This is a genomic window from Pantoea dispersa, from assembly GCF_019890955.1.
Taxonomy (GTDB): Bacteria; Pseudomonadota; Gammaproteobacteria; order Enterobacterales; family Enterobacteriaceae; genus Pantoea; species Pantoea dispersa.
In genome coordinates, this window is the sequence record NZ_CP082346.1 from 2,626,743 (window position 1) to 2,682,911 (window position 56,169).

54 protein-coding genes (2 of these 54 running past the window's edge) are annotated in these 56,169 nt (G+C 58.7%); 20 read left to right on the forward strand and 34 right to left on the reverse strand.

Features of this window, described 5'->3' with window-relative positions; all coding sequences use genetic code 11:
* The 6 genes from potG to K7H94_RS12280 all read right to left on the reverse strand — a co-directional run.
* Positions 1 to 203, reverse strand: the 5' portion of a protein-coding gene (gene potG, locus K7H94_RS12255; protein WP_021508380.1) for a putrescine ABC transporter ATP-binding subunit PotG. The gene continues 931 nt to the left of window position 1, outside the view; only the first 203 of its 1,134 coding nucleotides appear in the window; the start codon lies at positions 201 to 203; its stop codon lies beyond the left edge, outside the window.
* A 119-nt stretch (positions 204 to 322) separates the two neighbouring features.
* Complete coding sequence (gene potF, locus K7H94_RS12260) at positions 323 to 1,432, reverse strand: spermidine/putrescine ABC transporter substrate-binding protein PotF (protein ID WP_021508381.1); 1,110 nt, start codon at positions 1,430 to 1,432, stop codon at positions 323 to 325.
* Between the two features lie 372 nt (positions 1,433 to 1,804).
* Positions 1,805 to 2,284, reverse strand: a complete 480-nt coding sequence (locus tag K7H94_RS12265; protein ID WP_058769529.1) for a type III secretion system chaperone family protein — start codon at positions 2,282 to 2,284, stop codon at positions 1,805 to 1,807.
* An 87-nt stretch (positions 2,285 to 2,371) separates the two neighbouring features.
* Positions 2,372 to 3,274: a 30S ribosomal protein S6--L-glutamate ligase gene (gene rimK, locus K7H94_RS12270; protein WP_058757788.1), complete on the reverse strand. Its 903-nt coding sequence runs from the start codon at positions 3,272 to 3,274 to the stop codon at positions 2,372 to 2,374.
* Between the two features lie 17 nt (positions 3,275 to 3,291).
* A complete protein-coding gene (gene nfsA / locus K7H94_RS12275) occupies positions 3,292 to 4,014 on the reverse strand; it encodes an oxygen-insensitive NADPH nitroreductase (protein ID WP_058757789.1) in 723 nt (240 codons plus the stop codon).
* 12 nt (positions 4,015 to 4,026) lie between these two features.
* Positions 4,027 to 4,278, reverse strand: coding sequence for a DUF1418 family protein (locus tag K7H94_RS12280; protein ID WP_058769528.1), 252 nt, complete (start codon positions 4,276 to 4,278; stop codon positions 4,027 to 4,029).
* 208 nt (positions 4,279 to 4,486) lie between these two features.
* Here K7H94_RS12280 and K7H94_RS12285 point away from each other — a divergent pair, with 208 nt between their 5' ends.
* Entirely contained in the window at positions 4,487 to 4,750 is a 264-nt protein-coding gene (locus tag K7H94_RS12285; RefSeq protein ID WP_010618314.1) for a GrxA family glutaredoxin, read from the forward strand.
* A gap of 33 nt (positions 4,751 to 4,783) precedes the next feature.
* Here K7H94_RS12285 and ybjM read toward each other — a convergent pair whose 3' ends face one another.
* Positions 4,784 to 5,155, reverse strand: a complete 372-nt coding sequence (gene ybjM / locus K7H94_RS12290; protein WP_021508386.1) for an inner membrane protein YbjM — start codon at positions 5,153 to 5,155, stop codon at positions 4,784 to 4,786.
* 260 nt (positions 5,156 to 5,415) lie between these two features.
* Here ybjM and K7H94_RS12295 point away from each other — a divergent pair, with 260 nt between their 5' ends.
* The 3 genes from K7H94_RS12295 to ybjG all read left to right on the forward strand — a co-directional run bounded on the left by K7H94_RS12295 (position 5,416) and on the right by ybjG (position 8,654).
* Positions 5,416 to 7,104 (forward strand): aspartate:alanine antiporter, encoded by a 1,689-nt coding sequence (locus tag K7H94_RS12295; RefSeq protein ID WP_021508387.1) that lies wholly within the window; start codon positions 5,416 to 5,418, stop codon positions 7,102 to 7,104.
* Positions 7,105 to 7,306: 202 nt separating this feature from the next.
* On the forward strand, positions 7,307 to 8,062 hold the full coding sequence (locus K7H94_RS12300; RefSeq protein ID WP_222951119.1) for a phosphatase PAP2 family protein: 756 nt from the start codon (positions 7,307 to 7,309) through the stop codon (positions 8,060 to 8,062).
* A complete protein-coding gene (gene ybjG, locus K7H94_RS12305) occupies positions 8,049 to 8,654 on the forward strand; it encodes an undecaprenyl-diphosphate phosphatase (protein ID WP_021508389.1) in 606 nt (201 codons plus the stop codon). The genes K7H94_RS12300 and ybjG overlap by 14 nt, the downstream gene beginning before the upstream one ends.
* Positions 8,655 to 8,702: 48 nt before the next feature.
* Here ybjG and K7H94_RS12310 read toward each other — a convergent pair whose 3' ends face one another.
* Positions 8,703 to 9,908, reverse strand: coding sequence for a serine hydrolase (locus tag K7H94_RS12310; RefSeq protein ID WP_222951120.1), 1,206 nt, complete (start codon positions 9,906 to 9,908; stop codon positions 8,703 to 8,705).
* A 274-nt stretch (positions 9,909 to 10,182) separates the two neighbouring features.
* Here K7H94_RS12310 and K7H94_RS12315 point away from each other — a divergent pair, with 274 nt between their 5' ends.
* Positions 10,183 to 10,839 carry an HAD family hydrolase gene (locus K7H94_RS12315; protein ID WP_021508391.1) on the forward strand — a complete coding sequence of 219 codons (657 nt, stop codon included), beginning with the start codon at positions 10,183 to 10,185 and terminating at the stop codon, positions 10,837 to 10,839.
* A 1-nt stretch (position 10,840) separates the two neighbouring features.
* Here K7H94_RS12315 and K7H94_RS12320 read toward each other — a convergent pair whose 3' ends face one another.
* A complete protein-coding gene (locus K7H94_RS12320; RefSeq protein ID WP_104092752.1) occupies positions 10,841 to 11,974 on the reverse strand; it encodes a PQQ-dependent sugar dehydrogenase in 1,134 nt (377 codons plus the stop codon).
* Between the two features lie 113 nt (positions 11,975 to 12,087).
* Entirely contained in the window at positions 12,088 to 12,723 is a 636-nt protein-coding gene (locus K7H94_RS12325; RefSeq protein ID WP_021508393.1) for a carbonic anhydrase, read from the reverse strand.
* A gap of 307 nt (positions 12,724 to 13,030) precedes the next feature.
* Here K7H94_RS12325 and rimO point away from each other — a divergent pair, with 307 nt between their 5' ends.
* Positions 13,031 to 14,356 carry a 30S ribosomal protein S12 methylthiotransferase RimO gene (gene rimO, locus K7H94_RS12330; RefSeq protein WP_021508396.1) on the forward strand — a complete coding sequence of 442 codons (1,326 nt, stop codon included), beginning with the start codon at positions 13,031 to 13,033 and terminating at the stop codon, positions 14,354 to 14,356.
* Here rimO and K7H94_RS12335 read toward each other — a convergent pair.
* Positions 14,353 to 14,802 carry a DUF4385 domain-containing protein gene (locus tag K7H94_RS12335; protein WP_021508397.1) on the reverse strand — a complete coding sequence of 150 codons (450 nt, stop codon included), beginning with the start codon at positions 14,800 to 14,802 and terminating at the stop codon, positions 14,353 to 14,355. The genes rimO and K7H94_RS12335 overlap by 4 nt on opposite strands.
* Positions 14,803 to 14,918: 116 nt before the next feature.
* Here K7H94_RS12335 and K7H94_RS12340 point away from each other — a divergent pair, with 116 nt between their 5' ends.
* Positions 14,919 to 16,586 (forward strand): methyl-accepting chemotaxis protein, encoded by a 1,668-nt coding sequence (locus tag K7H94_RS12340; protein WP_058775348.1) that lies wholly within the window; start codon positions 14,919 to 14,921, stop codon positions 16,584 to 16,586.
* Positions 16,587 to 16,713: 127 nt separating this feature from the next.
* Here the strand turns inward: K7H94_RS12340 and gsiD are convergent, their stop codons facing one another.
* The 5 genes from gsiD to K7H94_RS12365 form a co-directional block, all read right to left on the reverse strand.
* Complete coding sequence (gsiD, locus tag K7H94_RS12345) at positions 16,714 to 17,619, reverse strand: glutathione ABC transporter permease GsiD (protein ID WP_058757796.1); 906 nt, start codon at positions 17,617 to 17,619, stop codon at positions 16,714 to 16,716.
* Positions 17,620 to 17,629: 10 nt separating this feature from the next.
* The gene (gene gsiC / locus K7H94_RS12350; protein WP_058769519.1) at positions 17,630 to 18,550 is read right to left on the reverse strand and encodes a glutathione ABC transporter permease GsiC; all 921 of its coding nucleotides are present in this window, start codon (positions 18,548 to 18,550) and stop codon (positions 17,630 to 17,632) included.
* A 49-nt stretch (positions 18,551 to 18,599) separates the two neighbouring features.
* The gene (gene gsiB, locus K7H94_RS12355; RefSeq protein WP_058757797.1) at positions 18,600 to 20,135 is read right to left on the reverse strand and encodes a glutathione ABC transporter substrate-binding protein GsiB; all 1,536 of its coding nucleotides are present in this window, start codon (positions 20,133 to 20,135) and stop codon (positions 18,600 to 18,602) included.
* Positions 20,136 to 20,199: 64 nt separating this feature from the next.
* Entirely contained in the window at positions 20,200 to 22,056 is a 1,857-nt protein-coding gene (gsiA, locus tag K7H94_RS12360; protein WP_058757798.1) for a glutathione ABC transporter ATP-binding protein GsiA, read from the reverse strand.
* A 9-nt stretch (positions 22,057 to 22,065) separates the two neighbouring features.
* Entirely contained in the window at positions 22,066 to 23,025 is a 960-nt protein-coding gene (locus tag K7H94_RS12365; protein WP_058757799.1) for an isoaspartyl peptidase/L-asparaginase family protein, read from the reverse strand.
* Between the two features lie 227 nt (positions 23,026 to 23,252).
* Here K7H94_RS12365 and moeA point away from each other — a divergent pair, with 227 nt between their 5' ends.
* Together moeA and moeB are read left to right on the forward strand one after the other, a co-directional pair.
* Positions 23,253 to 24,488 (forward strand): molybdopterin molybdotransferase MoeA, encoded by a 1,236-nt coding sequence (moeA, locus tag K7H94_RS12370; protein ID WP_275934817.1) that lies wholly within the window; start codon positions 23,253 to 23,255, stop codon positions 24,486 to 24,488.
* Complete coding sequence (gene moeB / locus K7H94_RS12375; RefSeq protein ID WP_222951121.1) at positions 24,488 to 25,249, forward strand: molybdopterin-synthase adenylyltransferase MoeB; 762 nt, start codon at positions 24,488 to 24,490, stop codon at positions 25,247 to 25,249. The genes moeA and moeB overlap by 1 nt, the downstream gene beginning before the upstream one ends.
* A gap of 100 nt (positions 25,250 to 25,349) precedes the next feature.
* Here the strand turns inward: moeB and K7H94_RS12380 are convergent, their stop codons facing one another.
* The 8 genes from K7H94_RS12380 to mntR all read right to left on the reverse strand — a co-directional run bounded on the left by K7H94_RS12380 (position 25,350) and on the right by mntR (position 35,749).
* On the reverse strand, positions 25,350 to 26,942 hold the full coding sequence (locus tag K7H94_RS12380; RefSeq protein ID WP_104187028.1) for an ABC-F family ATPase: 1,593 nt from the start codon (positions 26,940 to 26,942) through the stop codon (positions 25,350 to 25,352).
* Between the two features lie 258 nt (positions 26,943 to 27,200).
* Positions 27,201 to 27,602 (reverse strand): H-NS family histone-like protein, encoded by a 402-nt coding sequence (locus K7H94_RS12385; protein WP_021508409.1) that lies wholly within the window; start codon positions 27,600 to 27,602, stop codon positions 27,201 to 27,203.
* A 429-nt stretch (positions 27,603 to 28,031) separates the two neighbouring features.
* Positions 28,032 to 29,510, reverse strand: coding sequence for a sugar porter family MFS transporter (locus K7H94_RS12390; protein ID WP_222951122.1), 1,479 nt, complete (start codon positions 29,508 to 29,510; stop codon positions 28,032 to 28,034).
* Between the two features lie 243 nt (positions 29,511 to 29,753).
* Positions 29,754 to 31,283 (reverse strand): efflux transporter outer membrane subunit, encoded by a 1,530-nt coding sequence (locus K7H94_RS12395; protein ID WP_222951123.1) that lies wholly within the window; start codon positions 31,281 to 31,283, stop codon positions 29,754 to 29,756.
* Between the two features lies 1 nt (position 31,284).
* Positions 31,285 to 32,853, reverse strand: a complete 1,569-nt coding sequence (locus tag K7H94_RS12400) for a DHA2 family efflux MFS transporter permease subunit (RefSeq protein WP_222951124.1) — start codon at positions 32,851 to 32,853, stop codon at positions 31,285 to 31,287.
* Positions 32,850 to 33,977: an HlyD family secretion protein gene (locus K7H94_RS12405; protein WP_021508413.1), complete on the reverse strand. Its 1,128-nt coding sequence runs from the start codon at positions 33,975 to 33,977 to the stop codon at positions 32,850 to 32,852. Before K7H94_RS12405 ends, K7H94_RS12400 begins: the two co-directional genes overlap by 4 nt.
* A 182-nt stretch (positions 33,978 to 34,159) precedes the next feature.
* A complete protein-coding gene (locus K7H94_RS12410; RefSeq protein WP_058757804.1) occupies positions 34,160 to 35,269 on the reverse strand; it encodes an SLC13 family permease in 1,110 nt (369 codons plus the stop codon).
* 21 nt (positions 35,270 to 35,290) lie between these two features.
* Complete coding sequence (mntR, locus tag K7H94_RS12415) at positions 35,291 to 35,749, reverse strand: manganese-binding transcriptional regulator MntR (protein ID WP_021508415.1); 459 nt, start codon at positions 35,747 to 35,749, stop codon at positions 35,291 to 35,293.
* Positions 35,750 to 36,013: 264 nt separating this feature from the next.
* Here mntR and K7H94_RS12420 point away from each other — a divergent pair, with 264 nt between their 5' ends.
* Positions 36,014 to 36,208: a hypothetical protein gene (locus tag K7H94_RS12420; protein ID WP_021508417.1), complete on the forward strand. Its 195-nt coding sequence runs from the start codon at positions 36,014 to 36,016 to the stop codon at positions 36,206 to 36,208.
* Positions 36,209 to 36,354: 146 nt separating this feature from the next.
* Here K7H94_RS12420 and ompX read toward each other — a convergent pair whose 3' ends face one another.
* Complete coding sequence (gene ompX, locus K7H94_RS12425) at positions 36,355 to 36,867, reverse strand: outer membrane protein OmpX (RefSeq protein WP_031279869.1); 513 nt, start codon at positions 36,865 to 36,867, stop codon at positions 36,355 to 36,357.
* Positions 36,868 to 37,371: 504 nt separating this feature from the next.
* On the opposite strand from ompX, the gene rhtA reads away from it, so the two are divergent.
* The 5 genes from rhtA to glnQ all read left to right on the forward strand — a co-directional run bounded on the left by rhtA (position 37,372) and on the right by glnQ (position 41,601).
* Positions 37,372 to 38,280 carry a threonine/homoserine exporter RhtA gene (rhtA, locus tag K7H94_RS12430; RefSeq protein ID WP_031279870.1) on the forward strand — a complete coding sequence of 303 codons (909 nt, stop codon included), beginning with the start codon at positions 37,372 to 37,374 and terminating at the stop codon, positions 38,278 to 38,280.
* A 294-nt stretch (positions 38,281 to 38,574) separates the two neighbouring features.
* The gene (gene dps / locus K7H94_RS12435; RefSeq protein ID WP_021508421.1) at positions 38,575 to 39,078 is read left to right on the forward strand and encodes a DNA starvation/stationary phase protection protein Dps; all 504 of its coding nucleotides are present in this window, start codon (positions 38,575 to 38,577) and stop codon (positions 39,076 to 39,078) included.
* A 311-nt stretch (positions 39,079 to 39,389) separates the two neighbouring features.
* The gene (glnH, locus tag K7H94_RS12440; protein ID WP_021508422.1) at positions 39,390 to 40,136 is read left to right on the forward strand and encodes a glutamine ABC transporter substrate-binding protein GlnH; all 747 of its coding nucleotides are present in this window, start codon (positions 39,390 to 39,392) and stop codon (positions 40,134 to 40,136) included.
* Positions 40,137 to 40,222: 86 nt separating this feature from the next.
* Positions 40,223 to 40,882, forward strand: coding sequence for a glutamine ABC transporter permease GlnP (gene glnP / locus K7H94_RS12445; RefSeq protein ID WP_021508423.1), 660 nt, complete (start codon positions 40,223 to 40,225; stop codon positions 40,880 to 40,882).
* Complete coding sequence (glnQ, locus tag K7H94_RS12450; protein ID WP_021508424.1) at positions 40,879 to 41,601, forward strand: glutamine ABC transporter ATP-binding protein GlnQ; 723 nt, start codon at positions 40,879 to 40,881, stop codon at positions 41,599 to 41,601. Before glnP ends, glnQ begins: the two co-directional genes overlap by 4 nt.
* A gap of 65 nt (positions 41,602 to 41,666) precedes the next feature.
* Here the strand turns inward: glnQ and rlmF are convergent, their stop codons facing one another.
* The gene (gene rlmF, locus K7H94_RS12455) at positions 41,667 to 42,593 is read right to left on the reverse strand and encodes a 23S rRNA (adenine(1618)-N(6))-methyltransferase RlmF (RefSeq protein WP_222951125.1); all 927 of its coding nucleotides are present in this window, start codon (positions 42,591 to 42,593) and stop codon (positions 41,667 to 41,669) included.
* Between the two features lie 179 nt (positions 42,594 to 42,772).
* Here rlmF and K7H94_RS12460 point away from each other — a divergent pair, with 179 nt between their 5' ends.
* Complete coding sequence (locus K7H94_RS12460) at positions 42,773 to 43,402, forward strand: flavin reductase family protein (protein ID WP_021508426.1); 630 nt, start codon at positions 42,773 to 42,775, stop codon at positions 43,400 to 43,402.
* Between the two features lie 33 nt (positions 43,403 to 43,435).
* Here the strand turns inward: K7H94_RS12460 and K7H94_RS12465 are convergent, their stop codons facing one another.
* From K7H94_RS12465 to hutI, 7 genes are all read right to left on the reverse strand, one after another.
* Positions 43,436 to 44,920 (reverse strand): HAL/PAL/TAL family ammonia-lyase, encoded by a 1,485-nt coding sequence (locus tag K7H94_RS12465; protein ID WP_222951126.1) that lies wholly within the window; start codon positions 44,918 to 44,920, stop codon positions 43,436 to 43,438.
* A complete protein-coding gene (locus K7H94_RS12470; RefSeq protein WP_222951127.1) occupies positions 44,917 to 45,717 on the reverse strand; it encodes an ABC transporter ATP-binding protein in 801 nt (266 codons plus the stop codon). The genes K7H94_RS12465 and K7H94_RS12470 overlap by 4 nt, the downstream gene beginning before the upstream one ends.
* A 1-nt stretch (position 45,718) precedes the next feature.
* On the reverse strand, positions 45,719 to 46,447 hold the full coding sequence (locus tag K7H94_RS12475; protein ID WP_058757808.1) for an ABC transporter permease: 729 nt from the start codon (positions 46,445 to 46,447) through the stop codon (positions 45,719 to 45,721).
* Between the two features lie 11 nt (positions 46,448 to 46,458).
* Complete coding sequence (locus K7H94_RS12480) at positions 46,459 to 47,178, reverse strand: ABC transporter permease (RefSeq protein WP_222951128.1); 720 nt, start codon at positions 47,176 to 47,178, stop codon at positions 46,459 to 46,461.
* A 12-nt stretch (positions 47,179 to 47,190) separates the two neighbouring features.
* Entirely contained in the window at positions 47,191 to 48,042 is an 852-nt protein-coding gene (locus K7H94_RS12485) for a transporter substrate-binding domain-containing protein (RefSeq protein ID WP_058769505.1), read from the reverse strand.
* Between the two features lie 348 nt (positions 48,043 to 48,390).
* A complete protein-coding gene (hutG, locus tag K7H94_RS12490; RefSeq protein ID WP_222951129.1) occupies positions 48,391 to 49,182 on the reverse strand; it encodes an N-formylglutamate deformylase in 792 nt (263 codons plus the stop codon).
* Complete coding sequence (gene hutI, locus K7H94_RS12495) at positions 49,179 to 50,393, reverse strand: imidazolonepropionase (RefSeq protein WP_104092738.1); 1,215 nt, start codon at positions 50,391 to 50,393, stop codon at positions 49,179 to 49,181. The genes hutG and hutI overlap by 4 nt, the downstream gene beginning before the upstream one ends.
* An 84-nt stretch (positions 50,394 to 50,477) precedes the next feature.
* On the opposite strand from hutI, the gene K7H94_RS12500 reads away from it, so the two are divergent.
* Both K7H94_RS12500 and K7H94_RS12505 read left to right on the forward strand, forming a co-directional pair.
* Positions 50,478 to 51,833, forward strand: coding sequence for a formimidoylglutamate deiminase (locus tag K7H94_RS12500; protein ID WP_222951130.1), 1,356 nt, complete (start codon positions 50,478 to 50,480; stop codon positions 51,831 to 51,833).
* Positions 51,830 to 52,369: a HutD/Ves family protein gene (locus K7H94_RS12505; protein WP_222951131.1), complete on the forward strand. Its 540-nt coding sequence runs from the start codon at positions 51,830 to 51,832 to the stop codon at positions 52,367 to 52,369. Before K7H94_RS12500 ends, K7H94_RS12505 begins: the two co-directional genes overlap by 4 nt.
* Here K7H94_RS12505 and hutC read toward each other — a convergent pair.
* The gene (gene hutC, locus K7H94_RS12510) at positions 52,353 to 53,108 is read right to left on the reverse strand and encodes a histidine utilization repressor (RefSeq protein ID WP_021508436.1); all 756 of its coding nucleotides are present in this window, start codon (positions 53,106 to 53,108) and stop codon (positions 52,353 to 52,355) included. The genes K7H94_RS12505 and hutC overlap by 17 nt on opposite strands.
* Before the next feature lie 319 nt (positions 53,109 to 53,427).
* On the opposite strand from hutC, the gene hutH reads away from it, so the two are divergent.
* A complete protein-coding gene (gene hutH, locus K7H94_RS12515) occupies positions 53,428 to 54,981 on the forward strand; it encodes a histidine ammonia-lyase (RefSeq protein ID WP_222951132.1) in 1,554 nt (517 codons plus the stop codon).
* Positions 54,982 to 54,991: 10 nt separating this feature from the next.
* Positions 54,992 to 56,169: the 5' portion of a urocanate hydratase gene (hutU, locus tag K7H94_RS12520; protein ID WP_222952050.1), read on the forward strand. It continues 508 nt past the right edge of the window; 1,178 of the gene's 1,686 nt are visible here — the first part of the coding sequence; its start codon is at positions 54,992 to 54,994; the stop codon falls past the right edge of the window.

Below are 56,169 nucleotides of genomic sequence, written 5' to 3' on the forward strand. Positions count from 1 at the left end.
AAGCCGGCCAGCATCCGCAGCAGCGTGGACTTGCCACAGCCGGAAGCGCCCAGCAGTGCGAAAATTTCGCCTTTGTAAATGGTCAGGCTGACATCATCCACGGCGTGCTGGCCGTCAAACGATTTCGTCAGGTTGCGGATTTCCAGCAGCGGCGTTAACGCCTTAGCCGTTTTATTTTGGGGGCGGGGAATCGCGTCGTTCACTCACATGTCTCCGGCGCTAAGCGGGATAGCGCGGCACAGCCAGCCGCTAAATGACACAACAGAGGCCAGCACCGCGCCTCTGTTGTCGTTTACCGATAAGGGAATTCGTTCAGAACGAATTACTTACCACTTTTTACTTTAGTCCATGCACGGGTACGCGCACGATCCAGTTTCGGATCCTGGACCTTGAGCACAAACAGTTTGGCCATCGCTTCCGGCGTCGGGAAGATACCCGGATTGTTGCGCACATCCGCATTGATCAGCGGCAGCGACGCTTTGTTGCCGTTGGCGTAGTTCATCTTGTTGGAGACGTCGGCAATCACTTTCGGATCCATGATGTAGTTCAGCCACTGATAAGCCGCATCCAGATTTTTCGCGTCTTTTGGAATGGCCATCATGTCGAAGAATGCCAGCGCGCCCTCTTTCGGTACGCTGTAACCGAGATGGACACCGTTGTTGGCTTTCACCGCGCGATCTTTCGCCTGCAGAATATCGCCAGACCAGCCGATGGCAACGCAAATGTTGCCGTTGGCGAGGTCATTGATGTACTGCGAAGAGTGGAAGTAGCGGATATTCGGCCGCAGCTTCAGCAGCAGGTCGGTCGCCGCACCGGTGTAATCTTTCGCGTCAGAGCTGTTCGGATCTTTGCCGAGGTAGTTCAGCACGGTGGCAAAAATCTCTTCTGGCGCATCGAGGAACGAAACGCCGCAGCTCTTCAGTTTTTCCAGGTTTTCCGGCTTCAGTACCAGATCCCAGCTGTTAACCGGCGCATCGGCGCCCAGTGCCGCTTTGACTTTATCGATGTTATAGCCAATGCCGGTGGTGCCCCACAGGTAAGGAATGGCGTATTTGTTACCCGGATCGTGCTGGGCCACTTTCGCCATCAGATCGGGATCGAGGTTTTTATAGTTAGGCAGCTTGCTCTTATCCAGCTCCTGGAACACACCAGACTGCAGCTGACGCGCGAGGAAGCTCGACGACGGTACCACCACGTCATAACCGGTGCTGCCGGCCATCAGTTTGCCTTCCAGCACTTCGTTGGAGTCAAACACGTCGTAGACCACTTTGATGCCGGTCTGCTTTTCAAAATTGGGCACGGTGTCGGCCGAAATATAATCGGACCAGTTATAAACGTGCAGCGTTTTATCCTCTGCCTGAGCGCCCACGGCCGCAGCCATCAGCACACCTGCAACCACACCTGGCAACCATTTTTTTGACTGGTTGATCATGTTTTTCTTCCTCCTGAGCGGGTCATCACAACGCTGCATACACGCGATCCGGTCGTTGCGTTGTCTGTTAAATTACAGCCACACAATGAATCAATATTCAGCGGGAGTTTAATAGCAAAAACCTATAGCTGCGCCGTAGTTGCACGTATCAGACAGCCCCGCAAGAATAGCCCCCCTGATTCCTGCGTGCCAGATCCCAGCTTAAAAAACGCCTTTTTGCGATAAGTTATGCATGTTTCTGCTATGCACTCTGGCACTAGCGGCATAAAGCACGACTAATATCTGGCAATAAAGGGCAAAATGCAGAATAAAAAGTGGTGGGCCTGAAATGAAAACTGCCGCAAAAAGCGGCAGTTAGCAGGAGGGAGAAAATCAGTGCAGCATGCTGTGGCTGCTGACACTCGGCGGACGCTCCTCGTCTTCACCCATCATCAGCAGATGATTGGCGAACGCTTCCATGATCACCATCGAAATCCCCTCTTCGCTCTGCTTCATGAAGTGGGTGAACTGACCCAAGGTGATGCCGGCGCTTACGCTGATTGACTGGCAGACAATCAGCTTCGGCAGGTTGTCATCCTGTATATCGATAAAGGCTTTCACCGTCAGCGAACTGGCATTGATTTGCGACAGTTCACCAACCAGCGGGATCAGCGCGGTGGGCTTTACTTCTGCCAGCGCCGAGAAGAGGATAACGTTATCCACCAGGTCGATTTTCGCGTCAAACACCCCGTCAAAATTCTGCATATGCGGCAGATGCAAAGCCTGACAGGCGTCGCATTCGAACCAGGTGATATTTTGTTGATCCAGCCAGCGACGCAGCATGTCGATGTCAGGAACGACCAGTGAATCCATCGTTGTATCCTGTGGGGTGAATAAATAAGCGCCTTAGCTTACGGAAAAATGGCTGCAGATGCCACGAAAACCGCGCAAAAGCGCGGTTCAGCCCCCGGTTTTCGGACGATAACCGGGACAGGCGTGCTGCTCAATCCAGCGGATCATCATGGCGGCAATGTCTAAACCGGTGCTGCCTTCGATGCCCTCCAGCCCCGGAGAAGCATTGACCTCCATCACCAGCGGACCGCGGTTGGCGCGCAGAATATCCACACCCGCCACGGCTAATCCCAGTGTCGTGGCCGCTTTGACCGCGATCTCGCGCTCCTGATCGGTAATGGTGACGGCGCGGGCGCTGCCGCCGCGGTGCAGATTAGAGCGGAAATCGCCCTCTTTCGCTTCCCGCTCAATCGCTGCCACCACTTCGTCGCCAATCACCAGGCAGCGGATGTCGCGCCCGCGCGCCTCTTTGATGAACTCCTGCACCAGAATATGCGCATTGAGACCGCGAAACGCATCGATCACGCTCTCTGCCGCCTGGCGGGTTTCCGCCAGCACCACGCCGATCCCCTGCGTCCCCTCCACCAGTTTCACCACCAGCGGCGCGCCGCCGACCATGGCGATCACATCCTGCGTATCATCCGGCGACGAGGCAAAGCCGGTAACCGGCATGTCGATGCCCTCGCGCGCCAGCAACTGCAGCGAGCGCAGCTTGTCGCGTGCACGGGTAATGGCCACCGACTCGTTGAGCGGATAGCTGCCGAGCATCTCAAACTGGCGCAGCACCGCCGTACCGTAAAAGGTGGTGGCGGTGCCAATGCGCGGGATCACCGCGTCAAAATGGCCGAGCGCCTCACCGCGATAGTGCACCGCCGGCGAGTCGGAGTTGATATTCATATAGCAGGAGAGCGGATCGATCATCTGCACCTGATGGCCACGCTCTTCCGCGGCTTCACGCAGGCGTTTACAGGAGTAGAGCGCGCCGTCACGGGTGAGAATGGCCATCTTCATTGCAGCGGTCCCTGTGCTTAGCGCGTTGCCCAGCCCTGCTGATGCAGGTAGTCCAGCATGAACGGTCGCGTTTCTTTAATAATCAAACGCTGAATCAGTTCACTCCAGGTTTCCGAGCGCTGATTGCTGTCGCGCTGCTGATAGTAAGCGGTGATTTGCTGGTCATATTGCGCCAGCACCGCTTTATCCAGCGGCTGGTAGCGGTTTTCATGCACCAGCATCGCCTGCGGCATGCGCGGCTTGACGTCCGGTGACGCGTCGGGATGGCCGATGCAGAAACCAAACAGCGGCAGCACAAACTTCGGCAGCCCCAGCAGCTCCGTCACCTGCGCGATGCTGTTGCGAATGCCGCCAATAAACACGCCGCCTAAACCGAGCGATTCCGCAGCGACCATGGCGTTCTGCGCCATCAGCGCGGTATCGACACAACCCAGCAGCAGCTGTTCGGCTCGGCCCAGCTGAGCCTCAGGGCAGATTTGCTGGTGGCGGTTGAAGTCGGCGCAGAACACCCAAAACTCCGCTGCGGCGCTGACCCACGGCTGGCCGCCGGTGAGCTGCACCAGCTGCTCGCGCAGAGCGCGGTCGGTGATACGCACAATGGAGGAACATTGTAAAAAACTGGAGGTCGAGGCCGCCTGCGCCGCAGCGATAATCGCGCTGCGCTGGGCGTCATCAATCCCCTGCTCAGTAAAGGCGCGAATGGAACGGTGGCTGCAAAGCAAATCAATAGTCGGCGTCATAATCCTCTCCGGTTACTTCTTTTTGTGGGTGTGATTGAACAACTGCGGTGCCATCGCCTTTGCGGTGCGCCACATCATCAGCCACGCTGCCGGCAGCATCAGCGCAATGCCGAGGAAAAACAGCAGCGTTGCCAGCGGTTTTTTCGCCATGAATGCCGGTGCCGCCAGCCAGTCGTTGACCAGCAGCAGCGCGCCAATCACTGCCAGCACGCCCAGCGCTTCCAGCAGTAGCACGGGTTTGGGCAACGTCGCCAGATTACGCATGGTTCAGGGCTCCTCAGTGTTCATCTGTTTCTGCTGCAGGTGATACCCGATTACTGTAGTACGGCATTGTGACCGGGTATAGACAGCGCGCATTAGAGTAACAGGCAATTTCTGCTTTTCTTAAGCAGGATGGGCGGGCATGATGTGACGCATTATTCACGCTGTGATGTGAGACAAGTCACAAAACAGCAGCGGAAGGAGAGAAGCAATGATTGCAGTGATTTTTGGCCGTTCCAGCTGCCCATACTGCGTACGAGCAAAAGAGTTAGCCACGAAGTTAACCAGCGAGCGCGACGATTTTAATTATCAGTACGTCGATATCCAGGCGACCGGCATCACTAAAGCCGACCTGGAAGCGCGTGCCGGCAAACCGGTTTCTACCGTGCCGCAGATCTTCCTCGACGACCAGCACATCGGTGGTTACACCGAATTTGCGGCGTGGACCAAAGAAAACCTCGGCATCGAAGCCTGACCTGACGGGCCTGCGGGCCCGCCTTCGCTTCACTCAACTGGTGCGCATCGCCAGCATAATGCGCAACAGGCGCACCAGCAGCGCACCGCACCCCGCCCAGAATAGAGCACTCAGGCTCCACGCCGTCACCAGCAGCAAGCTGTGCGTCATCGGCATCACCAGCCACACCCACATCATGCCCAGCAGCGTCCCGCCCAGCGCGATCCACAGTGTGCCGATCAGCGGACTGTCCGGCTGCAGCAGCGCCATCACGATGCCCGGCAGCAGAAACAGCAGCAGTTCCGGCTGTCCACGCACCGCCTGCGTCGCGGCGGCGGACCAAAAATGATGTGCAAAAATAAACACCAGCGTATAAAGCATCACGCCCAGAACCGATGCTGGCCAGCGATTATTGCGCTGCAACATACCTCTCCTCAACTTTGACGTTAACAATATTGAAACTTTTAACTGCCCTGATGCGCTTACGTGGAAATAAAAAGAAACAGCTGAAGGCAGAAGGAATGAAAACTGCTGATAGCTGAGGGTGTTAATTATGATTAGAATGGCGCCGCTTTATGTGGGTCACAGATTAAGAACATTCGGTGACCGGGCCGTGCGCTGCCGTCACAAGATAGCGAAAAAATCCCCTCCCATCAACCCGTTACAGGTAAATAAGAAGTTAAACCGTGAACATTAACGTCGCAGAATTGTTAAGCGGAAATGACGTTCTGTTATTATTTGTCGTATTAGCCCTCGGCCTGTGCCTGGGTAAATTACGCCTTGGCTCCGTACAACTCGGTAATTCTATTGGTGTGCTGGTGGTTTCGCTGATTCTGGGTCAGCAACACTTCGCGATAAATACTGACGCCTTAAGTCTGGGCTTTATGCTGTTTATTTTTTGTGTCGGGGTGGAAGCCGGTCCCAACTTTTTCTCCATCTTTTTCCGCGACGGTAAGAACTATTTCTTTCTGGCGATCGTCATGGTGGTCAGCGCCCTGCTGATTGCGCTGACGCTCGGCAAACTTTTTGGCTGGGATATCGGCCTCACCGCCGGCATGCTGGCCGGCTCGATGACCTCAACGCCGGTGCTGGTGGGCGCAGGCGATACGCTGCGGCAAAGCATCAGCGACACGCAGCTGCTGGGTCGCATGCAGGATAACCTCAGCCTGGGTTACGCCCTCACCTATCTGATTGGGCTGGTCAGCCTGATTTTTGGCGCACGCTACCTGCCGCGCCTGCAGCATCAGGATTTGCCGACCTGCGCCCAGCAAATCGCGCGCGAGCGCGGTCTGGATGCGGACAGCCAGCGTAAAGTGTTCCTGCCGGTAATTCGCGCCTACCGCGTTGGTCCGGAGCTGGTTGAGTGGAGCGGCGGCAAAAACCTGCGTGAGCTGGGGATTCACCGTCAGACCGGCTGCTACATTGAGCGCCTGCGGCGTAACGGCATTCTGGCCAGTCCGGACGGTGATGCAGTTTTGCAGCTCGGCGACGAAATTTCTCTGGTCGGCTATCCGGATGCCCATGCGCGTCTCGACGCCAGTTTCCGTAATGGTAAAGAGGTGTTCGATCGCGATCTGCTCGACATGCGCATCGTCACCGAAGAGATCGTGGTGAAAAACCACAACGCGGTGAATAAACGCCTGAGCCATTTAAAACTGACCGATCATGGCTGCTTCCTCAACCGGGTGATCCGCAGCCAGATTGAGATGCCGATCGACGACAGCATTATGCTCAACAAAGGCGATGTGCTGCAGGTGAGCGGCGAAGCGCGCCGGGTGAAAAGCCTGGCCGATCGCATCGGCTTCATTGCTATTCACAGCCAGATGACCGATCTGCTGGCGTTCTGCGCCTTCTTTATCATCGGCCTGATGATCGGCATGATCACTTTCCAGTTCAGCAACTTCAGTTTTGGCCTGGGCAACGCCGCCGGCCTGCTGTTTGCCGGCATCATGCTCGGCTTTCTGCGCGCCAACCACCCGACGTTCGGCTACATCCCGCAGGGCGCACTGACCATGGTGAAAGAGTTTGGCCTGATGGTGTTTATGGCCGGGGTTGGCCTGAGCGCCGGCAGCGGGCTGCAGCACGGTCTCGGCAGTGCGGGCGCGCTGATGCTGCTGAGCGGCCTGCTGGTGAGTCTGTTACCGGTGGTGATTTGCTATCTGTTCGGCGCTTACGTGCTACGCATGAACCGCGCGCTGCTGTTTGGTGCCATCATGGGCGCGCGCACCTGCGCACCGGCCATGGAGATCATCAGCGATACCGCGCGCAGCAGCATTCCGGCGCTCGGCTATGCCGGCACCTACGCCATTGCCAACGTCTTGCTGACGCTGGCGGGGACGCTGATCGTCATCATCTGGCCGCTTTTGCCTGTTTAAAAATATTTTTACACGCGTCAGAACTAATCGGACGCGATGCAGTCTGAATAAGTGCCACTGCTTTTCTTTGAAATCCCCAAATTGAGGAGCCCGTTAGCCTTCTGCTAGCGGGTTTTTTTATGCCTGCTACGCGCCCCCCTTAAGGTTTCCCTAAGCGTGATTTGCCACCCTGTCACTCTGGTTTCGCTATTTGCAAATATTCATGCAACTTTCATCAAAGTTAAACACTCCAACAACCCGCAGTGAGATTCGGAGCGCGGCTATTTATTCTCTGTCCGCACGCTTCTACGCTATCAACCTTATTTTGCTGGCAATTATGGCGCTGGCGTTTCTGTGGTGGTCGCGCCACGAAAGCCTCGACATCGCCATCAGCCAGCGCTGGTTTGATCCGCTCACCCGGCGTTTTCCGTGGCAGCACAACCGCTGGCTGGATCTGATTAACCATCGGCTGATGAAGGATGTGATTATCGCTGGCGCGGTGCTGCTATTACTGCGCGGTCTGCTACAGCGCGACGCCCGGCGTGTGCTGGTGGCCCTGCTGTTTGGCATGGGGCCGCTGGTGGTAGGCATGCTGAAGGCGCACAGCGCGCACTCCTGTCCGTGGGATCTGGCGCTGTTCGGCGGCAACGCCGCGAGCTTTCCGCTGCTGGCGGCGGTACCGGCCAACAGTGGCCCCGGCCAGTGCTTTCCGGGCGGCCATGCTTCCAGCGGCTTTGCGCTGATGGCGCTGTTTTTTTTGTGGTGGCCGGAGCGTCCACGCCGCGCGCTGCTGGCGCTGGCAATGGGTATCGCCTGTGGCCTGCTGATGGGCTATGGCCAGGTGATGCGTGGTGCGCACTTTTTCTCCCACAATTTGTGGGCGGGCTGGTGGGTGTGGCTCAGCCAGCTGCTGATTTTTGCCGCAATTTCTTTTTGGGTAAACAAGACGAGGACGAGGAAACGTGATGGAAGCTCTTAACCACACCCTCTTTTTATGGATTAACGCCACGCCGGATTCACCCGCGTGGCTGCTCAGCCTGGCGACCTTTATCGCCAAAGATGTGATTGCTATTGTACCGTTGCTGATTGTCGCCCTGTGGCTGTGGGGACCGCGCGATCAGCTACAGTCGCAGCGCGCGCTGGTGCTGAAAACCGGCATGGCGCTGATTTATGCGCTGAGCATCTCCTGGTGCGTGGGCCAGCTGCTGCCACACCCGCGCCCGTTCGCCATTGGCTTCGGTCATCAGTTCCTGTCACATGCCGCTGATGACTCCTATCCCAGCGATCACGGCACCACGATTTTTACCTTCGCGCTGGCGTTTATTTTCTGGCACCGTCTGTGGTCCGGCGTGGTTTTGCTGGCGATTGGCAGCGCTATTGCCTGGTCACGCGTGTATCTCGGCGTGCACTGGCCGCTGGATATGCTGGGCGGTTTTCTGGTGGGGTTGCTTGGCTGTCTGGCTTCGCATCTGGCGTGGCAGCTGTACGGTCAGCGCATGCTGGCGCTGACGCATCAACTCTACCGCGCCCTGTTCGCGATGCCGATTAAAAAAGGCTGGGTTCGCGGGTAAACTCAGCCGGCAGGCGGGTTAGCCACGGGCTGACCCGCCGCCCTGAGATTAACTGAACCATTTACCGAACCAGCCGTTGAATTTCATCATAATGAAATCCCAGATGCGGCCAATAAAGCCGGCTTCCGGAACATCCTCAATCGCCACCAGCGGACGCTGCTCAATAGTTTTGCCATCCAGCTGGAAATCGATAGTGCCCACCACCTGATTCTTTTTCAGCGGCGCTTCCAGCTGCGGTGCGTTGAGGGTAAAGCTGGCTTTGAGATTTTTCATCTGCCCTTTCGGGATAGTGATCGCCGCATCCTTCGCCACGCCGAGGTTGACCTGGCTGTGTTCGCCAAACCACACGCGCTGCTGAGCAAACGGTTTATCCGCTTTAATAGGCGTAACGGTTTCATAGAAACGGAAGCCCCACGTCAGCAGCTTCTCACTCTCGCGGAAGCGAATTGCATCGGTCTGCGCGCCCAGTACCACCGAAATCAGGCGCATATCGCCGTCCACCGCTGAAGCAACCAGATTGTTGCCCGCCCCCGAGGTATGTCCGGTTTTGATGCCGTCAACCTTGAGGTTGCTGCTCCACAGCAGGCGGTTGCGGTTCATCTGTTTGATATTATTAAAGGTAAATTCTTTTTCGCTGTTCAGCGCATACTCTTCCGGCACATCAGCAATCAGGCGCTGGCCGATAATCGCCATGTCGCGTGCAGTGCTGTACTGGCCTTCGGCGTCCAGACCGTGCACCGTCATGAAGTGGGTGTTTTGTAGGCCAAAGGCTTTAACGTAATTGTTCATCAGGCCAATAAAGGCATCCTGACTGCCGGCGACATAGTCCGCCAGCGCGATACAGGCATCATTCCCCGACTGGATCACCACGCCCTTATTCAGTTCCGAGACCGGGATGCGATCGCCCGGCTTGAGGAACATCAGCGACGACCCGCGCAGTTTAGGATTGCCGGTGGCCCAGGCATCCTGGCCGATGGTCACCATGTCGTTACTGGTGATTTTGCCGGATTTCAGCGCCTGGCCGACCACGTAGCTGGTCATCATTTTGGTCAGACTGGCGGGATCAAGACGCTGGTCGGCATTGGACTCTGCCAGCACTTTGCCGCTGCTGTAGTCCATCAGAATCCAGGCCTTTGCCTCAATCTGCGGTGCCGCCGGTGCCTGCTCGGCCTGAGTGGTGACAGGGACGAAAAGCAACAATAATGAACTGGCCGCCAGTGGCCGCCAGACTGAAGTCAGGGATGTTTTTCTCATGAGCGTGACCCAATTGTCCTTGTAAAATCACGGATTTGTGCAGGTAAGACATGTCTTACCAAACGCTAACGGTTCACGCCGGTGAAAAAAACCGCCAAACCGTAAAGTTTTTTAGAGTTTGTTAGAGTAACCCTGGCATTAAGGCCGCTGCGCTGCCAGTGCGCGGGCGTCAGGGCAGAGGAAAAATTGCGAGAAATTCCGAATTTTCGCAGAACAGTTAAGCCAGTCACAAAATTCCGCTAACCTGATGCCAGTCAGCCCGAGGAGAATCATGATGGACTTAGCCGTTTTCGATCTGGATGAAACCCTGATTTGTGAAGACAGCACCAGCCTCTGGCTGCGCTGGCTGGTTTCGCAGGGGTTTGCACCGGAAGAGATCATTCGTCAGGAGCAGGCGCTGATGGCGCAATACCACGCCGGCAGCCTGTCGATTGAAGAGTACATGCGCACCACGCTCTCACCGCTCACCGGCATGGCGACGCTCACCGTCGCAGGCTGGGTGCGGCGCTTTATTCATCGCGATATCCTGCCGCGCGTCTTTCCCGCCGCGCGCGAACGCATTCAGTGGCATCAGCAGCGTGGCGACACGGTAATGATTATTACCGCCAGCGGCGATCACCTCGCCGTGCCGATTGCGGAACGGCTGGGCGTACACGGCGCGCTGGCGATTGGCGTGGAAGTGGTCGATGAACGCTACAGCGGTGAGATTTACGGCACCGCCACTTACCGTGAAGGCAAAGTTTCACGACTCAGCGACTGGCGAGCGCTGCAGCAGGATCGACGCTTTGAGCGCACCTGGGCGTACAGCGATTCGATGAACGATCTGCCGCTGCTGTCGCATGCCGATCATGCATGGGTGATTAACCCGGATGCGCTGCTGCAGCAGGAAGCGCAGCAGCGCGGCTGGCAGGTGTGTAACTGGGTGCGCTGATTCAACCGCGCGCGGCGCTGGCGGCCTCCGCCAGCCCGACTTTCAGCAGCTTGCCATTGGCCTCATCGGTCAGCACATACAGATAACCATCCGGTCCCTGACGAACATCGCGGATGCGTTCGCCACGGTCGCCCAGCAGCCGCTGCGCCTCTTCGACTTTCTCGCCGTTAACGCGCAGACGGATCAGACTTTTATCTTTCAGCGCACCGATAAACAGCGAGTTTTTCCACTGGGGAAAGCGCGCGCTATTGTAAAACGCCATGCCGCTGATGGCCGGCGATTGCTGCCAGTAAAACAGCGGTTGCTCAGTGCCGGCAACGGCGCTGCCCTGCGCTTCCGGCACTTTCTGCCCGCTGTAATCAATGCCGTATGTCGCCAGCGGCCAGCCATAATTTTTGCCCTTCGCCGCCAGGTTCACCTCATCGCCGCCGCGCGGGCCGTGTTCACTCTCCCACATCTGCTGCGTCCATGGATTGAGCGCCAGCCCCTGCGGGTTGCGTACGCCGTAAGACCAGATCTCCGCGCGTGCGCCCTGACGATGGTTAAACGGATTATCCGCCGGCACCTTGCCGTCCTGCGTCAGACGGACAATCTTGCCCGACAGTTTGTCCAGTTGCTGCGCGCTGCGGCTGGCAAAGTTATCGCCGAACGCGATGTACAGATAGCCCTGGCGATCAAACGCCAGCCGCGTGCCGATGTTGGCACCGCCGGAGAGTTTCGGCGTTTGCTCCAGCACCACCTTAAAATCCTGCAGCTGACGGAGATCTGCGCTGAGCGTGCCGTAACCCACCACGCCGCCCGCGCGGCCGGTGTCATCGGCGGTGGTATAACTGAGCCACACCCGACGGCTTTGCGCGAAGTCCGGCGCCAGCACCACATCCAGCAGACCGCCCTGGCGGTTGGCCCACACGTTGGGTACGCCGCTAATCGGCTGCGATAGCCCCCGGCCCGGCTGCCAGCTGCGCAGCTGTCCGGAACGTTCGGTAATCAGCAGGGTTTGCTGGTCGGGCAGAAACGCCACTGACCACGGATGATCGAGCTTGTCCTGTAACACCTGCACCTGGACATCAGCCGCCAGCGCGGTAAAGGAACCGCTGAGCGCGCCAGCCAGCAGCGCAACACGCCATAAACGCATGGGATTCTCCTTTTCACAGTCTGCCGTTAAGGGTAGTCAGCCAGTAAGAAAGGATATGCAGGATTTACAAAACATTAAGCCCGGCGCAGTGGCCGGGCTTGTAGCAGGCAGGATTATTCGAAGCAGGTTTCCGGGTTTTCCGACAGTGAAATGAAGGATTCACCGCCTTTGGTCAGGGCAATAATGCCGCCGCTTTCAATATCATAAACCCAGCCGTGCAGGCGCAGCTTGCCTTTGCGCAGCGCGACCGAAACGGAAGGATGCGTTTTGATATTGTTGAGCTGGGCAATCACGTTCTCTTTCACCATTTCGTTGAGGCGTTTCTCAACCGATTCGTAGTTGCGCTCTTCCACCACCGCTTTTGCCGCATTGGCGTAGTGCAGCCAGTGATCAACCGCCGGCATGCTCTCGAGATCGGCGTTGGACGCAATCGCATTCATCGCACCACAGTTGGAGTGACCACAAATAATAATCTCGGTTACGCCCAGCGCGACCACCGCATACTCGATGGTTGCTGACACGCCACCCGGCTCCGGACCAAACGGCGGGACGATATTACCGGCGTTACGGATCACAAACAGCTGGCCCGGCTCCGACTGTGTCACCAGCTCTGGCACCAGACGGCTATCCGAACAGGAGATGAATAAAGCTTTAGGATTCTGGTTGGACGCCAGACTCTTGAAAAGATCCTTCCTTTCAGGAAACACATTCTGTTGAAAATTCAGAAAACCTTTGACGATCTCTTGCATTTGTCTGCTCTCACATTATCCACTTCAGCCCCGGCAGAGAGAAACTCACCGCTGGCGCGCTTTAAAATTCTGTAATGTCGATAATAACTTACAATTACCAACCCGATATTTAAGCAAAATCGACCCGCTTGCACAACCCGGATGTCCGCCACCCAGTGACTATTGAGCGTGGGTTACCCTCAGCAAGCATAGCGTTAACATCAATTTTTGCCGCCAATCAGATTCTCACGCAGCCTATACATTTTCCCCGTCAACCTCTGTACAATCGCGCTCCTGTCCACCTTAATTATGATGAATTTTTATCCTTATGAGCCATGTCAAAAATCCGCCGCGTGTAGGCTTCGTCTCTCTCGGCTGCCCAAAAAACCTCGTTGACTCTGAACGCATCCTGACGGAGCTGCGGACAGAAGGCTACGACGTGGTGCCACGCTACGATGATGCGGAGATCGTCATCGTTAACACTTGTGGATTTATTGACAGTGCCGTACAGGAATCACTGGAAGCGATTGGTGAAGCGCTGAACGAGAACGGCAAAGTGATCGTCACCGGCTGCCTCGGCGCCAAAGTGGATCAGATCCGCGAAGTGCATCCGAAAGTGCTGGAGATCACCGGCCCGCACAGCTACGAGCAGGTGCTGTCGCACGTGCACACTTACGTGCCAAAACCCGAGCACAACCCGTTCCTCAGCCTGGTGCCGGAACAGGGCGTGAAGCTGACGCCGCGCCACTACGCTTACCTGAAAATTTCCGAAGGCTGTAACCATCGCTGCACTTTCTGCATCATCCCGTCAATGCGTGGCGATCTGGACAGCCGTCCGATTGGCGCAGTACTCGATGAAGCTAAACGTCTGGTGGAAGCCGGCGTAAAAGAGCTGCTGGTGATCTCGCAGGACACCTCCGCGTACGGCGTCGATGTTAAACACCGCACCGGTTTCTGGAACGGTTCGCCGGTGAAAACCAGCATGGTCAGCCTGTGTGAGCAGCTGGCGAAACTCGGCGTCTGGGTGCGTCTGCACTACGTTTATCCGTATCCGCACGTGGATGATGTGATCCCGCTGATGGCCGAAGGCAAAATCCTGCCTTACCTCGATATTCCACTGCAGCACGCCAGTCCGCGTATCCTGAAGCTGATGAAGCGTCCGGGCGCGGTTGAGCGCACGCTGGAGCGCATCAAACGCTGGCGTGAAATCTGTCCGGAGCTGACGCTGCGTTCCACCTTCATCGTGGGTTTCCCGGGCGAAACCGAAGAAGATTTCCAGATGCTGCTCGACTTCCTGCGTGAAGCGCGCCTCGATCGCGTTGGCTGCTTCCAGTACAGCCCGGTTGAAGGCGCCACGGCTAACCAGCTGCCGGATCAGGTTCCGGACGACGTCAAGCAGGCGCGTTTTGACCGCTTCATGCAGTTGCAGCAGCAGATCTCCGCAGAGCGTCTGCAGGAGAAAATCGGTCGCGAGATTCTGGTGATCATTGATGAAGTGGATGAAGAAGGCGCGGTCGGCCGCAGCATGGCCGACGCCCCGGAAATCGACGGTGCGGTCTATCTGAATGGCGATCGCCAGGTGAAGGTCGGCGAGGTGGTGCGGGTCAAAGTCGAACACGCCGACGAATACGACCTGTGGGGCACGCGCGTTTAACCGTACTTTTGCTGGTGCGCTTTTTTGCGCGCCAGATAATCGTTATCGGCGCGCAGCCGGTCCCAGCACGCTTTGAACACGGCCGCCGCAGCGGCCTTTTCTTTTTCTACCGTCCGCGGCAGCTCTTTGCCGTCAGCACCGTATTTCCGTCCGCCCTGATGATTGCTATAGCGGCGCGCGCGGGTGTAGCCCATCTGAATAAATTTGCGCGCCATATCCATACCGACAAAATCATCCTGTGCGCGATACGCCTCGAACAGCTGCATGATTTTTTCTGATGACTGCTGCGCCAGCTCGACGGTGCGAAAGCGCCAGTGCGGCAGAATTTCGCTCTTATAAGGTTCCACCATCAGCACCCCCTGCTCGCCGCGCCCGACCTGATACAGCTCCGGATGCTGACGGAAGTCGAGCTGTTTAAAATCCTGCTGGTAATTGAAGGGTTTCATCCCCTGGCCTCCTGTCCGTAACCATTACTGCGGTGAATTATTTCGCTGCCGCACTTTAGTGATGCTTTTTTCCACCGATAACATAACTACCGGCTCATTTGCTAAGAGATGCTCACATGTTCAACAAGATGAAAATTGTGACCGCCATTGTGGTTATTCTGGTGGTATTCACAGCCATGCAGGCCATATCCGGCTCGCTCTTTTTCTCCTCGCTGCGCGCGGGGCAACATAATTTCACCGCCAGCAATCAGTTGTCTCATCAGCAGCGCGAGCTGGGCGACGGCTGGCAAACGCTGGTGAAAACTCGCGTCACCATCAACCGCGTGGCGATCCGTATTCTGAAAAATCAGACCGACGAGCAGTCGCTGGCGGCGATCAACAAGCTGCTGCTGGCAGCCGGTGCCTCGCTGGAAGCGGCGCAGCAGCACTTCAATCAGTATAGAAGCTATCCGCGCATCGACGGCCAGAGTGCGTCGACCGCCGATCTGATCGACAATAAATTCAAAGCGTTTGCCGCGCTGCTGCAGCAGTCCGCCGTGTTTCTGAAAGCCAATAACTACGCGGCCTACGGCAACCTCGATGCGCAGCAGGCGCAGGATGAACTGGAACAGGCTTATCAGCAGTGGCGCGATGAAAACATGCAGCTGATCAATCAGCGCAGCCTGCAAAATGACAGCAACTATCAGCAGGTGCTAATAATGATTGCCGTCATCGCGCTGGTGGTGGTGCTGATGGTGGCGGCGGTATGGACGCTGGTACGCCGCGTGCTGCTGGCACCGATGCAGCAGGTGCAGCAGCAGATCGAGCGATTTGCCGAAGGCGATTTGTCAGCCAGCCTGCAGGTGGCAGGCCGCAGTGAAATGGCGGCCATTGCCGCCAGCCTGAATCATATGCAGCAGGCGCTGCTTGGTACCATTAATAACGTGCGCGACAGCGCGGATGCCATTTTTGGCAGCGCCAGCGCCATCGCCAACGGTAATAACGATCTCTCGGCGCGGACCGAACAGCAGGCTGCCTCACTGGAAGAGACCGCCGCCAGCATGGAACAGCTGACCGCGACCGTGAAGCAGAATGCTGACAACGCGCGTCAGGCCACGCAGCTGGCGAAAACCGCGTCGGACACCGCCGACAAAGGCGGTAACGTGGTGGAAGGCGTGGTGAAAACCATGCGCGACATTGCGGACAGCTCGAAGAAAATCGCCGACATTACCAGCGTCATCGACGGTATCGCTTTCCAGACCAACATTCTGGCGCTCAACGCCGCGGTAGAAGCGGCGCGTGCCGGTGAGCAGGGGCGCGGCTTTGCAGTGGTGGCGGGCGAAGTGCGCAACCTGGCCCAGCGCAGCGCGCAGGCGGCGAAAGAGATCAAACTGCTGATTGAAAACTCCGTGCAGCGCGTGGACCTCGGTTCGCAGCAGGTCAGCAGCGCTGGCGATACCATGCAGGAGATTGTCAGCGCGGTGACGCGCGTCACCGATATCATGGGTGAGATTGCCTCGGCTTCCGATGAGCAGAGCCGCGGTATCGACCAGATTGGCCAGGCGGTGAATGAGATGGATCGCGTGACGCAGCAGAACGCCACGCTGGTGCAGGAATCGGCCAGCGCCTCGGCATCGCTGGAGCAGCAGGCCAGCCGGCTGTCATCGGCGGTGGCACGGTTCAACACCGGCGCCCGCCCGCCTGCTGCGGTAACCGAGCGGGTGGTGAAACCGGTGCTGCCCGCCCCGACCCGCGCTCTGCCCGCGGCGGTGAGCCACGGTAACGATAACTGGGAAACGTTTTGATGCGCTGAAGTGTTAATAAAATCAATGGATTGAACAAAAGTCATACGCCAGGCATTGCAGTTATCGTAGCGGCGCAATTTATTGCGCGATGAATCGCGCCGCTACAACTGCAATGCGGTGTTCACCCTCAGCTCTTCAGTTTCGGGTCCAGCGCGTCGCGCAGGCCGTCGCCCAGCAGATTGAACGCCAGCACGGTGAGAAAAATCGCCAGGCTGGGGAAGATCGCCACGTGCGGCGCAATCACCATATCGGCGCGCGCTTCGTTGAGCATCGCGCCCCACTCCGGCGTCGGCGGCTGCGCGCCCAGGCCGAGAAAGGACAGGCTGGCGGCGGTGATGATCGAGGTACCGATACGCATGGTGAAATAGACCACAATCGACGATACCGTACCGGGCAAAATGTGACGCATGATAATGGTCCAGTCGGAGGCACCAATACTGCGCGCCGACTCGATATAGGTCTGATGTTTCAGCACCAGCGTATTGCCACGCACCAGACGGGCAAATGCCGGAATACTGAAAATCGCCACCGCCACAATCACATTGCTCATGCCGCTGCCCATGATCGCCACCACCGCGATCGCCAGCAGGATGCCGGGAAACGCAAACAACACATCGCAGATGCGCATGGTGATGCGATCCCACCAGCCTTCGTAATAGCCCGCCAGCAGCCCCAGCACGGTGCCGATCACCGTGCCAATCGCCACCGAGAAGAAGCCAGCGATCAGCGAAATGCGCGTGCCGACCAGCACCCGACTGAAGATATCGCGTCCAAGTGAATCGACGCCAAACAGATGCATCCACGACGGACCTTCGTTGAGCCGGTCGTAGTCAAAATAGTTTTCCGCATCAAACGGGGCGATCCACGGGGCGATAAACGCCACCACAATCAGCAGCAGTACAAATGCGCCCGCCAGCAGCGCCACATGCTGACGGCGAAAGCGCCGCCAGAATTCACGCCACGGCGTGCGAACCCGGTTTTCCGTCATCAGCGGCAGGGATTTCAATGCCGCCTCGCGTCGCCAGTTCTTCAATTGCGACTCCTTACCTGTAGCGAATAGCCGGGTTGATCGCCGCGTAAAGCATATCGACGATCAGGTTAATCAGAATGAACTCCAGCGAGAATAGCAGCACCTCGGCCTGAATCACCGGGTAATCGCGCATCTCCACCGAATCCACCAGCAGACGGCCCAGTCCGGGCCAGTTAAACACCACTTCCACCACAATCGAGCCGCCGAGCAGAAAGCCGAACTGCAGCCCCATCATGGTGACCACCGGAATCATGGCATTGCGCAGCCCGTGTTTGACCACCACCAGCGATTCGCGCACCCCTTTGGCCCGTGCGGTGCGCATATAATCTTCCTGCATCACCTCAACGAACGAAGCGCGGGTAAAGCGCGCCATCACCGCGGCCACGGCGGCACCGAGCGTAATCGACGGCAGAATGTAGTGCTGCCAGCTGTCGGCGCCCACCGTCGGCAACCAGCCGAGCTCCACCGAAAAGACCTGCATCAGCAGCATACCCAGCGCAAACGCCGGAAAGGAGATGCCGGAAACCGCCAGCGTCATGCCGATGCGGTCCGGCCAGCGATTGCGCCATACCGCCGAAACGATGCCGATCGCCATGCCAAACAGCACCGCCCACACCATGCTGCTCAGCGTCAGCCACAGAGTAGGAAAAAAGCGCGCGGCAATTTCGGCAGAGACCGGCCGCTTTGACACCATCGACTGACCAAAATCACCCTGCAAAGCATTGAGGATAAAGTGCCAGAATTGCTGAATCAGCGGCTGATCGAGCCCCAGCTCCTGACGCACCAGCGCCACCACTGAGGCATCCGCTTCCGGTCCGGCAATCAGGCGCGCCGGGTCGCCCGGCAGCAGATGCACGAACAGGAACACCAGCACTGCGACAATCAGCAGCGTGGGAATCAGCCCGAGCAGGCGTTTAAGAAAATAGTTGAGCATGCGAAATCCCGCGCAGCATCGGCCAGCCCCGTAAGGCTGGCCGCGTCTGTTACTTCAGATCCGCCTCATCAAAATTGAATGAGGTATCGGGCATGACGTAAAAACCGGTCAGGTTTTTATTGTTCGCAGACAGCAGCTGCTCCACCACCAGCGGAATCCACGGGTGATCGTTCCAGATGCGGTCCTGCGCGTCTTTATACAGTCTGGCTTTCTGGTCGCGATCGGTGGTCTTCAGCGCATCCGCCAGGTCTTTATCCACCTGCGGGTTGCTGTAGAACGCGGTGTTGAAGATAGCCGGTGGCCACGAGCTGGTGGCGAACAGCGGCGTCAGCGCCCAGTCGGCTTCGCCGGTGGAGGCTGACCAGCCGGTGTAGAACATGCGCACCCCGCTCTCTTTCTGCCCTTTACTCTCCACTTCCGCCGCGCGCTGGCCGGCATCCATCGCCGTGACTTTCACCTTCACACCCACCTGCGCCAGCTGCTGCTGGGTGAACTGCAGCACTTTCTGCGCGGTGCTGTGGTTATGCGATGACCACAGCGTGGTTTCGAAACCATTCGGGTAGCCCGCTTCCTTCAGCAACTCGCGCGCTTTGGCCGGATCGTATTTGATGGCCGGATAGCTCTGGGCAAAATCAATGCGCGGCGGCACGATGCCGGTGGCTGGCGTGGCGTAACCGGCAAAGGCCACTTTAGCCAGCGCCTGGCGATTGATGGCGTACTCCAGCGCTTCGCGCACTTTCGGGTTATCGAACGGCTTTTGCGTCACGTTGAGGCTGATGTAACGCTGCATGATCGATGGTGTGGTCACCACATCCAGCTTGCTATTGCCCTGCAACAGTTTGGCCTGCTCTAACGGCACCGGGAAGGCAAAGCTGGCCTCACCGGTTTGCAGCATGGCCGCGCGGGTGTTGTTATCCACCACCGGACGCCAGGTAATGCTGTCGAGTTTTGGATAGCCCGGCTTCCAGTAGCCCGACCACTTTTTCACTTTGACAAAGTCGGTCTGGTTCCAGGTGTCAAAGGTATAAGGTCCGGTGCCTACCGGATGGAAACCGATGTCCTTGCCATATTTTTTCAGCGCGGTTGGCGAGATCATCACCGCAGCCGGGTGCGCCAGATTGTTGATAAACGCTGAGAACGGCTGCTTCAGGGTAATTTTCACCGTGGACGGATCGACCACTTCGGTGGTGGCGATATATTTAAACAGGTTATAGCGCTTAAGATGGTTGTCCGGATTGCTGGCGCGGTCGAGGTTGACCTTCACCGCTTCGGCATTGAAATCCGTGCCATCCTGGAATTTCACGCCCGGACGCAGTTTGATGGTGTAAGTCAGCCCATCGCTACTGGCCTGATAGCTTTCGGCCAGTACGTTGACCAGCTTCATGTCTTTATCGAAGCCGAACAGGCCCTGATAGAAAGACTTGGCCACCGCCTGCGACAGCGTGTCGTTGGCGTCGTACGGATCCAGCGTGGTGAAGGTCGACGCCACGGCAATCACCGCATCTTTGGCCGCCCAGGCGGGCAGCGCCAGCGCCGAACTCAACAACCCGGCAGTGATAACCCCTTTTCGCATGATATGGTGCATCGTTATCGTTCTCCTGTAGTCCCTGTCTTGCGCGCCCTGCACAGAGGGCGCGGTTGGTTGCTGCTCAGGCGCCGCTAATGGCATGGCGGGCGACAAAATGGCCCGGCGCCACTTCCAGTAACGGTGCCACTTCCGGCTCATCACCCAGCGGGCGAATCGGGCTGGGGATCTCATCGACCATCAGCGCCCGCTCGCGGTGCCGATGCGCCGGATCGGCCACCGGCACCGCGGCCATCAGTTTTTTGGTATAAGGATGGCGCGGCTGTTCGAACACCGCCTGACGCGGTCCCATCTCCACAATCTGTCCGAGATACATCACCGCCACGCGATGGCTGATGCGCTCCACCACCGCCATGTCGTGCGAAATAAACAGGAAGGCGATGCCAAATTCACGCTGTAAATCCAGCATCAGATTGATGATCTGCGCCTGGATCGACACATCCAGCGCGGAGACGGATTCGTCGGCGATCACCACTTTAGGATTGAGTGCCAGCGCGCGTGCGATGCAGATACGCTGGCGCTGACCGCCAGAAAATTCGTGCGGGTAGCGCTGCGCGTGTTCAGGCAGCAGACCAACACGTTCCAGCAGCCAGGCGACGCGTTTCTCTGCCTGCGCGCGCCCCATGCTGCGGTGCACCAGCAGCGGCTCCATAATCGAAAAGCCGACGGTAAGGCGCGGATCGAGCGACGCATACGGATCCTGAAAGATAAACTGAATATCGCGGCGCAGCGTGGCCAGTGCCCTGCCCTGCAGCGCATCAATGCGCTGGCCGTCAAAGGTGATGCTGCCGCCCTGGCTGGCGACCAGCCGCAGCAGCGAGCGTCCGGTGGTGGATTTACCGCAGCCGGACTCGCCCACCAGCGCGAGGGTTTCGCCTGCATAAAGATCGAAACTGACTTTTTCCACCGCGTGGACGCGACGCTTAACCCGATTGAGCAGCCCGCCGCGAATATCAAAACGCGTAACCAGATCGCGCACCTGTAAAATCGGCGGACGATCGTGACGCACGGTATCCTGCGGCGTGCTGGCCTCTTCGCGGCCGTTGGTATGCAGCAGCGGAAACTTCGCCGGCAGCGGCTGGCCGCTCATCGCCCCGAGTTTTGGCACGGCCGCCAGCAGCGCACGGGTATACGGCTGCTGCGGCGCATCGAACAGCTGCTGCACCGGCGCGCGCTCAACCACATCGCCGCGATACATCACCTGCACGCGGTCGGCCATCTCCGCCACCACGCCCATATCGTGCGTGATAAAGATGACGCCCATCTGCATCTCTTTTTGCAGCACGCGAATCAGCTGCAGAATCTGCGCCTGGATGGTGACGTCCAGCGCGGTGGTCGGCTCATCGGCAATCAGCAGCGCTGGCTTGCACGACAGCGCCATGGCGATCATCACGCGCTGGCGCATACCGCCGGAGAGCTGATGCGGATAGCGCGACAGCACATTGTGCGCTTCCGGAATGCGCACCAGATCCAGCATGCGTCGCGCTTCGGCCTGCGCCTGCTGGTGACTTTTCCCCTGATGCAAACGAATAGATTCGGCGATCTGTTCACCGACGGTAAACACCGGATTCAGCGAGGTCATCGGCTCCTGAAAGATCATCGCCATGTCCGCACCGCGCACCCGGCGCATCTGGCTGGTGGACGCACGCATCACATCCAGCACCTCGCCGTTGCGCCGTCGCAGCAGGATTTCACCGCTGACCGCGCCGCCGGCCTGTGCAATCAGACGCATCAGCGCCAGCGACGTCACCGATTTGCCCGAGCCCGATTCGCCCACCAGCGCCAGCGTTTCTCCGCGATGCAGATCGAGCGAAAGCTGCCGCACGGCGTCCGTCACGCGCCCTTCATGCTCAAAGCGCACACAGAGATCGCGTACCGCCAACACCTGCTGCGGCGCAAACTGCTGCTGTAGATCCGTCATGCCTGCTCCTTAGCTGTCGCGGTAAATCGCCACCTCAACCTCGCCGCCCACATAAGCGAATCCGCGGTACATGCCTTCGCTGTTAAACGGCAGCGCCACGTTGCCGTGGGCATCAACGGCAATCAGCCCCCCGCTGCCCTCCAGCTCCTGCACTTTGTCATGAATTACACTGGCGGTGGCCTGTTGCAGCGAACGACCGCCATATTCCATCTGCGCTGAGACATCGTAAGCCGCCAGCGTACGAATAAACACTTCGCCGGTACCGGTACAGGAGACCGCCACGGTGGCGTTGTTGGCATAGCAGCCGGCGCCCGCCAGCGGTGAATCGCCGACGCGGCCCGCCTGCTTGTTGGTCATGCCGCCGGTGGAGGTGGCGGCCGCCAGATTACCCTGCAAATCGAGCGCCACCGCACCCACCGTGCCAAATTTGCGATCCGGGTCCAGCGGATCGCTCCCCTGCGCCGCGCCATCATGATCCAGCAGCATTTGTTCGCTGCCCAGCGCGCGCTGTAGCTGCTCCCAGCGTTCTGGCGTCGAGAAGAAATCAGGCTCGACCGGCGTCAGCCCCTGTTGCGCGGCAAAGGCTTCCGCCCCGCTGCCAATAAAGAGCACGTGCGGACTGGCTTCCAGCACTTTACGCGCGGCAAGAATCGGATTGCGGATACGGCTGACGCCAGCGACGGCGCCGATATCCAGCGTACGGCCATCCATCAGGCTGGCATCCAGTTCATGGGTGCCCTGATGGGTGAACACGGCCCCTCTGCCGGCATTGAACAGCGGGCACTCTTCCAGCAGCCGTACCGCTTCGGTCACGGCATCCAGCGCGCTACCGCCGCTGGCCAGAATCTGCTGGCCGGCGCTGACAATCGCGGCCAGCTGCTGACGATAGTACTGCTCTTTTTCGGCGCTCATTGCCGCACGCGTAATCGCGCCGGCGCCGCCGTGAATTGCGATAACTGCTTTAGCCATAACCGTTACCCTGTCAAGGAATCAGAGCCAAAAACACTGATTTAGAATGGTTTTCATCTTTTTTTGGCAATTTTCGACTATAGAAAGCCCCTCCCTGCTTGTAAAGCAGAAAGTGTATCAGCGGTCATAACCTTTTAATGTGGATTATGCTTTTTTGTCGCATGTGACTCAGCGGACAAATGCCACCATAATAGGCAGCATTCGCCTTTAACCCGACAGAGATGGACATGGAACCTTTTACCGCCGGACTGATTTCCCTTGAAGACGCGCAGCAGAAAATGCTGCAGCAGCTGCAACCGATTAGCGATTGCCTGAGCGTCGCGCTGGCCGATGCCGCCGGGCTCATTACCGCGAAGCCGGTGATTTCGCCGCTGGACGTGCCGCCGTTCGATAACTCCGCGATGGACGGCTACGCGCTGCGCCTGAGCGACCTGTCCGCTGACCGCGTGTTGCCGGTAGCGGGCAAAGCGTTTGCCGGCGCCCCGTTTCATGGCGAGTGGCCAGCCGGCAGCGTGATTCGCATCATGACCGGCGCACCCGTCCCCGCCGGCTGCGACGCCGTGGTGATGCAGGAGCAAACCGAATCGCGTGACGGCGGCATTGTCATCACCGCGCCAGTGCGTGCCGGACAAAATATTCGCCGCATCGGGGAAGATATTCAGGCCGGTAAGCAGGTACTGGATGCCGGCGTGCGGCTTGGTGCGGCGGAGCTGCCGCTGCTGGCGTCGCTGGGTATTGCGGAGGTCAGCGTGCTGCGTAAGCTGCGCGTGGCTATTTTCTCCACTGGTGACGAACTGCAGGCGGTGGGCCAGCCGCTGGCTGAAGGCCAGATTTATGACACCAACCGATTCACCGTGGCGCTGATGCTGCGCAAACTTGGCTGCGAGGTGATCGACCTTGGCGTGATCGCTGACGATCCCGCGAAGCTGCGCCAGGCCTTCAGCGAAGCCGACCGCCAGGCCGATGTGGTGATCAGCACCGGCGGCGTGTCAGTGGGCGAGGCGGATTTCACCAAAGCGATGCTCGAAGAGCTGGGCGCGATTACCTTCTGGAAACTGGCGATCAAGCCCGGCAAGCCGTTTGCCTTTGGCCGTCTGGCCAACAGCTGGTTCTGCGGGTTGCCGGGCAATCCGGTGTCGGCGGCCGTGACCTTCTATCAGCTGGTGCAGCCGCTGCTGGCCACGCTGACCGGCCAGACCACGCGCATCATGCCGCTGCGCCAGCGCGCGCGCGCAACGCAGCGTCTGAAGAAAGCACCGGGCCGGCTCGATTTTCAGCGCGGCATCCTCAGTCGCGGCGATGATGGTGTACTGGAAGTGCGCAGCACCGGTGCGCAGGGCTCGCACGTGTTCAGTTCCTTTGCGCTGGCCGACTGCTTTATTGTGCTGGAGCGCGATCGTGGTGACGTTGAGCCGGGCGAATGGGTTGATGTCGAGGCCTTCAACAGCCTGCTGGAGGGCTAATGCACACAGAGCTGAGCGATGAAGAGATGCTGCGCTACAACCGGCAGATTGTGCTGCGCGGCTTCGATTTCGACGGCCAGGAACGGCTGAAAGCCTCACGGGTACTTATCGTTGGCCTGGGCGGACTGGGCTGTGCTGCCGCGCCCTATCTTGCCGCCGCCGGCGTCGGTCATCTGACGCTGCTGGATTTCGATCGTGTCAGCCTGAGTAATCTGCAGCGCCAGATTCTGCACAGCGATGCGCGCATCGGCATGGCAAAAGTCGCCTCGGCCCGTCAGCAGCTGGCGGCGCTCAATCCACACTGCACGCTGGAGGCGATCGATGCGCAGCTGGATGAAGCCGCGCTCGGCGAACTGATTGCGCGTCACGATGCGGTGCTGGACTGCAGCGACAATGTCACCACGCGCGAACAGGTGAACCGCGGATGTTTTCAGCATCGGGTGCCGCTGATCTCCGGCGCCGCCATCCGCATGGAAGGCCAGCTCAGCGTATTCACCTGGCAGCCCGGCGAGCCCTGCTACCGCTGCATCAGCCGTCTGTTCGGCGAGCAGACGCTGAGCTGTGTCGAAGCCGGCGTGATGGCTCCGCTGGTCGGCGTGGTAGGTGCGATGCAGGCGATGGAAACGCTGAAGGTGCTGAGCGCCTTTGGCCAGTCGGCCAGCGCGCGACTGCTGATGTACGATGCGATGAGCGCCGAGTTTCGCAGCCTGAAAGTGGCGCAGGATGCGCAGTGTGAAGTGTGTGGCAAGCGTGAGGAATAACACCGGGGCGTGACATAAGCGTCAGGTATTGCTGAGCGGCGCAATTTATCAGGCGATAAATTGCGCTGCTGATGATGGCGGCTGCTAAACGGCTACGCCGTTAGACGATGCCCTGGCTGCGCAGGTAATCTTCGTAGTTGCCGGTGAAGTCAACGATGCGATCGCCTTTCATCTCGATGACGCGCGTCGCCAGCGAGCTGACGAACTCACGGTCGTGCGAGACGAAAATCAGCGTGCCTTCGTACATCTCCAGCGCCATGTTCAGTGACTCGATCGACTCCATATCCAGGTGGTTAGTCGGTTCGTCCATCACCAGGATGTTTGGCTTCTGCATCATCAGCTTGCCAAACAGCATGCGGCCCTTCTCACCACCGGACAGCACTTTCGCTGGCTTCTTAATGTCGTCGTGGCTGAACAGCAGACGACCAAGAATACTGCGCACCGCCTGCTCGTCGTCACCTTCCTGCTTCCACTGGCTCATCCAGTCGAACACGCTCAGGTCGTCAGCAAAATCTTCGGCGTGATCCTGCGCGTAGTAACCAATGCGCGCATTCTCCGACCATTTCACCGTGCCGCTATCCGGCTGCAGTTCGCCGACGAGCGTTTTCAGCAGCGTGGATTTACCAATACCGTTGGCGCCGAGGATGGCCAGTTTCTCACCCACTTCCAGCAGCAGGTTAAGATTTTTAAACAGCGGACCGTTATCAAATCCTTTGCTCAGCGCTTCCACTTCCAGCGCATTACGGAACAGCTTTTTATCCTGCTCGAAACGAATATACGGGTTCTGACGGCTGGAGGCTTTTACCTCATCCAGTTTGATTTTATCAATCTGCTTCGCGCGCGAAGTGGCCTGACGCGATTTTGAGGCGTTGGCGCTAAAGCGGCTAACGAAGGATTGCAGATCGGCAATTTGCGCTTTTTTCTTGGCGTTATCCGCTAATAAACGCTCGCGCGCCTGGGTCGCCGCCGTCATATATTCGTCATAATTGCCGGGATAAACGCGCAGCTCACCGTAATCCAGATCCGCCATATGCGTACACACCATATTCAGGAAGTGACGGTCATGCGAAATGATGATCATGGTACTGTCACGTTCGTTCAGCACCTGCTCCAGCCAGCGAATGGTGTCAATATCCAGGTTGTTGGTCGGTTCGTCGAGTAACAAAATATCCGGGTTAGCAAATAATGCCTGCGCCAGCAGCACACGCAATTTCCAGCCAGGGGCAATTTCACTCATCGGACCGTAATGCTGCTCCACCGGAATGCCCACGCCGAGTAATAATTCTCCAGCGCGTGATTCGGCACTGTAACCGTCCATTTCACCGTAGGCGACCTCAAGGTCGGCGACTTTATAGCCTTCCTCTTCGCTCATTTCCGGCAATGCATATATGCGATCGCGCTCCTGCTTCACCGCCCACAATTCCTGGTGACCCATAATCACGGTATCCAGCACGCTATATTGCTCGAAAGCAAACTGATCCTGGCGAAGCTTACCGATGCGCTCATTGGGGTCGAGGGAAACATTTCCGTTAGTCGGAACCAGGTCGCCGCCCAGTATTTTCATGAAGGTCGATTTACCGCTGCCGTTCGCACCGATTAAACCGTAACGATTACCGCCGCCAAATTTAACGGAGATATTCTCAAACAGTGGCTTACTGCCGAACTGCATAGTGATATTGCTGGAAACTAACACGGCATTGACCTTTGTTACGCAGTGGAGGAAAAAACAGCGGGCATTATGCCAGAAGCGGCCTGGATGAGCCACCTCTGCACCCGGATACGCAGAGGCAAGGCGGAGAACACCTTGTTGCCAGAGGTAAAATAATTGCGACCGTGCCGGACAGGTTATCCACGGTGCGGGAAATGAACCGCCGCCCGTGCCCGGAGCGAGGCCAATAAAAAAGCCGGAGACGCTGACGCCTCCGGCTCCCGCTTACAAGGATTGTGCAGATTATTTGATCAGGAAGCTGTCGAGGCTTTTACCTGCATCCAGCGCTTTTTTAATCGCAGCTGGGGTACGGCCCTGACCGGTCCATGATTTCTCTTCACCGTTTTCGTCGGTGTAAGAATATTTCGCCGGACGCGGCGCACGCTTGGCGCGTTTTTTACCGGTTTCCAGTGCACCCAGTAATTCGTTCGGGTCGATACCGTCTGCCAGCAGCATTTCACGGTATTTAGACAGCTTCTCTTCTTTTTCGCGGTTCTGCGCTTCTTCCGCTTCAACTTCGTCGCGGCGCTCAGTCACCACGACGGTTAATTTTTCCAGAATTTCTTCCAGATCGCTCAGTGGCAGTTCACGAGCCTGTGCACGTAATGTGCGAATGTTGTTCAGAACTTTAAATGCGTCACTCATCACAATGTCCTTGCTTAAGGGGGTTAAATAAACTGTAGTGGCAAGATTACCCAATTCAAATAAAAAAATAAATTAATTTTGCAGACCGGATTAATCCGAATGGATTAGCATATTCCTGGCAGGCGCGTTTAAACCCAATGTGCGGCGTGAATTAACGGTGAATTAACATCAGCGGTTCAGTACCACCGGCTGGAACTGGAATCGATTTCATTGCTTATTCACGCGTAGGAAACAAGCGTTTAGCGCTTATTGTGCGCTGAGGCAGTAGTCAGGATAAAGGTAAAAAAACATTAATAGTGTAAGTAAAATCCGTTTTTAACGCGGATGGCATTAGCGTCACAGATGCGAGCAATATCTCATTTTGCCATTAAATAAATAAAAAAAGGCCGGTTGTTAACCGGCCATCATGCAAAAATCGTATGTCTTTGGTTATCCGCTTTTCTTCACTGCCGGTCGCAATAGCTGGGGCACCGGCGCATCAGACAGCCGGTCGTGCAAATAATGTTCAATCTGCTCCAGCGAACGATGGCGTGTTTCCGGTACCCAGCGAATAACAAAAATCGCGCCGCCTATGCCAATCAGCGCGAAAATAAAGAACGCGCCGGATAAGCCAACCGACGCCAGCAGAACCGGGAACAGCAGAGAAATAAGAAAATTGGCGATCCACAACGCAAATACCGCGCCGCCCATAAAAATACCGCGTAACCGTGTGGGGAAAATTTCTGACAGCAGCAGCCAGGTCACCGGCGATAACGCGCCCTGCTGGAAACTCAGAAACATCAGCATACCCAGCAGCACCATATAACTGCGCAAGATATCCGGCTGACCGTTAACTGTTTCCGGCATCAGATAACTGACGGTGCCAATAAACACCAGACAGGCGGTACAACCAAACTGACCTATCATCGTCATGGTGCGGCGACCGATGCGCCCCAGCAGCCAGATCCCCACAAAGGTCATTAATACCGAGACCGCGCCATTGGCAATGGTGGCAAACAGCGCAGCGTCATTGCTCATCCCCACCGCTTTCAGCATGGTCGGCGCGTAGTACATGATGGTATTCACGCCGGTCAGTTGCTGGATGGCGGCAATACCGATACCGATCAGGAACAGTTTGATCAGCCATGGCTGGCGCAGTTCCCGCAGACGCGGACGCTGCTGTTGCTCGTCCGACAGCGTCTCTTCGATCTCCATCATCTCCCACTCAACGTCTTCGCGCGCGCGGGTGCGTTCCAGCACCTTGCGCGCCTCAGCGAGACGGCCTTTCATGGCATACCAGCGCGGCGTGTCCGGCATAAACATCATCCCGAACCACAGCAGCACCGCCGGCAGCGTGGCGACCGCCAGCATCCAGCGCCAGGTCGTGTCGCCCCCCCAGGCTGCGTTGAAGCCGGCGTTCGACATATAGGCCAGCATCTGGCCGGAAACGATCATCAGCTCCTGCATGGTCACCAGCTGACCCCGTTTGTTGGCCGGTGCCATTTCGGCGATATACACCGGTACGGTGGCGGACGCACCGCCCACGGCCACGCCAAGGACCAGGCGGAAGAAAATCATCCAGCTGACATCAGGTGCCAGTGCGGTACCCAGCGCGCCGAGTGCAAAAATAATCGCCAGTACCAGAATAATTTTTCTCCGCCCGACCGCGGCGGCAAAGTGACCGGAAGCCAGTGCGCCAAACGCCGCGCCTAACAGCAGACTGCTGGTCACCAGCCCGGTGGTAAATGGGGTGAGATGCAGATCGTCGCCCATGAATAACAGTGCGCCGGAGATCACGCCGGTATCGTAGCCAAACAGCAAACCACCGAGGGTGGCAATCAGCGCAATGACTTTCACAAAAGGCTCGGTGCGCGTGCTACTGTTTGGCCCTGATGCCGGATTGGGCGTCATCCAGGTTTCGCGGGACATAACCAACTCCTTTCCTGAGATAAGAAGCCTTAAAATAGATTATTTCCACCACAATGAATAAATATGAAATTTAAATTTTGCGCCACGGGTCATTATCTTTGCCTTTAATTGAGATAATGATCACACAACCTGATTCAGGGCGCAGAGAAGTCAGTGCAAATTTTGCACAATAAACAGAAGGGAGAATATTTATTTCAAGGAAGGCGCTGACCGCACGCCGTGAATGCGGTCAGCGATGGCAGATTAATTGACTGCGGTGGCCGGACCAAAGACGTCATAGTCCGGCAGCGTCACCTGCTGATACGGCTCCCAGCCGCCGCCCAGCGCTTTATACAGCGCTACCAGGTCCAGCGCGCTTTGCATGCGCGCCTGCGTCGATTGCGCCTGCGACTGCGCCAGCTGGCGCTGGGCATCCAGCACCTCAAGGAAGGTGGAGATGCCCTGTTTGTAACTGTCACTGGCGAGGTCAAAGGCGCGCTGCAGTGCGCCGGTAGTCTCATCCAGCGCGGTAACCTGTTGCTGATCGGCGCGGTAGCTGACCAGCGCATTTTCCACATCCTGCAGCGCCGTCAGTACCGTCTGGCGATAATCGAGCGCCGCGCTCGCCTGCTGCGCGCGCGCCAGTTTCACGCTGGAAACCAGACGTCCGCCCTGAAAAATCGGGATCGACAGCGCCGGGCCGACGCTGAAGAAGTGGCTGCTCCAGTCGTCAAGGTAGCTGGCATCGGTGTTGCGCACGCCCAGCTGCCCGGTGAGCGACAGGCTGGGGAACAGGTTCGCGACCGATACGCCGATATTGGCGGTCTGCGCATGCAGATTCGCTTCAGCCTGGCGGATGTCCGGACGACGGCGCGCCAGCGTCGATGGAATGCCCACCGCCACCAGCTTCGGCAACGCCGGCAGCGCTTTGCTGCTCATCAGTTCGTTATCCAGCGCGCCCGGCATTTTGCCCAGCAGCACTGCCAGCCCGTTCATCGCCTGACGTTCCTGGGCCTGATATTGTGGCAGCTGCGCGTTGAGGGAGGCCAGCTGCGCACGGGCATTCTCAACGTCGGTGAGCGGCGCCAGACCGTTACGCTGCTGGCTTTGCGTCAGCTCCCAGGTTTGCTGCGCCACGTTAATCTGCTGTTGCAGCGTCGCCAGCACCGCCTGCGCGCCGCGCAGCTGCAGATACGCGCGCGCGACCTCGGCTTCCAGCGACACCAGCGCATCGTTACGCTGCTCGATCGCCGCCTGCTGCTGCGCGTCCGCCATCTCCATCTGGCGTCGTACTTTGCCCCATAAATCCAGTTCCCAGCTGGCGTCAAAGCTGCCCTGATACAGCGTGACCGAATGGGTCAGACCGTTGAGCTGATCCGCCACGTCATCATCCACCTGATCGTACACCCCGTTGGATTTCAGCATGCCTTTCAGGCCGAGCTGCTGACGCGTCACTTTGGCCGAGCCGTTAAGCGACGGGAACAGCCCGCCACGCGCCTGCGCCAGCTGTTCGCGCGCACCGGCGATGCGCAGCACCGACTGTTGCAGCGTCAGGTTGCCGGCGATGGCGCGCTCAATCAGGCTATCGAGCTGCGGGTCGTTAAAGCTTTTCCACCACGAAGGATTGGTCGCGGACGCCAGCGGTTTTGAGGCTTCCTGAGAGGGCAAATCACGGTAGCTACCGGGCGTGTGCGCCTGCGGCGGCTGATAATCGGGCCCGACGGCACAACCCGCCAGCAGCATGGACAGCGCCAGCAGCGTCAGCGACGGCGTAACGCGCGAAGAGGTGATCATGTTAATGTGCTCCTGCACTGCCTTCGCTCTTGATCGGCGAAAGCAACCAACAAAAAGGAATCAATAGCACGGCGACGATGCTCAGGCCCATGAACACGTCGATGTAAGCCAGAATACGCGCCTGGGCAATCATCTCCTGATAGAGCTGACCGCTGGCCAGCATCAGCGGATCGCCCACTGCACTGGTAAAGTCACGAATCGCCTGCGCCCAGTGCTGCAGCGTGAGGTTGAACTGCTCATTGAGCGGCGACATGTTGTGCACCATGTGGGCCGATCGCACCTGTTCACGTTCGGTGATGCCGGCAGTGGCCAGCGAGATGCCGATCGAACCGGCCACGTTACGGAACATGGTGAACAGCGCGGAGGCATCCGCATTCAGGCGCTGCGGCACGGTGATAAAGGCAATGGTGGTGAGCGGCACAAACAGGAAGCCGAGACCAATCGACTGCGCGCTGCGCATCAGCACCAGCGTGGTGAAATCCACGTTGGGCGTCAGGGTGCTGGAATAGAAGAAGGCCAGCGCCAGACAGGTAAAGCCAAAGGCGATGATGTAGCGCGTCTGCACAATCGGCATCAGCTTTAACACCAGCGGGATGGTGAGCACGATCAGGACCGCGCCGGGCGACAGCACCAGCCCGGACCAGGTGGCGGTATAACCGAGATCCTGCTGTGCCAGCTGCGGTAACACCACCGAGCTGCCATAAAGAATCATCGCCATGCCCGCCATCAGCAGACCGGCCACCCAGAAGTTGCGGTCCTTCATCACCGTGATATCCACCACCGGCTTGCGCGCATACAGCAGCCAGTAAACCGCACCGACGATGCCGACGGCCGCCAGCATGGCAAACAGGCGAATGAAGTGTGAAGCGAACCAGTCTTCGTCCTCACCGCGATCGAGAAACACCTGCAAACAGCCGAGACCCAGGGTAATCAGGCTGATGCCGATATAGTCGATTTTCAGCCGGCCCTTTTCCCACTTGCGCTCCCACGGCGGATCTTCCAGCAGCTGATAGATCGCCAGCACCGTGAGGATCCCCACCGGAATATTAATAAAGAACACCCAGCGCCAGCTGTAGTTATCAGTGATCCAGCCACCGAGCGTCGGGCCAATGACCGGCGCGACAATAATGGCAATCGATGACAGGCCAAAAGCCTTGCCGCGATCTTCCGGCTTGAAGTAATCCAGCAGCACCGACTGCTGCACCGGTTGCAGCCCGCCGCCGAAGAAGCCCTGCAGTACGCGGAACAGAATGATTTGCCACAGCTCGGTGGCAATGCCGCACAGGAAGGAGCAGATGGTAAACATCACGATGCAGATCAGGAAGAACTGCTTGCGCCCAAACAGGCGGCTGAAAAAGGCCGAGATCGGCAGCACAATGCCGTTGGCGACCAGATAGGAGGTTAGTACCCAGGTGGATTCATCGTAGCTGGATGACAGCGACCCGGCGATGTGCGGCAGCGCGACGTTAACGATGGTGGTGTCCAGAATCTCCATGAACACCGCCAGCGTTACCGTGATGGCAACCAGCCAGGGATTGCTGGCCGGACGCCAGCTTTCGCTCGCACTCATTCCACCGTCACCTTCGGTTCAACCGACAGGCCAAGCGGCAACGGATGATTCGGGTCGAGCCCTTTATCAATCACAATTTTCACCGGCACGCGTTGCACAATCTTCACGTAGTTACCGGTGGCGTTCTCGGCCGGGAAGGTAGAGAAGCGCGAGCCGGAGCCCATCTGCACGCTGTCGACGTGCCCTTCCAGCTTCATGTCCGGCCAGGCATCAACGCCAATCTCCACTTTATCGCCCGGATTCATGCGTGCCAGCTGCGACTCTTTGAAGTTGGCGGTGATCCAGATATCCGGCGATACCAGCGAAAACAGCGCGCTGCCGGCCTGCACCAGCGTACCGGGCTGCACGTTGCGTTTGGTAACGAAACCGTCATACGGCGCCCGCACTTCGGTGTAAGAGAGGTTAAGCTCGGCAGTGTTGAGCTGAGCCCGGGCTTGCTCGACCTGCTGCTGCCGCGCTTCGACATTGGTTTCCTGCTGGCGAATCTGCAACTGCACCTGCGAGGCCACTTCGACCTGCGCTTTGGCGCTCTGCAGCTGCGCTTCAGCCGAGCGTAACTGCGCAGCGGCGGTATCAATATTGCGCTGCGAGGTTGCGCGCGGGTCAACACCGCGCTGACGACGGTAATCCGCCTGCGCATTGAGTAAATTGGCCTGCGCCCGCGCCTGGTCGGCCAGCGCCTGATCGCGCTGCGCCGGATATTGCACCCGCGCCAGCGCCAGCTGCGCCTGCGCCTGATGCAGCTGCGCCTGCGCCAGACCGAGCTGTGCTTTGGCCTGATCGCGCTGTGCGGCGTTGTCACGCGGATCGATCAGCACCAGCAGATCGCCCTTCTTCACCCGCTGGTTATCTTTTACCAGCAGCTGCACCACGTAGCCCGACGCTTTGGGCGCGATGGTCACGGCATCGCCTTCGGTGAACGCATCGTCGGTGGTTTCAATGTTGCGCGTGCTAAACCAGAACCAGAATCCCACCAGCAGCATAATCACCACCACAATCGCCAGAATGATCAGCGGCTTTTTGCCGGGGCGTTTACGGGGTGATTGCTCGTTATCCTGACTGGAATCTGACGTGTTGTTGTCTTTTTGCTCATCGGCGGATGGCGGATTGTGGTTTTCACTCATAATTTGTCATCACTGGCTGGTAATCCCGATCCCCGGGCGAAACGGTCAACTTAACCTTAGATGGGAAATTGACAAATGCCAGTGTAACTTTACATAAGCTAACATCCGACGCATTTTCTGCCACATCACTTAACGCGCTGATAAATCAGCGCGTCTTGCAAAGGCGGACAGGTGGGTCAGGGTTAGCGCAGCAGCTGTAACAACAGCCAGCCGCACAGCATCGACCAGGCAAGCATCGGCAGGGAAAACAGATGGAAACGCCACCACACTTTGGCGTCCTGTGCCATGCGCAGCGCAATCAGGTTGGCCAGCGATCCCGGCAGCAGGCCAAAGCCGCCGATATTCACCGCCCAGGCCAGCACTTCGGAAGGAGGGACTTTTTGTAACAGCAGAATAGTGGCCGGCACGTTACTGATCACCTGTGACAGGCCAATCGCCAGCAGATAGATACCGCCCTCGCCCAGCTGACCGATGGCGGCAAAATGCGGCTGCAGAACTGGCAGGTGCATCAGTAAAAAGACATCAATGAACATCGCCACGAACACCAGCAGCAGGCTCCAGTCGATGGTCGCCAGCACCTGACGCGCCATCAGCAGAAAACAGCCTGCCACCAGCAGCAGCGCCCAGCCGGTGAGTTTCAGCTCCAGCGCGACGATAAACACCACGTACAGCAGGACGCTGACGATAAACAGCGGTTTCTGCCACTGCTGATTGCCCGGTGCATCATGCTTCTCAATGCTGCGCGCCGGGAAGCTAAACCACGTCAGCACCACCAGCGTCAGCATCAGCATCGCCGCCAGCGGTGCCATCTGACCGATAAAACCGGCCACGCTGAGCGTGCCGTGGCTCCACAGCAGGATGTTTTGCGGGTTGCCGACCGGCGTCAGCAACGAGCCGGCGTTGACCGCCAGCGCTTCAAAAATGATCAGCCGGGAGATGGGCAGGCGCGAGAACTTGCGCAGCGTCAGCGTGAGCGGCACCAGGATAAACAGCGCCACATCATTGGTCAGGAAGGTCGAGAGCAGCGCCGCCGCGCACACCATAAATAGCGCCAGCGTGCGTTCGTGCTGGAAGCCCTGCGCCAGCCGCGCGCCGAGCACATCAAAATAGCCGCTATTTTCCAGCCCTTTCGTCAGCATCAGCAAACCGGTGAGCGTCATGATGGTGTGCCAGTCAACGGCGGCGGGCAGCTGCGGCCAGCGGTAATCCGCCAGCGGCAACAGAATCACGCCCAACAGCAACAGTAAATGCAAAACGCGGTCACGCATTAAGGAACGAAGCACGATGGGCATGATGGCAGAAGGCCTTGTAGGTTAGCGATTCTCGTAAAATTTCTGGAACACGGCGAGGGTTTCATCACTGACGTGATGCTCGAGCCCTTCGGAATCCCGGCGGGCGGTTTCCGGGCTGACGCCCAGCGCCAGCAGAAAGGTTTCAACGATGTGATGGCGCACGCGACTGGCTTCAGCCAGCTTCTCGCCTTCCGGGGTGAGGAACACGCCGCGATACGGCACCTGCTCAACCAGACCGGTGGTACTGAGACGCTTCAGCATTTTGGCCACGGTCGGCTGCGAAACGCCCAGGCGTGCCGCCATGTCGACCTGGCGCGCCTCGCCAAATTCACGAATTAAATCAGAGATTAACTCAACGTAATCATCAATCAGCTCACGGCGATGCGCTTCGCGTACCTGGCGAAATCCTTCGACATGCTCCTCAATATCTTTCAGCGGCCCCTGGGGCATGTGGGTGGCGCTTTTCGCACGACGACTCATTCAGCTTCCTCTTTATTATCTGCCGCACTTTACCTGCGGTGCGGGCTGGCTGCGCTCATTGTAAACCAGGCACAAATAAGCACAAATTTTTCCTGAATAGTGTTGGCTAAAGAGTATAGCCAGTGCTATCTTTGTACATGTTGTAAGCGAATAGCCTACAAAGGAGGCAACGATGAACGAACCCTGGCTGTTGCTGCTCCTTTTCCTGCTGTTTATTGCAGGGCTGTGCTTACTGTTGAGTTACCCGTTTTCCAGGAGGTAAAGATGAGCACGATGAAAAGCTGCCTCGACTGCGGCAAATGCTTCCAGACCGTACAAAGCAAACCGGCTTTTGAGCTGAAGTCGCTGTTGTGTCTGTTTAGCCGCTCGCCTTTTGCCCTGCGCCTGATGCTGCTTGAGAAACTGACCGGCAAAAAAATCGCCGCGCAGCCCTGCCCGAATCTGATCTGGCGCGGCTGAGTTTCCTCAGGGCTTCACAGTCTGACCCGCTGCCTGCAGCGGGTTTTATTTTGCCTGCGAAAAACGCCCTTCACGGCAGCGTTTTCAGGCATAAAAAAACGGCCCGTAAAGGGCCGTTTCTGTGCAACTCTGGTCTAAGCAAAAACTTAGAAGCTGTAACCTACGCCAGCAATCCAGGTGCCCACGTCGACGTTACGGATGCGGCTCTGCTCGTAGCCCACGTCCAGAGCAACGTTCTGGATTGGGTTGAACTGCATACCTGCGCCGTAAGAGAAGCCTACGTCGCTGCTGTCGGTTTTAGACTGACCGGCAGTCTGGTTCTGCTGGTATTTGCCGTAGCCGATACCCACTACGCCGTAGATGCTGGCCCAGTCGTTCAGACGGTAAGCCGGACCACCGGTGATGCCGTAGTACTGACCTTTGTTGTACACGCCATCTTCAGTGCGATCTTTTTCGGTGTAGGTGAAAGAACCGATCCAACCCAGTGGGTTAGAACCGTCTTCGTAGCGGTATTTCAGGTTGAAGCCGTTAGCTTTGTTAGCAACGCCCTGATAGTCGCTCTGCGCGTAGCCGGCAGAAACGGTGCTCTGTGCCATGGCGGAACCAGCGGAAACTGCCAGTACACAAGCCAGTGCTGAAAGACATGCAATTTTTTTCATAACCACCTCAAATGTGAATATACTTCTCTCCTGACAACGCTAAAAATATAACAAAACTTAGCAAGAAACTCTGCCCGCATTTTGTTGTCTAACAGATTGTTTGGTGTAACAGAAAGTTAATGAACTTTCCTATGTCATTCATTTTTCTTATAAAAAGCATCATCTTTCTGCAATAATCCTGCGCACAGAAAATTATCGCTTTAAGTAAATTCCTAAACTAACCTGACATTTCTTTACGGAAATGGCCCTGAAAACGGTGATTTTTCAGCCAGTCGCTGGCGCATTTTTTCGGCCGTCGCGCTTTATTCGCTGGAAATTTCGCCCGAAAAGCGGTGTGAATGAGCCGTCACTGACGCCAGGATAATGCGAGGCGGTCGCGCCCGATGATAAAGCGGTGACAGAAACCCTGCATCATTGCCTCAGCCGCCTCCTTATTTCCCGCATATTGCTTTACACTGGCTGCCCGTTGCCTGGTTATTCATCATCACAGGAATTGATCACAGGATGTCTGCACCTCTCTCCCACCCCAAACTGGCGCCGGTAGTGCTGCCGGTTGCTGTATTACTGATCGCGATGCTGTCGCTGCAGGGCGGCGCGTCGCTGGCGAAATCGCTTTTTCCCACCGTCGGTGCGCCTGGCATTACTGCGCTGCGTCTGGGACTGGGCACGCTCATCCTGTGCGCGATTTTCAAACCCTGGCGCCTGCGCTTCAGTGCAAAGCAGCGCAAACCGCTGCTGATGTATGGACTGGCGCTGGGCTGCATGAATTACCTGTTCTATCTCTCGATTCGCACCGTGCCGCTGGGCGTGGCGGTGGGGCTGGAGTTTCTCGGCCCGCTGACGCTGGCGCTGGCCGGCGCACGCCGTCCGCTGGATTTTCTCTGGGTGCTGCTGGCGGTCACCGGCCTGTGGTTCCTGCTGCCGATCGGTCATGGCCTCAGCCATATCGATCCCACCGGCGCGCTGCTGGCCGTGGGTGCCGGTGCCTGCTGGGCGGTCTATATTCTGGCGGGCCAGCGGGCAGGCGCCGAACACGGCCCGGCCACGGTGGCAATGGGCTCGCTGATCGCCTCAGTGATTTTTGTGCCGCTCGGTCTGACCTTTGCCGCCCCAGGTATCTGGCAGTGGGAAATTCTGCCGCTGGCGTTGCTCATCGCCCTGCTCTCCAGCGCCATTCCTTACTCGCTGGAAATGATGGCGCTGACACGTCTGCCGGCGCGCATTTTCGGCACGCTGATGAGTCTGGAACCGGCGATGGCGGCGCTCTCCGGCATGCTGTTCCTCGGCGAGTTGCTGACACTGCAGCAATGGCTGGCGCTGCTGGCGATTATCGCCGCGTCTGCCGGCTCGACGCTCACCATGAAACAGAAAGCGGCACATATAAATGAAGTGGATATCAACACGCCGCAATAAGCCGTACAGGTCAGCCGGTTATTTAACCGGCTGTATATAGACACATTCTCATTATCATTTCTTAAATAGCCACACGGTAAGCTGTTATTATTTTGCAACATGATAGAAAAATAATTAACATACACCATAACCAACTGATTTTAATAAATTTTAATAAAACCGCTATTGTCGCGGCTTAACATTAAGCTTTAGCTATTCCTGTCATTGATTTAATCAATCCTGCAGAGTGAAAAACTGCTGCTATACTTATTCCCGTGCTTGATTAGGACAACCATCAATAAGAGGACATTAATGATGAGTACCGCAAAACTGGTTAAAACAAAATCTTCCGATCTGATTTATACCCGCAATGACGTGGCTGATAGCGAGAAGAAAGCTACCATCGAGGTGCTCAACCGTCTGGTCGTGGAATTTATTGACCTGTCGCTGATCACCAAGCAGGCGCACTGGAACATGCGTGGCGCGAACTTCATTGGCGTACATGAAATGCTGGATGGCTTCCGTACCGCGATTACCGATCACCAGGACACCATTGCAGAACGTGTGGTACAGCTGGGTGGCGTTGCGCTGGGCACCACGCAGGTGGTTAACGACAAGTCACCGCTGAAAAGCTATCCGCTGAATATTCACAGCGTACAGGATCACCTGAAAGCGCTGGCTGACCGTTATGCCGTCGTGGCTAACGATACGCGTAAAGCCATCAGTGAAGTGAAAGACGAAGATACGGCTGATATCTTTACTGCCGCATCGCGTGACCTTGATAAGTTCCTGTGGTTTATCGAATCAAATATCGAGTAATGCTCAAACAGGCGGGTTATCCCGCCTTTTTTATGCCTGCTACCCGCCCGGCTTTTTTGACGCCGTTAACAATTCCTTAATCCTTTCTTTCCCTTAATATCACTCTGATGCACACTGTGCCTGCACCACCACAGCACAATGCACCATTTTGGTGATTCATTCTGGTGCAAACTTTTCCCGGCGTGCAGAATCGTGTCAGCCTGCCCCGGCAATCTGTTGATTTCCGCGTTTGAGAAAAGTTGGCATAATTTTTTCATATGATGAGCCGTACATCAGGCCACCAGGCCTGACGGGTAATAAGGAAAAAAATGATGAAGTCGTTGATTAAAGTCTCCGTGGCCGCGCTGGCGCTGGCCTTCTCGCTTTCCTCCACTGCAGCAGACAAAAAACTGGTGGTCGCTACCGACACCGCCTTCGTTCCGTTTGAATTCAAACAGGGCGACAAGTACGTCGGCTTCGATATCGACCTGTGGGACGCTATCGCTAAACAGCTGAAGCTGGATTACACCCTGAAGCCGATGGATTTCAGCGGCATCATTCCGGCGCTGCAAACCAAAAACGTTGACCTGGCACTGGCCGGCATCACCATTACCGAAGAACGTAAAAAAGCCATCGAATTCTCTGACGGCTACTATAAAAGCGGCCTGCTGGTAATGGTGCGTAACAACGAAAATGACATCAAAGGCATCGACGATCTGAACGGTAAAGTGGTCGCAGTGAAAAGCGGCACTGGGTCGGTGGATTACGCCAAAGCGCATATCAAAACCAAAGATCTGCGCCAGTTCCCGAACATCGATAACGCGTACATGGAGTTAGGCACTAACCGTGCTGACGCCGTGCTGCACGACACGCCAAACATCCTGTACTTCATCCACACCGCTGGTAAAGGCCGTTTCAAAGCCGTCGGCGACTCCATCGAAGCACAGCAGTATGGCATCGCTTTCCCGAAAGGCAGCGACGACCTGCGTGAGAAAGTGAATGGCGCGCTGAAAACCCTGCACGACAACGGTACCTACAACACTATCTATAAAAAATGGTTCGGCAGCGAACCTAAATAATTCAGGCCTGACGCCTTTTTATCAGCAGGGAGCGTTGTTCTCCCTGCTTTTTACATTTCCACTGCAACAGATTCTGGAGTCACACCATGGAGTTTGACTGGAGCGTCATCTGGCCCGCCTTACCGATCCTGATCGAAGGCGCCAAAATGACCCTGCTTATCTCGATCCTCGGCCTGATTGGCGGCCTGGTTATCGGCCTCGTGGCCGGTTTCGCCCGCGCCTACGGCGGCTGGATCACCAACAACATCGCGTTAGTGTTCATTGAACTGATTCGCGGCACGCCGATCGTGGTGCAGGTGATGTTCATCTACTTCGCCCTGCCGATGGCCTTCCCGGACCTGCGCATCGACCCGTTCACCGCCGCCGTCGTGACCATCATGATCAACTCCGGTGCCTACATTGCGGAAATTACCCGCGGTGCGGTGCTGTCGATCAACAAAGGTTTCCGTGAAGCCGGCCTGGCGCTTGGCCTGTCGCGCCGCGAAACGCTGCGCTACGTGATCATGCCGCTGGCGCTGCGCCGCATGCTGCCGCCGCTGGGTAACCAGTGGATCGTCAGCATCAAAGATACCTCGCTGTTCATCGTGATTGGCGTGGCGGAACTGACCCGTCAGGGCCAGGAGATCATCGCCGGTAACTTCCGCGCGCTGGAGATCTGGAGCGCCGTTGCCATCATTTACCTGGTTATTACGCTGGTGTTGAGCTTTGTGCTGCGCCGTATTGAGAAAAGGGTGAAAATCCTGTGATTGAATTTAAAAACGTCTCGAAAAACTTCGGCCAGACTCAGGTACTGCACGACATCAACCTGAAAATTAATCAGGGTGAAGTGGTGGTAATCATCGGGCCGTCCGGCTCCGGTAAATCTACCCTGCTGCGCTGCATCAACAAGCTGGAAGAGATCAGCAGTGGCGAACTGATTGTCGATGGCATGAAGGTTAACGATCCGAAAGTGGATGAACGCCTGATCCGTCAGGAAGCCGGTATGGTGTTCCAGCAGTTCCATCTGTTCCCGCAGATGAGCGCGCTGGACAACGTGGCCTTTGGTCCGATCCGCGTGCGCGGGGCGAAGAAAGACGCCGCACACAAACTGGCACGTGAGCTGCTGGGCAAGGTCGGCCTCGCCGAGCGCGCCCACCACTTCCCTTCTGAGCTGTCCGGCGGCCAGCAGCAGCGCGTGGCGATTGCCCGTGCGCTGGCGGTGAAGCCGAAGATGATGCTGTTCGATGAGCCTACCTCGGCACTCGATCCCGAGCTGCGTCACGAAGTGCTGAAAGTGATGCAGGATCTGGCGGAAGAAGGCATGACCATGGTGATCGTGACCCATGAAGTGGGCTTCGCACAGAAAGTGGCGTCGCGCCTGATCTTCATTGACAAAGGCACCATCGCGGAAGATGGCAATCCGGACGATCTGATCACTAACCCGCCGAGCGACCGTCTGCGTGAGTTCCTGCAGCACGTCTCTTAATACGGCGTAAAAACAACAAAGCCGCTGCGGATCCCCGTAGCGGCTTTTTTTTACCTGAGCAGCGCTTAGCGTGCCAGCCGCTGCGCGCGCGTGGCGGGCGGTAAAAATGTCCAGGCGATAAAGCGGCTCTGCTTCTGGCCCTGCGCCATGTCGACGATGCGTACCTGATAAGCGTCCTGCGCCTTCAGCCGGTCGCGCAGTTCAGGCAGATGCTCTTTGCGCGACACCAGTGAGGTAAACCAGACGATGCGATCGCCTAATGCGACGCTTTCATCGATCATCCGGCCGATAAACGCACGCTCACCGCCGTCGCACCACAGCTCGTTATGCTGACCGCCGAAGTTAAGCGGCGCCTGCCTGCTCAGGCCGAGATTGCGCACTTTACGCTGGCTGCCGGCCGCCGCATCGGCCGCCGAGGCGTGGAACGGCGGATTACACAGTACCGCGTGATAGCGTTCGTTCTTGTGCACCACGCCAGTAAAAATCGCGCTCTCCTGCTTCTGACGGCGCAGGCGAATGGCGCGCTGCAGGCCGGGATTGCTGGCGACAATCTGACTGGCGGCGTTAACGGCGTCCGCGCTGATGTCGGTGCCGGTAAAGCGCCAGCCATACTCCGCGTGACCGATCAGCGGATAGATGCAGTTGGCACCGCAGCCAATATCCATCACGTCGAGATCGCGCGGCAGCACGCCACCGTTATCGCTGGCCAGCAGATCCGCCAGCGCATGGATATAGTCAGCGCGGCCTGGTACCGGCGGCGTCAGATAGCCTTCCGGCAGCTGCCAGTTCAGGTTATAAAACAGTTTCAGCAGCGCCTGGTTCAGCAGCAGCACCGCGTGCGGATCGGCGAAATCAACCGACAGCTCACCGTAACCGTTGGGGCGCACTTTGTCCGCCAGCGGCGGATGCGCGGCAGTCAGGGCAGCAAAATCATAACGGCCCTGATGGCGGTTACGCGGATGAAAGAGCGCGGTAGCGGCAGGCTTGTTCATAGATTCTCCGGACATTAATGCGCGCGTAAGATACGCTGGATGACGGCAGCGCACAATCCGCCAGGAAAATTTAGTGCAACGAATTTAAATCTATTCTCCCTAAAACTGCATCCGCAATACTGCGTCCAGCCGCCAGCGCCGCCGGAACACGCAGTATCCAGGACGAATCAGGAGCGCAAATGCGTCAACGTTACACTTATCAGCCACGCAGTGGACACGGTCTGCCTCACGATCCGCTCAACGCCATCGTCGGCCCGCGCCCGATTGGCTGGGTCAGCTCGCAAAGCGCCAGCGGCCAGCGCAATCTGGCGCCCTATAGTTTCTTTAACTGTTTTAACTACCATCCGCCAATCATTGGTTTTGCCAGCAGCGGCTGGAAAGACAGCGTGCAGAATATCAGTGAAACCGGCGAGTTCGTCTGGAACCTGGCGACGCGTCCGCTGGCAGAAGCCATGAATGAGAGTTCCGCCTCAGTACCGCCCGATCACGACGAGTTTGCCCTCGCCGGCCTGACGCCGCTGGCCGCTTCCCACGTTAACGTCAGCATGGTAGCAGAAAGTCCGGTCAACTTTGAGTGTCGCCTGACGCAGCTGATTCGCCTGCAGGATGCACAGGGAGGCGAGCTGGAGAGCTGGCTGGTACTGGGCGAAGCGGTGGCGATTCATATCGATGAAGCGCTGCTGGAGAACGGCATCTACCAGACCGCCAAAGCGCAGCCGATTCTGCGCGCCGGCGGTCCTTCCGCCTATTACGCCATCAGCGAAGATCAGCGTTTTGATCTGGTGCGCCCGGACGCGCGCCGCGGTTAAATCAGGACACTGGCGGCGCGTCACCTCGCGCCGCTAGCACGCCAGCGTCTGTAACACCTTCACCGCCCGGGCTATCTCCGGTGCCAGCCAGCGATCCTCCTGCCAGGTGGCAACCTCAGCACGCAGCGCGCGTAGCGCCCGGCCCGTGCCGCTGGCCAGCTGCGCCTCACCGTGAAAATCCAGCGCCTGCGCCGCCAGCAGGTACTCAATCGCCAGCACCTGCCAGAGGTTATTCAGCAGTCTGAGCAGCTTGAGCGCCGCGCCGGTACCGAGGCTGAGGTGATCCTCCTGCAGTCCCGAGGTGACGTAATTGTCCAGCACCGCCGGCTGCGCCAGCTGACGATTCTCCGCGCACAGGGAAGCCGCCACGTATTGCGCGATCATCATGCCGGAGTTGACGCCCGGCTGCGCCACCAGAAACGGCGGCAGCCCGCTGACCAGCGGATTGACCAGCCGATCCAGCCGGCGCTCGGCAATGCTGCCAATCTCCGCCATGGCAATCGCCAGCAGATCGGCCGCCATGGCGACCGATTCACCGTGCGGATTGGCCTGCGACACCACGCGCCAGTTGTCCGGTGTGCCCAGCACCAGTGGATTATCGGTGCAGGCGTTCAGCTCGATCTCAACCTGACGCGCCGCGTGGGCGAACTGATCGCGGCTGGCACCGTGCACCTGCGGCATTGAACGCAGGCTGAGCGCATCCTGGGTGCGTATGCCGCAGCTCGCCGCCAGCAGCGGGCTGTCGCTCAGCAGCGCACGCAGACGCTGGCCGCTGTGATGCATGCCGGGGCTGGCTTTCAGCGCAATCACCTCGGCGTCAAAGGCCGCCAGCTGACCGCGCAGCGCTTCGAAGCTCATCGCGCCGGTGACATCCGCACAATCCAGCAGCCGCGCCGCATCGTCCAGCGCCAGACAGCTCAGCCCGGTCATGCACGGCGTACCGTTGACCAGGCTCAGGCCCTCTTTGGCGCCGGGGCGATACGGCTGTAAACCGGCCAGCCGCAGCGCCTGCTCCGCCGGCATCACCTGTTGCTGGTACTCAACGTCGCCCACGCCAATCAGCGCCAGTCCGATATGCGCCATGTGGGTGAGATAACCGACTGAACCCTGCGACGGCACCTGCGGCGTGATCTGCTGATTGAGCAGCGCCAGCAGATGCTGCACCAGCGCCACCGAAACGCCGGATTTGCCGTGGCTGTAGTTGGCGATGGCCGCACACAGAATGGCGCGCGTCTGCTCGCGCGTCAGCAGCGGACCGACGCCGCAGGCGTGGCTCAGCAACGTATTGCGTGACAGCTGGCTGAGCTGGTCTTCCGGCAGCGTGATGTTACACAGCGCCCCCAGCCCGGTGTTGATGCCATAGGCAATCTGGCCGCTGGCAACGATCTGTTCGACGATCTCGCGACCGCGCGCAATGCGCTGCCAGGCGGCGGCGCTCAGCGTCAGTTCGGCGTTATGTCGCGCTACCTGTACCAGCGCCTGCCAGGTCAGCGGCGCATCGCCCCAGACGACGGTCATACTGGCTGCTCCGCGTGATGGCTCTGATGGCTGGAGATAAACTGCTTAAAGCGCGATGAACCGCTGGCGCCAAACATCGCTTCCGGCGTGCCCTCGCAATCAATGTTGCCCTGATGCATAAACACCACGCGATTAGAGACGTTGCGCGCAAAGCCCATCTCGTGCGTCACCACCAGCATGGTGCGCCCCTCTTCCGCCAGGCTGCGCATCACCTTAAGCACCTCGCCGACCAGTTCCGGATCGAGCGCCGAGGTTGGCTCATCAAACAGCATCACTTCCGGATCCATCGCCAGCGCGCGGGCAATCGCCACGCGCTGCTGCTGGCCGCCGGAGAGCTGCGCCGGATAAAAATCCTTGCGGCTAAGCAGCCCGACGCGATCCAGCAACTGCTCTGCCTGGGCGATACAACTCTTTTTGTCGCGCTTCAGCACATAGTGCGGACCTTCAATCACGTTCTGCAGCACCGTCATGTGCGACCACAGATTGAAGCTTTGAAACACCATGCCCAGCCGCGAGCGCAGGCGTTCAATCTGCTTAGGATTCGCCGCCAGCTGATGGCCGCGCGCGTGGCGCTTCATTTCAATGGTTTCGCCGCCGACGCTCACCACGCCGGCATCCGGCGTTTCCAGCAGATTGATGCAGCGCAGCAAGGTACTTTTGCCCGAGCCGCTGGCACCAAGAATTGAAATAACATCGCCCTGATGCGCCTGCAGCGAGATGCCTTTGAGCACCTCCATAGCGCCAAAGGATTTATGGATATCAGTGGCGGACAAGGTGACTGGTGAAGTGGAATGCATATTACTCTCCGGCAAGCGGTTTAACGGCGGGCAGCGGCTTTTTTTCAGCGCGGTGCACCGGGGTCAGACGGCGCTCTAGCAGCGCGTACAGCTGGACGATAATAAAGTTGAGAATCAGGTAGATCGCCGCAGCGCAGACAAACACTTCCATAGTGCGATAGGTACGCTGGATGATCTGCTGCGCCACGCCGGTGACATCCCACACCGTGACCAGGCTGGCGAGCGCGGTGGACTTCACCAGCAGAATCGCCTCGGTGGAGTACGCCGGCAGCGCATAGCGCAGCATGATCGGCGCGATGATGCGGCGCAGCAGCAGCCAGCGTGACATGCCGCAGGCCAGCCCGGCTTCGACCTGACCTGCCGGCACCGCCAGCAGCGCACCGCGCAGGATCTCAGCGGTGTAAGCGGCGGTACACAGCGACAGCGCCAGCACCGCGCAGATAAACGGCTCGCGCAGAAACGGCCAGACGAAGCTGTGGCGAATCACGCCAAACTGGCCGAGCCCGTAGTAGATGAGAAACAGCTGAATCAGCAGCGGCGAGCCGCGAAACACCAGAATATAGCCGCGGGCAAAACCGCTCAGCAGCCGCCAGCGGCTCATGCGCAGCGCCAGAATGCCCAGCGCCAGCAGCCCGCCGCAGACAAAGGCGCTGATAAACAGCCCGAGCGTCACCGGCAGCGCCGCGCTCAGCTTAAGAAAAGTGTCGGCAAGAAAAGCGAAGTCGATCATGCTGCTGCTCCTTAGTGCTGTGCCGCAGTGCGACTTTGCCATGCGCGGCCGAGGCGCGATTCCGCGCGGCGAAACGCATGGTTCGACAGCAGTGTCAGCAGCAGATAGCAGCCACCGCCAATCAGATAAAAGGTGAAGTAATCGCGCGTTGAACCGGCCGCCACCTGGCTGGCGCGCATCAGCTCGACGATGCCGGTCACTGACACCAGCGCCGAATCTTTCAGGCTCATCTGCCAGACGTTGGACATCCCCGGCAGCGCGTAGCGCACAATCTGCGGGACGAGAATGCGCTGGGCGATACGCCAGCGCGGCATTCCGATGGCTACCGCCGCTTCGACTTCGCCCTTGGCCAGCGCCAGGCGCGCAGCGCGATACACTTCACCCTGATAGGATCCGGAGATGAGCCCGATAGCCAGCGCGCCAATCAGGAACGCCGGTGCCTCAATAAAGCCGTCAGCACCAAACAGCTGGCCGACCAGCGTGATCAATCCCGATCCACCGAAGTAGAACAGGTAGATCACCAGCAGTTCCGGGATGCCGCGAAACACCACCGAATAGCTTTCACCCAGCCAGCGCAGCCAGCGCTGGTGCGAGAGTTTCGCCGCCGCCACGCCGGAACCGACCACGGCGCCAATCATCAGCGCCGCCAGCGACAGCAGCAGCGTGGTACCGGCGGCGCTCAGAATCAGGCGACCCCAGCCATCTGCACCAAAACTCAGCAGGCTCATCATCTTTCACCTCACTTACGGCGTTACGTCAGTTTTAAACCACTTCTCGCTCAGCTTTTTCACCGTGCCGTCCGCCAGCGCAGCGTGAATGGCGGCATCGAGTTTGGCCTTCAGGTCGTTATCAGCCATGCGCACGCCCATCGCTTCGCCTTCCCCCCAGATCGGACCGCCCAGCTGCGGGCCGCTGAATGTCAGGTTGCTGTTCTCTTTTCGCGCCAGCATCGACTGCGCGAAGGTCACGTCATCAAACACCGCATCGATGCGGCCCGCCTGCAGATCGAGAATCGCATCCGCCGAAGCGGTGTATTCGCGCACGTCGGCCACATCTTTGAAGTATTTATCGATAAACGGCGTATACACGGTGCCGGAGGCAATGCCGATGGTTTTGCCCTTGAGCGCCGCCTTCAGCGGGGCGATGGCCGCATTGATGGCAGCCTCGTCGTCGTGCAGTTTGATGATGTTCTTATCGGCCGGCAGCAGCGGGTTATCTTTGCTGGTGATGAAGGTCGCCGGCGTTGACGCATACGGCGTGGTGAAGTTGACCACTTTTTTCCGGTCCGGCGTAATCACAATCGCATCCATGATGACGTCATATTTCCCGGCGTTCAGTCCGGCAATCATCCCGTCCCAGTTCTGCACCACCAGCTTGCACTGAATGCTCATGCGTTTGCAGAGATCTTCCATCAGTTCAGGTTCGAAGCCGCCCAGCTTGCCGCCCGGCAGCGTCAGGTTCCACGGCTCATAGCTGCCTTCAGTGGCGATGGTGATGGATTTCCACTCTTTAGCCTCGGCAGCCACGCCGGCCAGCATCAGGCTGGCAAACAGCGTGGTAAGGCAAAAACGGCGAAACGGGGCACGGTGTGTCATACGTCTTCTCCTGGTGGTTAACAAATCTGGCTGTCTCTGTTGGCTGATACAGCGCAAATGACATTTCATGTATATACAAGTTAGCTTGCGGCAGATCATTGTCGGCATAAGCTTTTTGTGAGCCAGCCAGAATAAATAGTCATCATTGCCGCGCGGTCTTTACTTGTACATACAAGCTAGCAAGGGCTGTGCCAGATTGGCAAAGACGGTAAACGGAGGGGATCGGCGTCAGGCGGACCGCGTCGTGCACCCTTTCAGGGCGGGAGCTGCACAGGATTGGGGAGTGAGGCAGCGGATGTACATCCGCCACATGAGAAACGGGGTCACCGTGATGGCGACCCGCATCAATTAAACGGCTTTCCCCGCCTGCAGAAACGCCTGCAGCAGCGGCTTCAGCACATGCTGCAACCGCGTGGCGCGATCCTGCTGCCAGGCAAACGGCGGCGCCTCATCCATGTAATTCAGCTGCGCCAGCTCCAGCTGCACCGCCTGCACGCCCTGCGCTGGCTGGCCGTAAGCGCGCGTGATGTAGCCGCCTTTGAAGCGTCCATTCACCACCCAGCTGTAGTCGCTTTGCGCGGCGCACACCTGCTCAATCGCCGCGATGCTGGCCGCCGAACAGCTGGCGCCATCGTTGGTGCCGATGTTCAGGTCCGGCAGCTGGCCGTCGAACAGGCGCGGAATCACCGAAGCGATGGAGTGTGCATCAAACAGCAGCGCATAACCATGCTCGGCTTTTAACCGCGCCAGCTCCTGCTGAATCTGTTGATGATAGGGTTGCCAGATAGTCTCCAGATCGCGCTGACGCGCCGCGCTGTCCGGCGTCATGCCGGGTTTAAAGGTCGGCGTGCCATCAAACAGCGTCTCCGGATAGAGCCCGGTGGTGGCCGTGCTGTACAGCGGCTGGTTGTCCGGCGGACGGTTGAGATCGATCACGAAGCGCGAGTAGTGCCCAATCAGCACACTGGCACCGAGGTCGCGCACAAAGTCGTACAGCAGCGGAATATGCCAGTCGGTATCCGGCAGGCCGCGCGCGGCCTCGCTCAGCCCGGCGTCAACCTCCAACGTCAGCTGGGTACCGGCATGCGGAATACTGACCAGCAGCGGCAGCTTACCGGCGGTGAAATGAAAAGGGGTCATTGCGCTTCTCCACGATAGATAACCTGGCACGGCAGTTCGCCGCCCAGCCAGTAAACCAGCTCAGCCGGGCGAGCCAGCGGCCAGTGGACAAAATTGGCTACTTTGCCTGGCTCCAGCGAGCCGTGCGTGGCCTGCAGGCCAAGCGCCTTCGCGCCCCACAGCGTGACGCCGGCCAGCGCTTCCTCCGGCGTCAGGCCAAACAGCGTACAGCCCATGTTCAGCATCAGCCGCAGCGACAGCGCCGGTGACGTGCCCGGATTGGCATCGCTGGCCAGCGCCATTGGCACGCCGTGCTGGCGGAACAGTTCGACCGGCGGACGCTGCGTCTCGCGCAGCAGATAGAACGCTCCGGGCAGCAGTACCGCCACCGTGCCATGCTCCGCCATCGCGCGGGCATCCTGTTCGGTGGCATATTCGAGGTGATCGGCAGAGAGCGCACCATAGCGCGCCGCCAGTGCGGCACCGCCGAGTGCCGACAGCTGTTCAGCGTGCAGCTTCACCGGCAGGCCGAGCGCTTTGGCGGCATCAAATACCGCGCTCACCTGCTGCGGTGACAGCGCCAGGTGTTCGCAAAACGCGTCGACCGCATCCGCCAGCCCTTCCGCTTTCACCCGCGGCAACAGGCGCTGGCAGATAATATCAATCCAGCCTTGCGGGTTATCCCTGAACTCTGGCGGGAAGCCGTGCGCCGCCAGGCAGGTGGCCTGCACATCGGCAGGCACCGACTGCGCCAGCTCGCGGATAGCGCGCAGCAGAGTGAGCTCGCTCTCTTCGTCCAGCCCGTAGCCGGATTTAATCTCCACCGTGGTAACGCCTTCGGCCAGCAGGCGATCGAGCCGCCAGCGCGCTGACGCCACCAGCTGCTGCTGGCTGGCCGCGCGCGTAGCGCGCACCGTCGACAGGATGCCGCCGCCCTGCGCGGCGATCTCCGCATAGCTCACGCCGTTGAGCCGCTGTTCGAACTCCTGGCTGCGATCGCCGCCAAACACCAGATGCGTGTGGCAATCCACCAGACCGGGCGTAATGATGCCGCCGTCAAACTGCTGCTGCCGGCGCGGGGCAAAGTCCGGTAACGCGCTGCGCGGGCCTACCCACACCAGCTCGCCGTTATCCACCGCCACGGCGCCATCCTCAATCAGGTTATAGCGACCGTCACGCATGGTGACCACATCGGCCCCCAGCCACAGGCTGTCGATCTGTTTACTTGCCATCCCACTCCCCTTTTGTCTGGCGATTTACACTGCGCCTCAAAGTATGTATATGTATATACAACTTTCCGCCATTGAGGATCAACCATGGCAGTTTATTTTGCCCCACGCGCACGGCTGGCCGACGGCTGGCAGGAAAACGTGCTGATCGCGACCGACGATCAGGGATTTATTCGCGCCCTTACTGCCGACAGTACGCCCGGTGACGCCGTGCGCCTGGCCGGACCGGTAATTCCGGCGATGGCCAACCTGCATTCCCATGCCTTCCAGCGCGCCATGGCCGGGCTGGCGGAAGTGGCAGGCGATCCGCAGGACAGCTTCTGGACGTGGCGCGATCTGATGTACCGCATGGTGCAGCGCCTGTCGCCTGAGCAGGTCGGTGCCATCGCCACCCATCTCTACATCGATATGCTCAAGGGCGGCTACAGCCAGGTGGCGGAATTTCACTATCTGCATCACGATCCGCACGGCCAGCCGTATGCCGATGATGCGATGCTGCATCAGCTGATGCAGGCGGCACGCACTGCCGGTATCGGCCAGACGCTGCTGCCCGTGCTGTACAGTTACAGCGGCTTCGGTGCGCAACCGGCCAGCGACGGTCAGCGACGCTTCATTCAGCACACCGATGCCTATCTGCAACAGCAGCAGCGCGTCGCGCAGTGGAGCGCGCAGCAGCCGCTGATCAACCACGGCCTGTGTTTCCACTCGCTGCGCGCGGTGAGCGAAGCCCAGATGCATGAGGTGCTGGCCGCCAGCGCTGCGCATCTGCCGGTGCACATTCACGTTGCCGAGCAGGAAAAAGAGGTTAATGACAGTCTGGCATGGAGCGGCGAACGGCCGGTGGCGTGGCTGTATAACCGCTTTGCCGTTGATGCGCGCTGGTGCCTGATTCACGCCACCCATCTCGATCAGCAGGAGATCGCGCGCATGGCGGACAGCGGCGCGATTGCCGGGCTGTGTCCCACCACCGAAGCCAATCTCGGCGACGGCATCTTCCCGGCGGTGGAGTACATCGGGCGCGGCGGGCGCTGGGGCATTGGCTCCGACAGCCACGTTTCGCTCAGTGCGCTCGAGGAGCTGCGCTGGCTGGAGTATGGCCAGCGGCTGCGCGATCGTCGCCGCAACCGCATCACGCTAACCGATCAACCCTCGGTCGGCGATCTGCTGTGGCAGCAGGCGGCGCAGGGCGGCGCGCAGGCCTGTGGCATTGCCAGCGGTGAGCTGGCGGTGGGCAAACGCGCCGACTGGCTGGTGCTGGAAGAGGATGCGCTGCTGGCCAGCGTCAGCTCCGCCGCGCTGCTCAATCGCTGGCTGTTTGCCGGCAGCAGCCAGCAGATTCGTGACGTGTTTGTTGCCGGACAGCCGGTGATTCAGCAAGGCCACCACGCGGCAGAAGAAGCGGCCGCCGCTGGCTTTGCCCGGGCAATGCGGGCGCTGCAATGATCGCGCGCTTTGACTACGCGCAGCTGCCGGTCAGCCGCTGGCGCAACGGCGGCGGGGAAACGCGCGAAATTATCAGCTATCCGCCGGGCGCAGCAGAGTTCGGCTGGCGCGCCAGCATCGCCACCATCGACGCCGACGGGCCGTTCTCGCCCTTCCCCGGCGTCGATCGGGTGATCACTTTGCTGCACGGCGATAGCGTGCTGCTGCGCTGTGAACAGGCCGAACAGACGTTGCTGCCCCATCAGCCGTGGGCCTTTCCCGGCGAATGGGCGATAGAGGCGCAGGTTAGCGGCAGCTGTCAGGATTTCAACATCATGACGCGGCGCGACAGCTGGCGCGCGGCGGTAAGCGTGGAGCAGCAGACGGTCAGCAGCCTGCATGGCGTGGCGTATGTGCTGGCCGGTACATGGCGCAGCAGTGCGGGCGAGACGCTGCAGGCGCAGCAGGGAATGTGGTGGCTGCAGGAGCAGCAGCAGCTGGTGCCGCAAACGGCAGAGGCCAGCCTGCTGTTTATCGCGCTTAGCCGTGTCCCCTGAAGCGGCCCAGCAATTTGTAGCGTGAGCCTGGATAGAGCAGGCGCGCATAGGTGACGATTTTGTTGTCGCTCCACGTCTGGCGACGGATAAGCAGGCACGGCTCGTGCTCATCCAGCGCCAGATGCTTACGCTGGCGCAAATCCGGCAGTACCGCTTCAACGATATGCTCACCGGCGGTCAGCGGGGCGACGCGCATCAGATAGGTGTACGGCGTCAGGCTGTGGTAATCCTGGCTGAGGTAGTCAGGCGCGACCAGCGGATTGACCAGACGATCTTCCAGTTGCACCGGCAGCTCATTTTCGTAGTGCACGATCAGCGAATGATACAGCGTCTGGCCGGTGGAGAGTCCCAGCACCGCCGCCTGTTCCGGATCGGCCTTCATCTGACCTATTGAGAGAATTTTGCAGCTGTGCGTATGGCCGCGCTGGGCAATTTCATCGGCGATGTTATGCACTTCCAGCATTGCGGTGTAGCCCTTCATCTCCGCGACAAAGGTCCCGACGCCCTGCATGCGCACCAGAAATCCTTCGCTGGTGAGTTCGCGCAGCGCGCGGTTGATGGTCATGCGGCTGACGCCCAGTTCATTGACCAGCTCGCTTTCCGACGGCACCCGCTGATTGGCTTTCCAGTGACCTTCGCGGATCTGGCTGACGATTGCCTGCTTAACGCGCTGGTAAATGGGCGCGGGTTCATCCCCCATCGCTGCCGCCAGCTGTGCGATTGCCGTTTGCTCCGCCATTTCCTGTTCCTTTTCCAAATGATGTGTGAAGTTTACTGTCTCGCCGCCTAAATGTATATACATCCAATGGTGCATAGCCTGCCCACATGGTGCAGCTGCCGCCCGCTTTTGGTGCAGCGTACCAGGCTGAAGGTTGCCGCGCCCGCATTGCGGCACGTTTCACAGAATACGATCAATCTGGCACAGCGCTTGCTACTTGTATAGACAAGATTAGACACTTATGCTTCACTCACAACACTTATAGCGCCCCTGGCGGATGCCATCGCATCTTGCGCACCGCCACAACGTGGCAGATCACTTGTATAGACAGGAGTAGACTATGTCAGGTTCGGTTCAGGCAATTCGCCTCGTTCCCGGTGAAGTGGACCTCGCCACCTTACGCCGTATTTATCAGGAAAAGGTGACGCTGCAGCTGGCAGAGGAAGCGCGGGCGGATATTGACCGCGCCCGTGAAACCGTCGAGGCTATTGTCGCCTCGGGCAAGGTGGTGTACGGCATCAACACCGGCTTCGGCAAGCTGGCGCAAACGCAGATCCCCGCCGAACGCCTGGCGGAACTGCAGCGTAACCTGGTGCTGTCACACAGCGTCGGCCTCGGCGATCTGCTGCCGGACAACGTCACCCGCCTGGTGGTCGCCAGCAAAATCATCAGCCTGGCACGCGGCCACTCGGGCATCCGCATGGAACTGATTGACGCGCTGCTGGAGCTGTTCAACGCCGGCGTGATGCCGTGCATCCCGGCGAAGGGATCGGTTGGCGCGTCCGGCGATTTGGCGCCGCTGGCGCACCTCTCCCTGATGCTGCTCGGTGAAGGCCAGGTGCGCATTGACGGCCATCTGGTGCCTGCCAGCGAAGGCCTGGCCCGCGTCGGCCTGCAGCCGATTGTGCTGGGGCCAAAAGAGGGTCTGGCGTTGCTCAACGGCACCCAGGTCTCTACCGCGCTGGCGCTGCGTGGGCTGTTTGAAGCCGAAAATCTGTTTGCCGCCGGGCTGATGGCCGGCGCGCTGTCGCTGGAAGCGATTAAAGGCTCGGTTAAACCGTTTGATGCGCGCATCCATCAGGCGCGCGGCCAGCACGGGCAGATTGCCGTCGCCGCTGCGGTGGCGACGCTGCTCGAAGGCAGCGAAATTCTCAGTTCGCACAGCAACTGCGGACGCGTGCAGGATCCCTATTCGATCCGCTGCGTACCGCAGGTGATGGGCGCCTGTCTCGATAACCTCAGCCACGCCGCGCGCGTGCTGCAGATTGAAGCCAACGCCGCTTCTGACAACCCGCTGGTCTTCAGCGACAGCGGCGACGTGATCTCCGGCGGTAACTTCCACGCCGAGCCGGTGGCCTTTGCCGCCGACATCATCGCGCTGGCGATTGCCGAAGTCGGTGCCATCTCCGAACGCCGCCTGGCGCTGCTGCTCGATACCGGCCTCTCCGGCCTGCCGCCCTTCCTGGTGCGCGACGGCGGTGTGAACTCGGGCTTCATGATTGCGCAGGTTACCGCTGCCGCGCTGGCCTCGGAGAATAAATCGCTGGCGCACCCGGGCAGCGTCGACAGCCTGCCGACCTCAGCCAATCAGGAAGATCACGTATCGATGGCCACCTACGCGGCACGCCGCCTGGGCGAGATGTGCTTCAACACCGCTGCCGTGGTCGGCATTGAAGCGATGGCGGCGGCGCAGGGCATCGACTTCCACCGCCCGCTGCAAAGCTCTGCCGCGATCGAACAGGAGATGAGCCGCATTCGTGCGCAGGTCGCCTTCCTCGATCAGGACCGTTTACTGGCGCCGGACATTGATGCCATGCGCCTGTGGGCCAGCAGTTACGTCTGGCCTGAAACCCTTACTGCGCTGCTGCCAAGCCAGCGTTCTACTGCTAATTAAGGAACCGATGATGAGCGAAACTTTGACTCAGGCTGTTGCCCGTGAAATCCGTGCGCCGCGCGGTAATGAACTGCACTGCGCCAACTGGCTGATTGAAGCGGCATACCGCATGATTCAGAACAACCTCGATCCTGACGTGGCCGAACGCCCGGAGGATCTGGTGGTGTATGGCGGAATCGGCAAAGCCGCGCGTAACTGGGCGTGCTTTGAGCAGATTCTGCGCTCGCTGCGCGCGCTGCAGCCGGAAGAGACGCTGCTGATTCAGTCCGGCAAGCCGGTCGGTGTGTTCCGCACCCATGCCGATGCGCCGCGCGTACTGCTGGCCAACTCCAACCTGGTGCCGCACTGGGCGACGTGGGATCACTTCCACGAACTGGATAAGGCCGGGCTGATGATGTATGGCCAGATGACCGCCGGTTCATGGATCTATATCGGCGCGCAGGGCATCGTGCAGGGTACCTTTGAAACCTTCGCCGAAGCCGGCCGCCAGCACTACAACAGTGACCTGACGGGCCGCTGGATCCTCACCGCCGGTCTGGGCGGCATGGGCGGCGCGCAGCCGCTGGCGGGCGTGCTGGCCGGCGCCTGCGTGCTGGCGATTGAGTGCCAGGAATCGCGCATCGATTTCCGTCTGCGCACCCGCTACCTCGACCATAAAGCCCACAGCCTGGATGAGGCGCTGGCGCTGATCAAAGACGCCACCGAAGCCGGCCAGGCGATCTCCGTGGGTCTGCTGGGCAACGCGGCCGAGCTGGTCCCGGAACTGGTGCAGCGCGCGAAAGCGGGCGGCATGAAGCCTGACATCGTGACCGATCAGACCTCCGCGCACGATCCGATCAACGGCTATCTGCCGGTGGGCTGGGACGTGGCACGCTGGGAAGCCGAGCGCGTCAGCAATCCGAAAGCAGTAGAGAAAGCGGCACGCGCCTCCATGGCGCAGCACGTGCAGGCGATGCTCGACTTCCACCATATGGGTGTGCCGACCGTGGATTATGGCAACAATATTCGTCAGGTAGCGCTGGATGAAGGGGTGAAAAACGCCTTTGATTTCCCGGGCTTTGTGCCGGCGTATATTCGTCCGCTGTTCTGCGAGGGCAAAGGCCCGTTCCGCTGGGTGGCGCTCTCGGGCGATGCGGAAGATATCTATAAAACCGACGCCAAACTGAAAGAGCTGTTCCCGGATCACAA

Excerpts from the sequence above, each read along its gene's own strand:
- potF (WP_021508381.1), bottom strand. The coding sequence starts at position 1,432 with ATGATCAACCAGTCAAAAAAATGGTTGCCAGGTGTGGTTGCAGGTGTG.
- K7H94_RS12265 (WP_058769529.1), bottom strand. The coding sequence starts at position 2,284 with ATGGATTCACTGGTCGTTCCTGACATCGACATGCTGCGTCGCTGGCTG.
- rimK (WP_058757788.1), bottom strand. The coding sequence starts at position 3,274 with ATGAAGATGGCCATTCTCACCCGTGACGGCGCGCTCTACTCCTGTAAA.
- nfsA (WP_058757789.1), bottom strand. The coding sequence starts at position 4,014 with ATGACGCCGACTATTGATTTGCTTTGCAGCCACCGTTCCATTCGCGCC.
- K7H94_RS12280 (WP_058769528.1), bottom strand. The coding sequence starts at position 4,278 with ATGCGTAATCTGGCGACGTTGCCCAAACCCGTGCTACTGCTGGAAGCG.
- K7H94_RS12285 (WP_010618314.1), top strand. The coding sequence starts at position 4,487 with ATGATTGCAGTGATTTTTGGCCGTTCCAGCTGCCCATACTGCGTACGA.
- ybjM (WP_021508386.1), bottom strand. The coding sequence starts at position 5,155 with ATGTTGCAGCGCAATAATCGCTGGCCAGCATCGGTTCTGGGCGTGATG.
- K7H94_RS12300 (WP_222951119.1), top strand. The coding sequence starts at position 7,307 with ATGCAACTTTCATCAAAGTTAAACACTCCAACAACCCGCAGTGAGATT.
- ybjG (WP_021508389.1), top strand. The coding sequence starts at position 8,049 with ATGGAAGCTCTTAACCACACCCTCTTTTTATGGATTAACGCCACGCCG.
- K7H94_RS12310 (WP_222951120.1), bottom strand. The coding sequence starts at position 9,908 with ATGAGAAAAACATCCCTGACTTCAGTCTGGCGGCCACTGGCGGCCAGT.
- K7H94_RS12315 (WP_021508391.1), top strand. The coding sequence starts at position 10,183 with ATGGACTTAGCCGTTTTCGATCTGGATGAAACCCTGATTTGTGAAGAC.
- K7H94_RS12320 (WP_104092752.1), bottom strand. The coding sequence starts at position 11,974 with ATGCGTTTATGGCGTGTTGCGCTGCTGGCTGGCGCGCTCAGCGGTTCC.
- K7H94_RS12325 (WP_021508393.1), bottom strand. The coding sequence starts at position 12,723 with ATGCAAGAGATCGTCAAAGGTTTTCTGAATTTTCAACAGAATGTGTTT.
- rimO (WP_021508396.1), top strand. The coding sequence starts at position 13,031 with ATGAGCCATGTCAAAAATCCGCCGCGTGTAGGCTTCGTCTCTCTCGGC.
- K7H94_RS12335 (WP_021508397.1), bottom strand. The coding sequence starts at position 14,802 with ATGAAACCCTTCAATTACCAGCAGGATTTTAAACAGCTCGACTTCCGT.
- K7H94_RS12340 (WP_058775348.1), top strand. The coding sequence starts at position 14,919 with ATGTTCAACAAGATGAAAATTGTGACCGCCATTGTGGTTATTCTGGTG.
- gsiC (WP_058769519.1), bottom strand. The coding sequence starts at position 18,550 with ATGCTCAACTATTTTCTTAAACGCCTGCTCGGGCTGATTCCCACGCTG.
- gsiB (WP_058757797.1), bottom strand. The coding sequence starts at position 20,135 with ATGCACCATATCATGCGAAAAGGGGTTATCACTGCCGGGTTGTTGAGT.
- gsiA (WP_058757798.1), bottom strand. The coding sequence starts at position 22,056 with ATGACGGATCTACAGCAGCAGTTTGCGCCGCAGCAGGTGTTGGCGGTA.
- K7H94_RS12365 (WP_058757799.1), bottom strand. The coding sequence starts at position 23,025 with ATGGCTAAAGCAGTTATCGCAATTCACGGCGGCGCCGGCGCGATTACG.
- moeA (WP_275934817.1), top strand. The coding sequence starts at position 23,253 with ATGGAACCTTTTACCGCCGGACTGATTTCCCTTGAAGACGCGCAGCAG.
- moeB (WP_222951121.1), top strand. The coding sequence starts at position 24,488 with ATGCACACAGAGCTGAGCGATGAAGAGATGCTGCGCTACAACCGGCAG.
- K7H94_RS12385 (WP_021508409.1), bottom strand. The coding sequence starts at position 27,602 with ATGAGTGACGCATTTAAAGTTCTGAACAACATTCGCACATTACGTGCA.
- K7H94_RS12390 (WP_222951122.1), bottom strand. The coding sequence starts at position 29,510 with ATGTCCCGCGAAACCTGGATGACGCCCAATCCGGCATCAGGGCCAAAC.
- K7H94_RS12395 (WP_222951123.1), bottom strand. The coding sequence starts at position 31,283 with ATGATCACCTCTTCGCGCGTTACGCCGTCGCTGACGCTGCTGGCGCTG.
- K7H94_RS12400 (WP_222951124.1), bottom strand. The coding sequence starts at position 32,853 with ATGAGTGCGAGCGAAAGCTGGCGTCCGGCCAGCAATCCCTGGCTGGTT.
- K7H94_RS12405 (WP_021508413.1), bottom strand. The coding sequence starts at position 33,977 with ATGAGTGAAAACCACAATCCGCCATCCGCCGATGAGCAAAAAGACAAC.
- K7H94_RS12410 (WP_058757804.1), bottom strand. The coding sequence starts at position 35,269 with ATGCCCATCGTGCTTCGTTCCTTAATGCGTGACCGCGTTTTGCATTTA.
- mntR (WP_021508415.1), bottom strand. The coding sequence starts at position 35,749 with ATGAGTCGTCGTGCGAAAAGCGCCACCCACATGCCCCAGGGGCCGCTG.
- K7H94_RS12420 (WP_021508417.1), top strand. The coding sequence starts at position 36,014 with ATGAGCACGATGAAAAGCTGCCTCGACTGCGGCAAATGCTTCCAGACC.
- ompX (WP_031279869.1), bottom strand. The coding sequence starts at position 36,867 with ATGAAAAAAATTGCATGTCTTTCAGCACTGGCTTGTGTACTGGCAGTT.
- rhtA (WP_031279870.1), top strand. The coding sequence starts at position 37,372 with ATGTCTGCACCTCTCTCCCACCCCAAACTGGCGCCGGTAGTGCTGCCG.
- dps (WP_021508421.1), top strand. The coding sequence starts at position 38,575 with ATGAGTACCGCAAAACTGGTTAAAACAAAATCTTCCGATCTGATTTAT.
- glnH (WP_021508422.1), top strand. The coding sequence starts at position 39,390 with ATGAAGTCGTTGATTAAAGTCTCCGTGGCCGCGCTGGCGCTGGCCTTC.
- glnP (WP_021508423.1), top strand. The coding sequence starts at position 40,223 with ATGGAGTTTGACTGGAGCGTCATCTGGCCCGCCTTACCGATCCTGATC.
- rlmF (WP_222951125.1), bottom strand. The coding sequence starts at position 42,593 with ATGAACAAGCCTGCCGCTACCGCGCTCTTTCATCCGCGTAACCGCCAT.
- K7H94_RS12460 (WP_021508426.1), top strand. The coding sequence starts at position 42,773 with ATGCGTCAACGTTACACTTATCAGCCACGCAGTGGACACGGTCTGCCT.
- K7H94_RS12465 (WP_222951126.1), bottom strand. The coding sequence starts at position 44,920 with ATGACCGTCGTCTGGGGCGATGCGCCGCTGACCTGGCAGGCGCTGGTA.
- K7H94_RS12470 (WP_222951127.1), bottom strand. The coding sequence starts at position 45,717 with ATGCATTCCACTTCACCAGTCACCTTGTCCGCCACTGATATCCATAAA.
- K7H94_RS12475 (WP_058757808.1), bottom strand. The coding sequence starts at position 46,447 with ATGATCGACTTCGCTTTTCTTGCCGACACTTTTCTTAAGCTGAGCGCG.
- K7H94_RS12480 (WP_222951128.1), bottom strand. The coding sequence starts at position 47,178 with ATGATGAGCCTGCTGAGTTTTGGTGCAGATGGCTGGGGTCGCCTGATT.
- K7H94_RS12485 (WP_058769505.1), bottom strand. The coding sequence starts at position 48,042 with ATGACACACCGTGCCCCGTTTCGCCGTTTTTGCCTTACCACGCTGTTT.
- hutG (WP_222951129.1), bottom strand. The coding sequence starts at position 49,182 with ATGACCCCTTTTCATTTCACCGCCGGTAAGCTGCCGCTGCTGGTCAGT.
- hutI (WP_104092738.1), bottom strand. The coding sequence starts at position 50,393 with ATGGCAAGTAAACAGATCGACAGCCTGTGGCTGGGGGCCGATGTGGTC.
- K7H94_RS12500 (WP_222951130.1), top strand. The coding sequence starts at position 50,478 with ATGGCAGTTTATTTTGCCCCACGCGCACGGCTGGCCGACGGCTGGCAG.
- K7H94_RS12505 (WP_222951131.1), top strand. The coding sequence starts at position 51,830 with ATGATCGCGCGCTTTGACTACGCGCAGCTGCCGGTCAGCCGCTGGCGC.
- hutC (WP_021508436.1), bottom strand. The coding sequence starts at position 53,108 with ATGGCGGAGCAAACGGCAATCGCACAGCTGGCGGCAGCGATGGGGGAT.
- hutH (WP_222951132.1), top strand. The coding sequence starts at position 53,428 with ATGTCAGGTTCGGTTCAGGCAATTCGCCTCGTTCCCGGTGAAGTGGAC.